The sequence below is a fragment of the Stenotrophomonas sp. YJH_SMC_138 genome, assembly GCF_059369855.1.
The window spans coordinates 55,575-110,628 of sequence record NZ_JCAFTB010000001.1 but is presented as its reverse complement, the minus strand read 5'-3'; the positions used below and the strand labels follow the sequence as shown (position 1 = coordinate 110,628).

The 55,054-nt window shown below is 68.0% G+C and carries 55 protein-coding genes (1 of these 55 running past the window's edge); 32 read left to right on the top strand and 23 right to left on the bottom strand.

The annotated features are described in order from the left end of the window. Positions 1–108 precede the first annotated feature (108 nt). The 4 genes from AC5P7I_RS00540 to AC5P7I_RS00525 form a co-directional block, all read right to left on the bottom strand. Positions 109–567, bottom strand: coding sequence for a hypothetical protein (locus AC5P7I_RS00540; protein WP_014648004.1), 459 nt, complete (start codon positions 565–567; stop codon positions 109–111). Positions 568–764: 197 nt separating this feature from the next. Continuing rightward, positions 765–1,484 (bottom strand): aquaporin Z, encoded by a 720-nt coding sequence (gene aqpZ / locus AC5P7I_RS00535; RefSeq protein ID WP_046431960.1) that lies wholly within the window; start codon positions 1,482–1,484, stop codon positions 765–767. A 121-nt stretch (positions 1,485–1,605) separates the two neighbouring features. Beyond that, positions 1,606–2,469 (bottom strand): pirin family protein, encoded by an 864-nt coding sequence (locus tag AC5P7I_RS00530; RefSeq protein ID WP_005410608.1) that lies wholly within the window; start codon positions 2,467–2,469, stop codon positions 1,606–1,608. A 612-nt stretch (positions 2,470–3,081) separates the two neighbouring features. Next, positions 3,082–5,145, bottom strand: coding sequence for a 3-hydroxyacyl-CoA dehydrogenase NAD-binding domain-containing protein (locus AC5P7I_RS00525; protein WP_262088036.1), 2,064 nt, complete (start codon positions 5,143–5,145; stop codon positions 3,082–3,084). A gap of 235 nt (positions 5,146–5,380) precedes the next feature. Here AC5P7I_RS00525 and rpoE point away from each other — a divergent pair, with 235 nt between their 5' ends. The 9 genes from rpoE (at position 5,381) to recO (ending at position 14,047) form a co-directional block, all read left to right on the top strand. Then, positions 5,381–6,001, top strand: coding sequence for an RNA polymerase sigma factor RpoE (gene rpoE / locus AC5P7I_RS00520; protein ID WP_014038091.1), 621 nt, complete (start codon positions 5,381–5,383; stop codon positions 5,999–6,001). Beyond that, entirely contained in the window at positions 5,998–6,879 is an 882-nt protein-coding gene (locus tag AC5P7I_RS00515) for a sigma-E factor negative regulatory protein (protein ID WP_262088035.1), read from the top strand. Before rpoE ends, AC5P7I_RS00515 begins: the two co-directional genes overlap by 4 nt. Positions 6,880–6,953: 74 nt before the next feature. Further along, positions 6,954–8,486, top strand: coding sequence for a DegQ family serine endoprotease (locus AC5P7I_RS00510; protein WP_014648000.1), 1,533 nt, complete (start codon positions 6,954–6,956; stop codon positions 8,484–8,486). A gap of 180 nt (positions 8,487–8,666) precedes the next feature. Continuing rightward, on the top strand, positions 8,667–10,460 hold the full coding sequence (gene lepA, locus AC5P7I_RS00505; protein ID WP_032958997.1) for a translation elongation factor 4: 1,794 nt from the start codon (positions 8,667–8,669) through the stop codon (positions 10,458–10,460). Between the two features lie 55 nt (positions 10,461–10,515). Then, positions 10,516–11,310, top strand: coding sequence for a signal peptidase I (lepB, locus tag AC5P7I_RS00500; RefSeq protein WP_014038087.1), 795 nt, complete (start codon positions 10,516–10,518; stop codon positions 11,308–11,310). Positions 11,311–11,362: 52 nt separating this feature from the next. Then, the gene (locus AC5P7I_RS00495) at positions 11,363–11,746 is read left to right on the top strand and encodes a DUF4845 domain-containing protein (RefSeq protein WP_014647998.1); all 384 of its coding nucleotides are present in this window, start codon (positions 11,363–11,365) and stop codon (positions 11,744–11,746) included. Next, the gene (gene rnc / locus AC5P7I_RS00490; protein ID WP_046431951.1) at positions 11,736–12,416 is read left to right on the top strand and encodes a ribonuclease III; all 681 of its coding nucleotides are present in this window, start codon (positions 11,736–11,738) and stop codon (positions 12,414–12,416) included. Before AC5P7I_RS00495 ends, rnc begins: the two co-directional genes overlap by 11 nt. Next, positions 12,413–13,309 carry a GTPase Era gene (gene era, locus AC5P7I_RS00485; protein WP_005410599.1) on the top strand — a complete coding sequence of 299 codons (897 nt, stop codon included), beginning with the start codon at positions 12,413–12,415 and terminating at the stop codon, positions 13,307–13,309. The genes rnc and era overlap by 4 nt, the downstream gene beginning before the upstream one ends. A gap of 18 nt (positions 13,310–13,327) precedes the next feature. Then, entirely contained in the window at positions 13,328–14,047 is a 720-nt protein-coding gene (gene recO / locus AC5P7I_RS00480) for a DNA repair protein RecO (protein WP_014647995.1), read from the top strand. A 522-nt stretch (positions 14,048–14,569) separates the two neighbouring features. On the opposite strand, the gene AC5P7I_RS00475 is transcribed toward recO, so the two are convergent. Beyond that, positions 14,570–15,298, bottom strand: a complete 729-nt coding sequence (locus AC5P7I_RS00475) for a response regulator (RefSeq protein ID WP_014647994.1) — start codon at positions 15,296–15,298, stop codon at positions 14,570–14,572. 127 nt (positions 15,299–15,425) lie between these two features. Here AC5P7I_RS00475 and rlmD point away from each other — a divergent pair, with 127 nt between their 5' ends. The 9 genes from rlmD to AC5P7I_RS00430 all read left to right on the top strand — a co-directional run bounded on the left by rlmD (position 15,426) and on the right by AC5P7I_RS00430 (position 22,781). Beyond that, positions 15,426–16,760, top strand: coding sequence for a 23S rRNA (uracil(1939)-C(5))-methyltransferase RlmD (gene rlmD / locus AC5P7I_RS00470; protein WP_032959001.1), 1,335 nt, complete (start codon positions 15,426–15,428; stop codon positions 16,758–16,760). Between the two features lie 34 nt (positions 16,761–16,794). Then, the gene (locus AC5P7I_RS00465) at positions 16,795–17,280 is read left to right on the top strand and encodes a CYTH domain-containing protein (protein WP_014647992.1); all 486 of its coding nucleotides are present in this window, start codon (positions 16,795–16,797) and stop codon (positions 17,278–17,280) included. 115 nt (positions 17,281–17,395) lie between these two features. Beyond that, positions 17,396–18,091: a DsbA family oxidoreductase gene (locus AC5P7I_RS00460; protein WP_262088034.1), complete on the top strand. Its 696-nt coding sequence runs from the start codon at positions 17,396–17,398 to the stop codon at positions 18,089–18,091. 160 nt (positions 18,092–18,251) lie between these two features. Continuing rightward, positions 18,252–19,259 carry a beta-N-acetylhexosaminidase gene (gene nagZ / locus AC5P7I_RS00455; protein ID WP_049404721.1) on the top strand — a complete coding sequence of 336 codons (1,008 nt, stop codon included), beginning with the start codon at positions 18,252–18,254 and terminating at the stop codon, positions 19,257–19,259. Next, positions 19,259–19,813: a hypoxanthine-guanine phosphoribosyltransferase gene (locus tag AC5P7I_RS00450; protein WP_014038078.1), complete on the top strand. Its 555-nt coding sequence runs from the start codon at positions 19,259–19,261 to the stop codon at positions 19,811–19,813. Before nagZ ends, AC5P7I_RS00450 begins: the two co-directional genes overlap by 1 nt. A gap of 82 nt (positions 19,814–19,895) precedes the next feature. After that, positions 19,896–20,642, top strand: coding sequence for an S-methyl-5'-thioinosine phosphorylase (locus tag AC5P7I_RS00445; protein ID WP_100450444.1), 747 nt, complete (start codon positions 19,896–19,898; stop codon positions 20,640–20,642). Positions 20,643–20,730: 88 nt separating this feature from the next. Beyond that, complete coding sequence (locus tag AC5P7I_RS00440) at positions 20,731–20,937, top strand: cold-shock protein (RefSeq protein ID WP_005410590.1); 207 nt, start codon at positions 20,731–20,733, stop codon at positions 20,935–20,937. Positions 20,938–21,062: 125 nt separating this feature from the next. After that, positions 21,063–22,331, top strand: coding sequence for an FAD-dependent oxidoreductase (locus AC5P7I_RS00435; RefSeq protein ID WP_014647989.1), 1,269 nt, complete (start codon positions 21,063–21,065; stop codon positions 22,329–22,331). Positions 22,332–22,511: 180 nt separating this feature from the next. Further along, on the top strand, positions 22,512–22,781 hold the full coding sequence (locus AC5P7I_RS00430) for a hypothetical protein (RefSeq protein WP_014647988.1): 270 nt from the start codon (positions 22,512–22,514) through the stop codon (positions 22,779–22,781). A gap of 1 nt (position 22,782) precedes the next feature. Here AC5P7I_RS00430 and pdeM read toward each other — a convergent pair whose 3' ends face one another. The 4 genes from pdeM to AC5P7I_RS00410 are packed head-to-tail and all read right to left on the bottom strand — an operon-like array spanning position 22,783 to position 28,472. Continuing rightward, positions 22,783–23,424 (bottom strand): ligase-associated DNA damage response endonuclease PdeM, encoded by a 642-nt coding sequence (gene pdeM, locus AC5P7I_RS00425; RefSeq protein ID WP_032959004.1) that lies wholly within the window; start codon positions 23,422–23,424, stop codon positions 22,783–22,785. Then, positions 23,414–25,873, bottom strand: coding sequence for a ligase-associated DNA damage response DEXH box helicase (locus tag AC5P7I_RS00420; RefSeq protein ID WP_197606545.1), 2,460 nt, complete (start codon positions 25,871–25,873; stop codon positions 23,414–23,416). The genes pdeM and AC5P7I_RS00420 overlap by 11 nt, the downstream gene beginning before the upstream one ends. Then, positions 25,870–27,477: an ATP-dependent DNA ligase gene (locus AC5P7I_RS00415; RefSeq protein WP_046431931.1), complete on the bottom strand. Its 1,608-nt coding sequence runs from the start codon at positions 27,475–27,477 to the stop codon at positions 25,870–25,872. Before AC5P7I_RS00415 ends, AC5P7I_RS00420 begins: the two co-directional genes overlap by 4 nt. Beyond that, on the bottom strand, positions 27,474–28,472 hold the full coding sequence (locus tag AC5P7I_RS00410) for a ligase-associated DNA damage response exonuclease (RefSeq protein ID WP_046431930.1): 999 nt from the start codon (positions 28,470–28,472) through the stop codon (positions 27,474–27,476). Before AC5P7I_RS00410 ends, AC5P7I_RS00415 begins: the two co-directional genes overlap by 4 nt. A gap of 113 nt (positions 28,473–28,585) precedes the next feature. Between AC5P7I_RS00410 and AC5P7I_RS00405 the strand changes: the two genes are divergently transcribed. Further along, a complete protein-coding gene (locus AC5P7I_RS00405; protein ID WP_046431928.1) occupies positions 28,586–30,223 on the top strand; it encodes an acyl-CoA dehydrogenase family protein in 1,638 nt (545 codons plus the stop codon). Positions 30,224–30,335: 112 nt separating this feature from the next. Here the strand turns inward: AC5P7I_RS00405 and AC5P7I_RS00400 are convergent, their stop codons facing one another. From AC5P7I_RS00400 to AC5P7I_RS00390, 3 genes are all read right to left on the bottom strand, one after another. Next, positions 30,336–30,746: a hypothetical protein gene (locus AC5P7I_RS00400; RefSeq protein ID WP_014647982.1), complete on the bottom strand. Its 411-nt coding sequence runs from the start codon at positions 30,744–30,746 to the stop codon at positions 30,336–30,338. Between the two features lie 156 nt (positions 30,747–30,902). Then, positions 30,903–31,244: a hypothetical protein gene (locus AC5P7I_RS00395; protein WP_005418203.1), complete on the bottom strand. Its 342-nt coding sequence runs from the start codon at positions 31,242–31,244 to the stop codon at positions 30,903–30,905. A gap of 124 nt (positions 31,245–31,368) precedes the next feature. Continuing rightward, entirely contained in the window at positions 31,369–32,544 is a 1,176-nt protein-coding gene (locus tag AC5P7I_RS00390; RefSeq protein WP_014647981.1) for a thiolase family protein, read from the bottom strand. Positions 32,545–32,726: 182 nt separating this feature from the next. Between AC5P7I_RS00390 and AC5P7I_RS00385 the strand changes: the two genes are divergently transcribed. Beyond that, a complete protein-coding gene (locus AC5P7I_RS00385; RefSeq protein ID WP_049404702.1) occupies positions 32,727–35,570 on the top strand; it encodes an autotransporter serine protease in 2,844 nt (947 codons plus the stop codon). A 47-nt stretch (positions 35,571–35,617) separates the two neighbouring features. On the opposite strand, the gene AC5P7I_RS00380 is transcribed toward AC5P7I_RS00385, so the two are convergent. Continuing rightward, positions 35,618–36,715, bottom strand: a complete 1,098-nt coding sequence (locus AC5P7I_RS00380; RefSeq protein ID WP_008264553.1) for a Glu/Leu/Phe/Val dehydrogenase dimerization domain-containing protein — start codon at positions 36,713–36,715, stop codon at positions 35,618–35,620. Positions 36,716–36,993: 278 nt separating this feature from the next. Here AC5P7I_RS00380 and AC5P7I_RS00375 point away from each other — a divergent pair, with 278 nt between their 5' ends. Next, entirely contained in the window at positions 36,994–38,070 is a 1,077-nt protein-coding gene (locus AC5P7I_RS00375) for an HDOD domain-containing protein (RefSeq protein WP_262088033.1), read from the top strand. A gap of 3 nt (positions 38,071–38,073) precedes the next feature. Here the strand turns inward: AC5P7I_RS00375 and AC5P7I_RS00370 are convergent, their stop codons facing one another. From AC5P7I_RS00370 to AC5P7I_RS00360, 3 genes are all read right to left on the bottom strand, one after another. Then, a complete protein-coding gene (locus tag AC5P7I_RS00370) occupies positions 38,074–39,666 on the bottom strand; it encodes a phospholipase D family protein (RefSeq protein WP_049404698.1) in 1,593 nt (530 codons plus the stop codon). Positions 39,667–39,774: 108 nt separating this feature from the next. Continuing rightward, a complete protein-coding gene (locus AC5P7I_RS00365; RefSeq protein ID WP_032958643.1) occupies positions 39,775–40,473 on the bottom strand; it encodes an RNA pseudouridine synthase in 699 nt (232 codons plus the stop codon). 47 nt (positions 40,474–40,520) lie between these two features. Then, positions 40,521–41,021: a M48 metallopeptidase family protein gene (locus tag AC5P7I_RS00360; protein WP_075077039.1), complete on the bottom strand. Its 501-nt coding sequence runs from the start codon at positions 41,019–41,021 to the stop codon at positions 40,521–40,523. A 62-nt stretch (positions 41,022–41,083) separates the two neighbouring features. On the opposite strand from AC5P7I_RS00360, the gene AC5P7I_RS00355 reads away from it, so the two are divergent. Together AC5P7I_RS00355 and AC5P7I_RS00350 are read left to right on the top strand one after the other, a co-directional pair. Then, the gene (locus AC5P7I_RS00355) at positions 41,084–41,641 is read left to right on the top strand and encodes a DUF2058 domain-containing protein (protein ID WP_075077038.1); all 558 of its coding nucleotides are present in this window, start codon (positions 41,084–41,086) and stop codon (positions 41,639–41,641) included. A 170-nt stretch (positions 41,642–41,811) separates the two neighbouring features. After that, on the top strand, positions 41,812–42,078 hold the full coding sequence (locus tag AC5P7I_RS00350) for a DksA/TraR family C4-type zinc finger protein (RefSeq protein ID WP_075077037.1): 267 nt from the start codon (positions 41,812–41,814) through the stop codon (positions 42,076–42,078). Between the two features lie 200 nt (positions 42,079–42,278). On the opposite strand, the gene AC5P7I_RS00345 is transcribed toward AC5P7I_RS00350, so the two are convergent. Beyond that, entirely contained in the window at positions 42,279–42,872 is a 594-nt protein-coding gene (locus tag AC5P7I_RS00345; RefSeq protein WP_014647973.1) for a mechanosensitive ion channel family protein, read from the bottom strand. 35 nt (positions 42,873–42,907) lie between these two features. Beyond that, a complete protein-coding gene (locus AC5P7I_RS00340) occupies positions 42,908–43,087 on the bottom strand; it encodes a hypothetical protein (protein ID WP_014647972.1) in 180 nt (59 codons plus the stop codon). 126 nt (positions 43,088–43,213) lie between these two features. Here AC5P7I_RS00340 and AC5P7I_RS00335 point away from each other — a divergent pair, with 126 nt between their 5' ends. From AC5P7I_RS00335 to AC5P7I_RS00325, 3 genes are read left to right on the top strand one after another with little or no spacing between them, the layout of a single operon-like run. Next, positions 43,214–43,792: an RNA polymerase sigma factor gene (locus tag AC5P7I_RS00335; protein ID WP_032958649.1), complete on the top strand. Its 579-nt coding sequence runs from the start codon at positions 43,214–43,216 to the stop codon at positions 43,790–43,792. Further along, on the top strand, positions 43,789–44,322 hold the full coding sequence (locus tag AC5P7I_RS00330) for a hypothetical protein (RefSeq protein ID WP_046431913.1): 534 nt from the start codon (positions 43,789–43,791) through the stop codon (positions 44,320–44,322). Before AC5P7I_RS00335 ends, AC5P7I_RS00330 begins: the two co-directional genes overlap by 4 nt. An 11-nt stretch (positions 44,323–44,333) precedes the next feature. After that, positions 44,334–45,215 (top strand): DUF4097 family beta strand repeat-containing protein, encoded by an 882-nt coding sequence (locus tag AC5P7I_RS00325; protein ID WP_032958651.1) that lies wholly within the window; start codon positions 44,334–44,336, stop codon positions 45,213–45,215. A gap of 49 nt (positions 45,216–45,264) precedes the next feature. Here AC5P7I_RS00325 and AC5P7I_RS00320 read toward each other — a convergent pair whose 3' ends face one another. From AC5P7I_RS00320 to AC5P7I_RS00310, 3 genes are all read right to left on the bottom strand, one after another. Beyond that, a complete protein-coding gene (locus AC5P7I_RS00320) occupies positions 45,265–45,447 on the bottom strand; it encodes a hypothetical protein (RefSeq protein WP_005410566.1) in 183 nt (60 codons plus the stop codon). 11 nt (positions 45,448–45,458) lie between these two features. Then, the gene (locus AC5P7I_RS00315) at positions 45,459–45,752 is read right to left on the bottom strand and encodes a YkgJ family cysteine cluster protein (RefSeq protein WP_053462562.1); all 294 of its coding nucleotides are present in this window, start codon (positions 45,750–45,752) and stop codon (positions 45,459–45,461) included. A gap of 229 nt (positions 45,753–45,981) precedes the next feature. Further along, positions 45,982–47,343: an Hsp70 family protein gene (locus AC5P7I_RS00310; protein WP_495222135.1), complete on the bottom strand. Its 1,362-nt coding sequence runs from the start codon at positions 47,341–47,343 to the stop codon at positions 45,982–45,984. A 192-nt stretch (positions 47,344–47,535) separates the two neighbouring features. Between AC5P7I_RS00310 and AC5P7I_RS00305 the strand changes: the two genes are divergently transcribed. Then, on the top strand, positions 47,536–47,871 hold the full coding sequence (locus AC5P7I_RS00305) for a zinc ribbon domain-containing protein YjdM (RefSeq protein WP_049442344.1): 336 nt from the start codon (positions 47,536–47,538) through the stop codon (positions 47,869–47,871). Between the two features lie 7 nt (positions 47,872–47,878). On the opposite strand, the gene AC5P7I_RS00300 is transcribed toward AC5P7I_RS00305, so the two are convergent. Next, positions 47,879–49,030: a tetratricopeptide repeat protein gene (locus AC5P7I_RS00300; RefSeq protein WP_262088032.1), complete on the bottom strand. Its 1,152-nt coding sequence runs from the start codon at positions 49,028–49,030 to the stop codon at positions 47,879–47,881. Positions 49,031–49,259: 229 nt separating this feature from the next. On the opposite strand from AC5P7I_RS00300, the gene AC5P7I_RS00295 reads away from it, so the two are divergent. The 4 genes from AC5P7I_RS00295 to AC5P7I_RS00280 all read left to right on the top strand — a co-directional run bounded on the left by AC5P7I_RS00295 (position 49,260) and on the right by AC5P7I_RS00280 (position 52,124). Continuing rightward, positions 49,260–49,862, top strand: a complete 603-nt coding sequence (locus tag AC5P7I_RS00295) for an HD domain-containing protein (protein WP_014647966.1) — start codon at positions 49,260–49,262, stop codon at positions 49,860–49,862. Between the two features lie 49 nt (positions 49,863–49,911). Then, positions 49,912–50,085: an oxidoreductase-like domain-containing protein gene (locus tag AC5P7I_RS00290; protein WP_032958663.1), complete on the top strand. Its 174-nt coding sequence runs from the start codon at positions 49,912–49,914 to the stop codon at positions 50,083–50,085. After that, positions 50,082–50,699: a DUF998 domain-containing protein gene (locus AC5P7I_RS00285; protein ID WP_262088031.1), complete on the top strand. Its 618-nt coding sequence runs from the start codon at positions 50,082–50,084 to the stop codon at positions 50,697–50,699. The genes AC5P7I_RS00290 and AC5P7I_RS00285 overlap by 4 nt, the downstream gene beginning before the upstream one ends. Before the next feature lie 78 nt (positions 50,700–50,777). Next, positions 50,778–52,124, top strand: coding sequence for a virulence factor family protein (locus AC5P7I_RS00280; RefSeq protein ID WP_032958666.1), 1,347 nt, complete (start codon positions 50,778–50,780; stop codon positions 52,122–52,124). Positions 52,125–52,248: 124 nt separating this feature from the next. Here the strand turns inward: AC5P7I_RS00280 and mprF are convergent, their stop codons facing one another. Further along, positions 52,249–54,813, bottom strand: coding sequence for a bifunctional lysylphosphatidylglycerol flippase/synthetase MprF (gene mprF / locus AC5P7I_RS00275; RefSeq protein WP_014647963.1), 2,565 nt, complete (start codon positions 54,811–54,813; stop codon positions 52,249–52,251). Positions 54,814–55,005: 192 nt separating this feature from the next. Between mprF and AC5P7I_RS00270 the strand changes: the two genes are divergently transcribed. Next, positions 55,006–55,054, top strand: the 5' portion of a protein-coding gene (locus AC5P7I_RS00270; RefSeq protein ID WP_005418155.1) for a RidA family protein. Its footprint extends 299 nt past the window's final position; the window shows 49 of its 348 coding nt (coding positions 1–49); it begins with the start codon at positions 55,006–55,008; its stop codon lies off the right edge, out of view.

Genomic DNA, 55,054 nt, shown 5'->3' with positions numbered 1-55,054 from the left:
GGCACCTGCTTTTGATCAGGACCGAAGGGTTTGCCGGCCGGCGGCCGGCACTGCCTGCCGATCGAGGTGCATTGCGGGGATGCTGCCAGGCAGTCATCCCCGTCACCTTCAGCGCCCGGCGGCCACGGCCGAAGGGGTCAGGCTCATGCCCTGCGCCAGCTGCTGCAGTGAGCTCAGCTCCTGCGCGCTGTCCGGATACAGCGCAATCTGCGCGTAACGCCCTTTGTCGATCTTGACCACGCTGATGCGCCGTTCGGCGTAACCCGGCGGTTGCTGGCCGCCCAGGTCGGGCTGGTACCAGTACAGCGATTCACCGCCGAAGCTGCCTTTTTCCTGGCGCAGCGAGCGGCTCAGCGGAATGGCGGGGTCACGCGCGCTGAGCATCAGGCTCAGTACTTCGCGGCCATCAGGGGTGCTGGCGCGGCAGACCAGGAAATCGGCCTGCACCTGCTGCTGCCACTGCAGGCCACTGCTGGCTGGCAGCGAAGGACATTCGGACGGCGCCTGCGCGGCGGCCTGGGCCGCAGCGAACAGCAGGCTCGACAAGATGACAGGCACGAACTTCATGCATCCCCCAAGGTGATGAGTTGTTTGGCTCCGCCAGCAGGGCCGGCGGCCGTGGCATCCCATCCCCGGATGCCGCCCCATCCGGCATGTGCACGGACGGTCAACTCAACCTTAACGGAACGTGAGCAATCGCACAATTCGCGGTTGCAGACGTAACCATTGCGGCCGAGGGTCGGCCGCAATGGGAGTCGCGAGGATCAGCGGTCGCTGCCGATCCACTTGTAGATCAGGCCGCCGATCGCGCCGCCCAGCAGGGGAGCGACCCAGAACAGCCACAGCTGGCTGACTGCGCCGCTGCCGGCAAAGAAGGCCACGGCGGTGGAGCGGGCCGGGTTCACCGAGGTGTTGGTGACCGGAATGCTGATCAGGTGGATCAGGGTCAGCGACAGGCCGATCGCCAGCGGGGCGAAACCGGCCGGTGCCTTGCCGTGGGTGGAACCCATGATCACGATCAGGAACACCGCCGTCAGCACCACTTCGCACAGGAAGGCGGCTGCCACGCTGTAGCCGCCGGGCGACAGCACGCCATAGCCATTGCTGGCGAACGCACCCGCCTGGCTGCCGTCGATGGCGAAGCCAGTGGCGCCGGAGGCGATCTGCAGCAGGATGAAGCCGGCCAGCAGGCCGCCGGCAACCTGGGCGATGATGTAGGGCACCAGATCCCTGGTCGGGAAACGACCACCGGCCCACAGCCCGACGCTGACTGCCGGGTTGAAGTGCGCGCCGGAGATATGGCCGAACGCATAGGCGCCGGTCACCACGGTCAGGCCGAAGGCCAGCGCCACGCCGAGGAAACCGATACCCAGCGGATTGCCGTCGCCACCGAACTTGGCGGCCAGCACCGCACTGCCACAGCCACCCAGAACCAGCCAGAACGTGCCGAGGAACTCGGCGGACAAGCGTTTACCCATGCTCATGTGTTGCACTCCTTTGACGGTCGAAAGTGTGATTTATGTCACATTTCAATGATCAGCGGGTGACTGTCGCGTCAACGCCGGGTGCAGGGATACACCTTCAGATGTGTGCAACACGCGATGTTCAGTACTGCGGAAGTGGGATGAATTCCTTGTCGTCGCCCGGAATGGTGCCGAAGCGGCCGGCTTCCCAGTCGTGCTTGGCCTGCTCGATGCGCTCCTTCGAGCTCGACACGAAGTTCCACCACAGGTGGCGCGGGCCATCCAGCGGCTCGCCACCGAACAGCATCGCCTTCACCGGCGTCTTCGCGCGCAGGCGGCCGCGTGCACCGGCTTCGGGGATCACCAGGTGCTGCGCGGGAATATCCACGCCATCCAGCTGCGCGTCGCCCTCGAGGATGTACAACGCGCGCTCGCGGTGGCCGTCGTCGATATCGATTTCCGCATCGGGGTCGAGATCGATTGCCACGTTGAGGGTGTCGGCGAACACCTTCACCGGCGATTCCTCGCCGTACGCACGGCCGGCGATCACCCGCAGCCACGCGCCGTTGCGACGCTGCTCGGGCAGGGTGGCAGCGGCATGGTGGTAGAACGCCGGCTCGATCTCTTCATGCGACTTCGGCAGCGCGACCCAGGTCTGCATGCCGTGGATCGGGTTGTCGTGATCGCGGTCCGGCTGCGGCGTGCGCTCGGAATGGGCGATACCGCGGCCGGCGGTCATCCAGTTGACGTCACCGGGACGGATCACCTGATCCGAACCCAGCGTGTCGCGGTGGCCGATCGCGCCCGACCACAGGTAGGTGACGGTGGCCAGGCCGATATGCGGATGCGGGCGCACGTCGATGGCGGTGCCGGGGTGCATGAGTGCCGGGCCCATCTGGTCGACGAACACGAACGAGCCGATGCTGCGCGCCTGCAGGGTGGGGACGGCGCGACGGACTTCCAGGCCGCCGATGTCGTGCACGCGCGGGGCGATGATGGTGGTCATGCGGGCGTTCTCGCTGGCAGGGATCAGGTGGTGAGCATCGCATGCAGCTGTGACGGGCACATGCCCCGTATGGGTAACAGGGTGTTCCAGCCAACGGCGCAGCCCCTCGTGGCTGTGGGGTTGGTTGCGTAAAGCAAAAGCCGCGCTTGGCCGGGCGGGGTGGGTTCGCGGGGGACGCCGTGAATCCGTCCCTGGAGGCTTGGCCGCGGCATCCATGCCGCGGACACCCCCGCGGACCCACCCCGCCCGGCCTCTGACAGTTTCCGTGTGCGTCCAGCCACGGAGAAGAAAAAAGAAAATCAAAATCAAACGCCGGTCGCTTCGCTCCTGGTGACGAGCAAGGTCGACACCCATCAGTTTGTAGTGATCCACACCGATATCGAGATTCACCGACCGTTACCGGGAAACTGTCAGGGGTGGGGCGGTGTGGGCAGGCAGGACCGTTGGCGCCATGGATGGCGCCATCGAGCCCCCATGGATGGGTTTACGGCGTGTCCTGCAAGCCCACACCGCCCCGCCCGCCTAACAGAAAAGCCAGAGCCGGCTGTTGCTCCGGCTCTGGCTTCGGCGGTTGCCTCTGCGGGTGCCGGGCCGCAGGCCCGGCCGATGAACTCAGACCACCGGTTCGCGCAGGACGGGGTTGTCCCAGCCGGGACGCGGCGCGAAACGGTCGCCATGGCGCTGCTGCAGCGCCTTCAACCGCTCGACGATCGCATCGGCACCGACCGCACGGATGTGCTGGATCGGACCGCCGCGGAACGGTGCGAAACCGGTGCCGAAGATCACGCCGGCATCCAGCAGGTCCGCGTCGGCCACCACGCCCTCGTGCAGGCAGGCCACCGCCTCGTTCAACAGCGGCAGGATCAGGCGGTCCTCCAGATCGGCCGGGGCCTGGTAGTCGCTGGCCACGTCCGGCTTCTTCGGCTTGCCGTTCTCCCAGGTGTAGATGCCCTGGCCATCCTTCTTGCCGCGCTTGTCAGGTTCCACCGTCTGCAGTGCGGCCGGGATCTGCAGGCCCAGGAACGGCGCCAGTTCGCGGCCGACGCCGGCGGCCACGTCCAGGCCGACGGTGTCGATCAGTTCGATCGGGCCCATCGGCATGCCGAACTTCACCGCGGCCTTGTCGATCACCGGGCCCGGAATGCCCTCGGCATACGCGGTGGCCGCTTCCAGCATGTACGGGAACAGCACGCGGTTGACCAGGAAGCCCGGGCTGCCGGCTACCGGCACCGGGAACTTGCCCAGCGCCTTGCAGAACGCGGCCAGGCGGCGCTCGGTCTCCGGCGCCATGCCGTCGTGATGGATGATCTCCACCAACGGCATCTGCGCTACCGGGTTGAAGTAGTGCAGGCCCGCGAACTGCGCAGGGCGCTGGATGTGGTCGCGCAGTTCCACCAGCGGAATCGACGAGGTGTTGGTGGTCAGCAGGGCGTCCTGCTTCATCTTCGGCTCAAGCGTCTGGTACAGCGCACGCTTGGCTTCGGGGTTCTCGATGATTGCCTCGATCACCAGGTCGGCCTCGGCCACGCCGTTGCCTTCCAGGTCGGCACGCAGGCGCGTGGCCACGGCCGGGCGCTTGCTCTCGTCGCGCACCTTCTTGGCGAACAGCGCCTGCGCGCGTTCCATGGCCGGGTCGATGAAGCGCTGCTCGCGGTCCTGCAGGGTCACTTCGAAGCCCTTGTAGGCGGCCCACGCGGCGATGTCGCCGCCCATCACGCCGGCGCCGACCACGTGCACGTGGCGGATGCCGGAATCACCGCCACCGAGGCCCTTCAGGCGTTCGGTCAGGAAGAAGATACGGATCAGGTTGCGCGCGGTCGGAGTACTGGCCAGCTTCACCACGGCACGCCGCTCGGCGTCCAGGCGGGCCTGGATCGGCTTGCCGCCACTGCGCTGCCAGGTGCTGATCAGTGCGTACGGCGCCGGGTACTGGTCCTTCTTCGCCTTGCGGGCGACCTGCTTGACCATCTGCGGTGCCAGCAGCGTGCGTGCCAGCCAGGTGTTGGTGGCCCAGGCCGTGGCGCGCTGCTTGAACGGGCGGGTGGTGCCGGACAGCGCCAGTGCAACGGCCGTGTCGAGCACCACCGCCGGTGCCACCACCTTGTCGACCAGGCCGATGCCACGCGCGGCCGAGGCCGACAGGGTGCGGCCGGTCAGCATCATGTCCATCGCTGCCGGGGCGCCCACCAGGTGCGGCAGGCGGGCGCTGCCACCCCACCCCGGGAAGATGCCCAGCTGGGTTTCCGGCAGGCCGATGCGGGTGCTGCTGTCATTGGAGGCCACGCGATAGCGGCAGGCCAGGGCAAGCTCGGTGCCACCGCCCAGGCAGTGGCCGTGGATGGCCGCCACGGTCGGGCAGGGCAGCTCGGCCAGCTTCTGGTAGGTGGCCTGGCCACGCCGGATCGCGTCGTTGACGGTGCCGCGACGGTCGAATTCCTGGAACTCCTTCAGGTCGGCACCGGCAATGAAGCCGGCCTTCTTCAGCGACTGGATGACTACGCCCTTGGGCGGGTCCAGGGCAATGCGCTCAAGCAGGTCGCCCAGTTCCAGCAGTACGTCCTGCGACATCGCATTGACGCTGCTGTCCTGGCGATCCAGGGAGAGAACCACCACGCCGTCGTCGCGGATCTCGGGGTGCCAGTGGCTGAAGCGGAGACCATCGAAGCCTGAGAGCATGGACGTTCCATCCGGTTGTGTATGGAGAAGCGGCTATGATCCAGAGGTTGTTTCCCCCGCGTCAAATCCCAATAGCAGGGGAGTGGCGCCCCCGGATCCATGGCCGTGGACCGGGACGCTAACCGAATGGTGGTTAAAAGCTGGTGCGGCGCCAGGTGATCGGCGACTGAACTTTTCCCGGGATTGGCAGTCTCATTGCCCGACGTCGGTTGGGCTGACAGGAGTGCGGCCCCTCATGGCCGATGTTGATACACCTCAGGAGCTGGATCTGGAGCTGGTCCGGCGCGTGCAGCACGGCGAGAGTGCCGCGTTCGATGTCCTGGTGCGCAAGTACCAGCATCGGGTCGTGGCCCTGGTCGGTCGCTACATCGCCGACTGGAGCGAATGTCAGGACGTCGCCCAGGACACTTTCATCCGTGCCTACCGCGCGATCGGGAGTTTCCGTGGCGATGCCCAGTTCTCAACCTGGTTGCATCGAATCGCCGTGAATACCGCCAAAAACTACCTGGCTTCACACAATCGTCGTCCGCCGACCGATGACATCGACATCGGTGACGCCGAGCAGTTCGACAGCGGTACCCGCCTGCGGGACACCGACACGCCCGAGCGCGAGTTGATGCGCCAGGAGCTGGAACAGACGGTCATGAAGGCCGTCAACGCGCTGCCGGAGGAACTCCGGTCGGCGATCACCCTGCGCGAGGTGGAAGGCCTGAGCTACGAGGATATCGCGCAGAAGATGGGGTGCCCGATCGGCACCGTGCGTTCCCGGATCTTCCGGGCGCGCGAGGCGATCGACACCGAACTCCGGCCGCTGTTGGACATCGGCAGCGCCACCCGTGAGAAGAGCCGCGTATGACCAGTAATCCGTTCAACGAATCGCAGAACCATCAATCGCCCGCCGGGCAGCGCCTGGACCAGCGCCATCGCGAGCAGCTGTCGGCCCTGGTCGATGGCGAGCTGGGTGCCGATGAAGCGCGCTTCCTGCTGCGCCGGATGGAACACGACCCCGAACTGGCCGGCTGCCAGGAGCGCTGGCAGCTGCTGGGCGACGTGATGCGCGGGCAGGCCCCGGCGTTGGCACCGGCCGGCTTCAGTGCCGCCGTTGCGGCCGCCATTGCGGCAGAGCCGACGCCGCAGGCCGAGCCGCGTCGCCAGATGCGTCGCAGTGGCTGGCGCGCCTGGGGCGGCGGTGCTGCGCTGGCCGCATCTGTGGCCGCGGTCGCCCTGTTCATCGGCGGCGAGAAATTGAAGGAGGCGACGCCGGGTGAACCGCAGGCGCCGCAGGTGATCGCCAGCCAGGCGGAACTGACGCCGGCACCGGCCGCGCCGACCCCAGTCACCGAGGCTTCGGTGGACACGGCCGCAGTGGCCGTGGCTGCTGCGCCGGCCGTAGCGATGGCCGCGGCGGGCCGCCGCCAGGACGCCCGCCGTGCCAGTGCTACGCGCAGCCAGCAGGCCGCGCGTGCCGCCCAGCGCGACGATACTTCGCAGCGCGCCATCGCCGCCGTGCAGGCACCGTTGACCCCGACCGTGCCGGCCAACGCCAACCGCAACCTGCCGTTCGGCGAGGTCAGCGGACTGCAGGCCCGGCCATGGCCGCGCTCCAGCCTGGCGCCCGCCGCTGGCGGCGCGCTCAATGCCAGCTTCCCGGCCCACGCCGGTAGTGCCGCGTTCTATCCGTTCGAGCCGCGCCTGCAGGATGACCTGCCGGTGCCGCCGCGCCCGCGCGACTGAGCCGGGCGCCTTCACGCCCCGCCGTCGGCGGGGCCCGTATTCCTCTTTCCACCCGACCCGGAGGTTGCCGTCCGATGACTCCCCGACTCCGCACGCAGGCCATTGGCCTGCTGGCCCTGACCCTTCCCCTGGTGGCCTGCGCACAGGCGCCGGCGCCCGTCGCGCAGACCCAGCCCGCGCCAGCCGCGGCCGCGCGGGCACCGGCGCAGCCGCTGGTCAGTGGCCTGCCCGACTTCACCAACCTGGTCGAACAGGTCGGCCCGGGCGTGGTCAACGTCGATACCACCATCGTCCGCAACAACCGCCAGGCCGCGCGCGGCCCGATGGGCGACGATGACATGCCGGAGTTCTTCCGCCGCTTCTTTGGTCCCGACTTCCCGATGCCGGGGCAGGGGCCGGGTGGGCCAGACGGTGGCCCCAGCATCAAGGGCCGTGGCATGGGCTCGGGCTTCATCATCTCGCCCGATGGCTATGTGCTGACCAATTACCACGTGGTGGCCGACGCCAGTGACGTGAAGGTCAAGCTGGGCGACAGCCGTGAGTTCACCGCCAAGGTGGTGGGCAGCGACCAGCAGTACGACGTCGCCCTGCTGAAGATCGACGGGAAGAACCTGCCAACCGTGCGCGTGGGTGACTCCAACAGCCTGAAGCCGGGGCAGTGGGTTGTCGCGATCGGCTCGCCGTTCGGCCTCGACCATTCTGTCACCGCCGGCGTGGTCAGCGCCGTCGGCCGCAGTACGGGCGGCCCCGACCAGCGCTATGTGCCGTTCATCCAGACCGACGTGGCGATCAACCAGGGCAATTCCGGTGGCCCTCTTCTGAACACCCGCGGCGAAGTGGTCGGCATCAACTCGCAGATCTTCTCCGCGTCCGGCGGCTACATGGGCATCAGCTTCGCGATCCCGATCGACCTGGCGATGAGCGCGGTCGAGCAGATCAAGAAGAGCGGCAAGGTCACCCGCGGCCAGCTCGGCGCGGTCGTGGAGCCGATCGATTCGCTGAAGGCGCAGGGCCTGGGCCTGCCGGACAGTCGTGGCGCCCTGGTCAACCAGATCGTGGCCGGCAGTGCGGCCGCCAAGGCCGGCGTGCAGGTGGGCGACGTCATCCGCTCGGTCAACGGCAGCCCGGTCAACAGCTGGTCCGACCTGCCGCCGCTGATCGGTGCGATGGCGCCGGGCAGCAAGGTGAACCTGGTGGTGTACCGCGACGGCAAGCCGCATGACCTCAGTGCCACGTTGACCGCCCTGAGTGAAGACGGGCAGGCCAGTGCCCGCGGGCCGTCGGCCGGCGGTGCCGAGGCGGCGCCGCAGACCGGGGCCAATGCCCTGCTGGGGCTGGACGTGAGCGACCTGAGCGCGGCTCAGCGCAAGCAGTTCGGGCTCAACGGCAACGAAGGCGTGCGCATCACCGGGGTCAAGGGCCAGGCGGCGCGTGATGCCGGCCTGTCGCCGGGCATGGTGATCCTGCAGGTCGGCCGCGTCGCGGTCGGCAGTGTGGATGCCCTGAACCGGGCGCTGTCCAGCTTCAAGAAGGACGACGTGGTCATGCTGCTGGTCCGCACGGCCAACGGCAACAGCGCCTTCGTGGCGGTCAAGGCCGGCCAGTAGGGCCTGCCGGGGCCGCTCCGGCGGCCCCTGGGCCTCCCCCGAAGCCCCGCCCCGGCGGGGCTTCGGTCGTTCCGGGCCGGTGCCCGGCAGCCGGTTTTAGCGGCCGGGCGCTGGGCGTGCGATAATCGACCGTTACCCTGACGACGCCGCGCGCCGCCGCCACCTATGTCTTCTGATTCGATGCGGAACATCCGCAACTTCTCCATCATCGCCCATGTCGACCACGGCAAGTCCACGCTGGCCGACCGCATCATCCAGCTCTGCGGTGGCCTGCAGGCCCGCGAGATGGAAGCGCAGGTGCTCGATTCCAATCCGATCGAGCGCGAGCGTGGCATCACGATCAAGGCGCAGTCGGTGTCACTGCCGTACCTGGCCAAGGACGGGCAGACCTACCACCTGAACTTCATCGACACCCCCGGCCACGTCGACTTCTCCTATGAAGTCAGCCGCTCGCTGGCCGCCTGCGAAGGCGCGCTGCTGGTGGTCGATGCGGCGCAGGGCGTGGAAGCCCAGTCGGTGGCCAACTGCTACACCGCCGTGGAGCAGGGCCTGGAAGTGGTGCCGGTGATCAACAAGATCGACCTGCCCACCGCCGACATCGAGCGCGCCAAGGCCGAGATCGAGGCCGTGATCGGCATCGATGCCTCCGACGCCGTGCCGGTCAGTGCCAAGACCGGCCTCAACGTGCAGGACGTGCTGGAAGCGATCGTGCACCGCATTCCGCCGCCGGCGCCGCGCGACACCGACAAGCTGCAGGCGCTGATCATCGACTCGTGGTTCGACAACTACCTCGGCGTGGTGTCGCTGGTGCGCGTGATGCAGGGCGAGATCAAGGCCGGTGACAAGCTGCAGGTGATGTCGACCGGCCGCAACCACCAGGTCGACAACGTCGGCGTGTTCACGCCGAAGCGCAAGGTGCTGCCGGCGCTGCGTGCCGGTGAAGTGGGCTGGGTCACCGCCAGCATCAAGGACGTGCATGGCGCGCCGGTCGGCGACACCCTCACCCTGGCCGGCGATCCGGCGCCGAAGCCGCTGCCGGGCTTCCAGGAAATGCAGCCGCGCGTGTTCGCCGGCCTGTTCCCGGTCGATGCCGAAGACTACCCGGACCTGCGCGAAGCGCTGGACAAGCTGCGCCTGAACGATGCCGCGCTGCGTTTCGAGCCGGAAAGCTCCGAAGCGATGGGCTTCGGCTTCCGCTGCGGCTTCCTGGGCATGCTGCACATGGAAATCGTGCAGGAGCGCCTGGAGCGCGAATACAACCTGGACCTGATCAGCACCGCGCCGACGGTGGTGTATGAGGTCCTGAAGACCGATGGCTCGATCATCAACATGGACAACCCGGCCAAGCTGCCGGCGGTGAACCAGGTCGAGGAAATCCGCGAACCGATCATCCGCGCCAACGTGCTCACCCCCGAGGAGTACATCGGCAACATCATCAAGCTGTGCGAAGAAAAGCGCGGCAGCCAGATCGGCATCAACTACCTGGGCAGCCAGGTGCAGATCAGCTACGAGCTGCCGATGGCCGAGGTGGTGCTGGACTTCTTCGACAAGCTGAAGTCGGTCAGCCGCGGCTATGCCTCGCTCGATTACCACTTCGTGCGCTTCGACGCAGGCCCGTTCGTGCGCGTGGACGTGCTGATCAATGGTGACAAGGTCGATGCGCTGTCGTTGATCGTGCACCGCAGCCACGCTGACCGACGTGGCCGCGAGCTGTGCGAGAAGATGAAGGACCTGATCCCGCGCCAGATGTTCGACGTGGCCATCCAGGCCGCCGTCGGCTCGCAGATCATCGCCCGCACCACGGTCAAGGCCATGCGCAAGAACGTGCTGGCCAAGTGCTATGGTGGCGACGTTTCGCGCAAGAAGAAGCTTCTGGAAAAGCAGAAGGAAGGCAAGAAGCGCATGAAGCAGGTCGGACGCGTGGAGATTCCGCAGGAAGCGTTCCTGGCCGTCCTGCAGATGGACAACAAGTAAGGCCCGCACCGGCCCTGCGGGGCCGGTCGTCTGGTGACGTTGCAAAGGACCCTGAATGAAACTGTTTGAGATCCTCCTGGTCGTGCTGACCCTGGCCTCGGGCCTGATCCTGCTCGCGGACAAGCTGTACCTCGCCAAGCGTCGCGCCCAGCGCGCGGGCCTGCTCGACTCCGAGCCGGTGCTGGTGGATTACTCGCGTGCGTTCTTCCCGGTGCTGGCGATCGTGCTGATCGTGCGCAGTTTCATCGCCGAGCCGTACAAGATCCCGTCCAGCTCGATGATGCCGAACCTGCTGATCGGCGACTTCATCCTGGTCAACAAGTTCTCCTACGGCCTGCGCCTGCCGATCAGCAACACCAAGATCGTGCCGTTTGGCGAGCCGTCGCGCGGCGACGTGGTGGTGTTCCACTTCCCCGGCCACAGCGACAACGATCCGGCCAAGGGTGAGAACTTCATCAAGCGCGTCATCGGCGTGCCGGGCGACACCGTGGTCTTCGAAGGCGACGGCGTGATCCTCAACGGCGAACCGCTGAAGTACGACAACAAGGGCATCTATGCAGGCCACAAGGGCCAGGGCGAGGGTGCCAACCTGCTGGTCGAACACCTGCCGGGTCGTACCCACACCGTGCTGGAGACCGACTATCCGCGTGGCCAGGGCCAGTGGACCGTGCCGGCCGGCAAGTACCTGGTGATGGGCGACAACCGTGACAACAGCGACGATGGCCGTTTCTGGGGCCTGCTGCCGGAGGAAAACCTGCGCGGCAAGGCCTTCCTGATCTGGCTGAACTGCCAGGGCTGGTTCTGCAAGGATGGCTTCGAGCCGTCGCGGATCGGCTCGAGCATCAACTGATCGGGCATCAACCGAGTATTTTCACATCCAACGCGTATCTGGGGAGAACGCAATGAAGACGATGAACACGCAGCGTGGCATGACCCTGACCTCGTTCCTGGCGGTCCTGATCGTGGTCGGTTTCTTCCTTTACATCGGCATGAAGCTGTTCCCGATGTACCAGGAGTATTACGCGGTGCGCTCGGCGATGAAGAGCCTGGCCAACGAGCCGGGTGTGGGCAGCATGGAACCGGCCCGGATCCAGGATCTGTTCTTCAAGCGGCTGTACATCAACTACTCGGAAAACGTGAAGCCGGCCAACGTGAAGTTCGACCGCCGCGACAATGGCTGGACCCTCAAGGTCAACTACGAAGTGCGCCGTCCGCTGGTCGGCAACCTGGACGTGGTTGGCAAATTCGATTCATCCCAGGACCTGACCCGAAGCGGTGCCGAATAAACCTTTCCAACGTGGTGACCTGATCGGTCATCCCTTCCGCGACCCGGCGCTGCTGAAGCAGGCGCTGACGCATCGCAGTGCCGGTGCGCCACACAACGAGCGCCTGGAGTTCCTGGGCGACAGCATCGTCAACATGATGGCGGCCGAGGCGTTGTACCAGCGCTGGCCCAAGGCTGACGAAGGCGCGATGACCCGTGCCCGCGCCGAGCTGGTGCGTGAAGGCGCGCTGGCGGTGATCGGGCGCACCCTGGAACTGGGCGATCGACTGATCCTGGGTCCGGGCGAAATGAAGTCCGGCGGCCACCGTCGTGATTCGATCCTGGCCGACGCGGTGGAAGCCGTGGTGGCTGCGATCTACCTGGATGCCGGCTTCGAGGCCTGCCGGGCGGTGGTACTGCCCTGGTTCAGCGCTTCGATCGAGGCACTGCCGGCCTCCGGCCGGCCCGAGAAGGACCCCAAGACCCGCCTGCAGGAATGGCTGCAGGCCCGACAGAAGGCGTTGCCGCAGTATGAACTGGTGTCAGAATCCGGTGACGACCACGCCAAGCACTTCCGGGTACGCTGCAACGTAGCCGACCCGGCCGCCAGCACCGAGGGCGAAGGCGCCTCGCGGCGGCTTGCCGAACAACAGGCGGCTGCGGCCGTCCTAGAACAACTGGATTCCAAGTGAGCGAACAAACTCCCCATCATTGCGGCAGCGTGGCCGTCATCGGCCGCCCGAACGTGGGCAAGTCGACCCTGACCAATGCCCTGGTCGGCGCCAAGGTCAGCATCGTCTCCAACCGTCCGCAGACCACGCGCCATCGCCTGCTGGGCATCGCCACCTATCCGGAAGGCCAGCTGGTCCTGGTCGACACCCCCGGCCTGCACAAGGTGCAGAAGCGGGCGATGAACCGGGTGATGAACCGCGCCGCGCGTGGCTCGCTGGAAGGCGTCGATGCAGGGCTGCTGGTGATCGAAGCCGGTCGCTGGGATGAAGAGGACAGCCTGGCGTTCAACGTGCTGCGCGACGCCGGCATCCCGGTGGTGCTGGTGGTCAACAAGATCGATCGCCTGAAGGAAAAGGGCGCGCTGCTGCCGTTCCTGCAGCAGGTGACCGAAGGTCGTGATTTCGCCGCCGTGCACCCGATCTCGGCGCAGAAGCGCAACGGCCTGGAAGCGCTGGTGCGCGACGTGCTGAAGCTGCTGCCGGAAGCCCCGCCGATGTTCGGCGAGGACGAGATCACCGATCGCAGCCAGCGTTTCCTGGCCGGTGAACTGGTGCGCGAGCAGTTGATGCGCCAGCTCGGCGAGGAACTGCCGTACGCAACCACCGTCGAGATCGAGCGCTTCACCGAGGATGGCAACCTGCTGCGCATCGGTGCGGTGATCTGGGTCGAGCGCGAGGGCCAGAAGGCCATCGTGATCGGCAAGGGCGGCGCCCGCCTGAAGGAGATCGGCGCCAAGTCCCGCCTGCAGATGGAGCGTCTGTTCGGGGCCAAGGTGTTCCTGGAAACCTGGGTGCGCGTGCGTGAAGGCTGGTCCGACGACGAGGCCGCGCTGAAGGCCTTCGGCTACGAATAAGCCGCGACGGTCGCTTCGATGATGATCGAGGACGACACCGGCTTCGTGCTGCACGCACGGGCCTACCGCGAGACCAGCCTGCTGGTCGAAGTGTTGAGCGCGCAGCATGGCCGTATCGGCCTGCTGGCGCGTGGCGTGTCCACCGCCAAGGGCCAGGTGCTGCGCGCCGCCCTGCAGCCGTTGCAGTGGATCCGCTTCAGTGCCCAGCAGCGGGGTGAACTGGCCCAGCTGCGGGGTGCCGAGGCGCTGGATGCCGCACCACGCCTGGTCGGCCAGGCGATGTTGGCCGGCTTCTACCTGAGTGAACTGACCCTGCGCCTGGCCCCGCGCCAGGACCCGCTGCCGGAGCTGTACCTTGCCTACGGTGAGGCACGCGCGCGGCTGGCGGTCGGTGCCGGCCTGGCCTGGACCCTGCGCCGTTTCGAGCGCGAACTGCTGTCCGCGCTGGGCCTGGGTTTCGAGCTGGACAGTGCCAGTGATGGCCAGCCGATCGACCCGGCTGCGCGCTACGAGCTGGACCCGCAGGAAGGGGCGCAGCGCCTGCTGAGCGAGCGTGGCGGGGAGCGCCGGGCGGCGGCCACTGGCTCGGCGCTGCTGGCCCTTGCGGCCGACGAAGAACCGGATGCCGCCGATCTGGCCAGCCTGCGCCTGCCGATGCGGCGGGTGCTGGCCCATCACCTGGGCGCGCGCGGGCTGAAGTCCTGGGAAATGCTCGAGCAGCTTGCGCCGCGCAGGTAGGGGGGGGGGGGCGGGAGGGCTTGCAGCCCTGCACCTGCCGAATCAACGTCAACGGCAAAAGCTGGCTATCCGTGGGTAGGCGGGGTGGGTCCGGTTGCGGGAGACGCCGTAAACCCGTCCCTGGGGGCTTGGCCGCGGCATCCATGCCGCGGACACTCCCGCAACCGGACCCACCCCGCCTTCGACAGTGTTCCGCGAACTGTCGGAACGGCGTGGGGTCGGATCCGTTTTCCGCAGGAAAACGGATCCGACCCCAGATTGATTTCGATATCTGACAGAAATTCATCCACGCATGGCGTGGATCTACCCGATCGCGGAAAACTGTAAGAGGTGGGGCGGTATCGGAGGGCGGGGTGTCAGCCGCATGGATGCGGCTGCCAAGCCCCCAAGGACGGGTTTACGGCGTCCCCGCCCTCCGATACCGCACCGCCAACCCACGGAATGCATGCCGTTGCTGTTGCTGTTGCCTTGGCTTGGCTTGAAGCCTCTGCGGGTGCAGGGCGCAGCCTTGCCGAAAAACCCTCAATGCAGCAGGGCAGCTACCGCGGCGCGGAACCCGTCCTGGGCCTGCCCGGACTCGGGTGCATGATGCAGCTGGCGCACCGCCCGGCCCAACCGTGCCGCCCCCACGAAGCCACAGCTCGCCTGCAACCGGTGCAGCTGGCTGCGCAGCTGGCGCTCGTCGTGCTGGTCCACCGCCTGCTCGACCGCGTCGCGCACACCGGGCAACTCGGCCAGGAACAGCTCGCGCAGTGCGATCAGGTGGTTGCGCTGGCCATTGAGCGCGGCCAATGCCGCAGTCTCGTCCCAGTCCTGCACGGCCAGCTCGACCGCGGCCGGGGCCTGTGCCACGAAGATTCCCGCCGGGCTGTTGACCAGCGCACGGCGCACGGCCTTCAGCAGCTGGTCGCGGCCCAGCGGCTTGACCAGGGTGTCGCTGAAACCGGCTTCGCGCAGGCGGGCGTGGATGGAGGTATCGCCGTCGGCCGTATGTGCCAGCGCCGGTGTGTCGGGATGTGAGCGGCGTAGCTCACGCAGCAGTTGCGCGCCATTGCCATCCGGCAGGTTGACGTCGATCAGCCACAGATCATGCGCGCCGGGTTCGGCACTGGCCAGGGCACTGGCCAGCGAATCTGCGGTATCCACATCCGCCGGTAACGTTTCCAACGCCGCCTTGAAAAAACCGCGGCTGATGATGTCGTCCTCGACAAGCAGGAAGCGGGGCCGTGCGGCCCGCGGGGTCATCTGCATCAGGGCTGCCTCCATGTCAGCTGGCCCAATCATCAAGCACGACGGCCACGGGCGCAAGCGGGTCCAGGCCCCGTCGGTCAGGATCTGCGACAATACGCCCCCATTTTTGCCCGCAGCCTGTTGCCACGTGGCCCGATCCCGTTCCCGCACTGACCGTACTCCGTTCCAGACCGAGATCCTCGACCTCAGCCATGATGGTCGCGGTGTCGCCCGCCGTGAAGGCGAGGGCGGCAAGGTCACCTTCGTCAGCGGCGCGCTGCCCGGCGAGGTGGTGATGGCTGAACAGACTGCCCGCAGCCGCCATTTCGACGAGGCGCGCACCCTGGAGGTGCTGCAGGCCTCGCCGCAGCGGGTGACCCCCAAGTGCCCCCATTTCGGCACCTGCGCCGGCTGCGTGCTGCAGCACCTGGACGAAGACCAGCAGATCGTGGCCAAGCAGCGCGTGCTGATGGACAACCTGGAGCGGATCGGCCATGTGAAGCCGGGCACCGTGCTCGCGCCGCTGGTCGGCGAGAGCTGGGGCTACCGCCGCAAGGGCCGTTTCTCGGTGCGCCGGGTCGAAAAGAAGGACAAGACCCTGGTCGGCTTCCGTGAACAGGATCCGCGCTTCGTTGCCGACCTCAGCCAGTGCCTGACCGTGATCCCCGAGATTGGTACCAAGGTCGAGGCGCTGTCCACCTTCATCGAGTCACTCGATGGCAAGCGTGACATCCCGCAGATCGAATTCATCGCCGGTGACCAGGCCGTGGTCCTGACCGTTCGCCATCTGCAGCCGCTCAGCGATGCCGACCGCGCGGCCTGGGCGGCTTTCGGCCAGCAGCATGGCTTCGTGATCTACCTGCAGTCCGGCGGCGTGGATACCGTGCAGCCGCTGGACGGGCAGGGTGTGCCGCTGTCGTTCCGTCTGGCGCCGTGGGATGTCGAGCTGGCGTTCCGCCCGCTGGACTTCATCCAGGTCAATGCCAAGCTCAACGAGAAGATGATCGCCCACGCCCTGGACCTGCTGGAACCGGGTGAGGACGAGCGTGTACTGGACCTGTTCTGCGGCTTGGGCAACTTCACCCTGCCGCTGGCGCGCCGCGTGCGCGAGGTGGTTGGCGTGGAAGGCGATGCCGGCCTGGTGGCGCGTGCGCGTGAGAACGCCGAGCGCAACGGCCTGGCCAACGCGCAGTTCTTCAGCGCCGACCTGACCCAGGACCAGCGCAGCACCCCGTGGATGCGCCAGGGCTTTGACAAGCTGCTGCTGGACCCGCCGCGCTCGGGTGCGATCGAAGTGCTGCAGCAGCTGCCGCTGAAGCAGTTCAAGCGCATTGTCTACGTCAGCTGCCACCCGGGCTCGCTGGCGCGCGATGCCGGCTATCTGGTCAACGAACAGGGCTTCACCCTGGTCAGCGCCGGTGCCATGGACATGTTCCCGCATACCGCGCACGTGGAAAGCATCGCGGTGTTCGAGAAGCGCTGACAGGTTGTCATCACCCATCGCGCATAATGGCGCGATGGGCATCGAAATCGAACGCAAATTCCTCGTCAGCAGTGATGGCTGGCGCACCGCCGCGCATCGGGTGATCCCGATGGCGCAGGGCTACATCAACGACATGGGCGCGCTCGACCGCGGCACCCAGAACGCCTCGGTGCGCGTGCGCATCGAAGGCGACCACGCCGCGCTGAACCTGAAGTCGCGCACCATCGGCCATACCCGCCAGGAGTTCGACTACCCGATCCCGGTGGAGGATGCGCGCGCCCTGTTGGCGCTGTGCGTCGGTGGCCTGATCGACAAGCGCCGCCACCTGGTCGAACACGCCGGCCTGACCTGGGAGGTGGACGAGTTCTTCGGCGACAACGCCGGCCTGGTCGTGGCCGAAGTCGAGCTGGACAGCGCCGACCAGGCGATCGAACTGCCGGACTGGGTGGGTGCCGAAGTCACCGACGACGCGCGCTACTACAACGTCGCACTGGCCAGTCACCCCTATTCACAGTGGTGAAGCCCCCAAAAAAGGGGACGGAGGGGATTAAGTCGTCTTTACCCCAGCTGTGCTGGAAACGACTTAATCCCCTCCGTCCCCTTTTTTCGAGGGAGGCGGGCCCCATGTGGTGGGGATGAGAATCGACATCTACTCCGACGTGGTCTGCCCCTGGTGCTGGATTGGCAAGCATCGCTTCCAGCAGGGTGTGCAGTTGCTCGGCGCCAATGCGCCTGAACTCGATATCCACTGGCAGCCGTTCCAGCTGGACCCGGACGCGGACGCCACCCCGGTGCCGCTGCGCGAGGCCTATGTGCGCAAGTTCGGTGGCGTCGAGCGCACCGAGCAGATCCTCGGCCAGACCCAGACCACCGCGCGGGCCGAGGGCCTGCCGATGGCTTTCAGCCAAGGCCAGGTGCGGGTGACCACGCTGCCGGCCCATCGGGTGTTGTGGCTGGCCGGCCAGCACGGCGTGCAGGATGCGGTCGGCGAAGCACTTTTCCGTGCCCACTTCGAGCATGGCCAGAATCTGGCCGATACTGCAGTGCTGGTGAAGGCCGGCGTGGCTGGCGGCCTGGACGGTGCTGAAATCGCGCAGATGCTGGGCTCCGACCGCGGCCTGGCCGAGGTCGAAGCCAGGCTGGCGCAGGCCCATGCACTGGGCATTTCCTCGGTGCCGACTTTCGTCATCGATGGGAAGTGGGCCATTTCCGGGGCCCAGCCGCCAGAGGCCTTCGCCAACGCCCTTCGCCAGATCGCAGCCGAACAGGGCGCCCCGGCAGCTTCGGCTGAAGGCGACGAGGCCTGCGGCCTGGACGGCTGCAAGGTCTGAGCAGATCGGGGTCAGAGCCCCTGCGGGGATCCGACCCCGGGGTCAGATCCCCGCAGGGGCTCTGACCCCACACTCCCCTTCGTCTGACCCCTGCGCCTGTCGGCCGGTTCTGCGACAATGCGGCACTGCGCCATGCGGGCGCGCGTTGTGGAGATCGACCATGCTGCTGATCGGCGTTGCCGGCACCGAACTGACCGCCCAGGAACGTGACTGGCTGCAGCACGACGCCGTGGCCGGGGTGGTGCTGTTCAAGCGCAACTTCGCCTCGCGCCAGCAGGTGACCGATCTGAGTGCGGCGATCCGTGCCGCCGCCCCGCGCCCGCAGCTGATCTGCGTGGACCAGGAAGGCGGCCGTGTGCAGCGTTTCCGCGAGGGCTACAGCGCGCTGCCGCCGCTGCAGGACATCGGTGCGCTGTACGCCGCCGACCCGCAGCAGGCGCTGGCCCTGGCCGAGCAGCATGCCTGGCTGATGGCCAGCGAAGTACGTGCCAGCGGCCTCGACCTGAGTTTCGCGCCGGTGGTCGACCTTGGCCGCGGCAACCGCGCCATCGGCAACCGTGCCTTCAGTGAAGACCCGCAGGTGGTGGCCGCGTTCACCGCCGCCTATGTGCGCGGCATGCATGCGGTCGGCATGGCCGCCACGCTCAAGCATTTCCCCGGCCACGGCACCGTGCTGGAAGACACCCACGTCGATACCGCGATCGACCCGCGCGCGCTGGACGAACTGCGTGGGCAGGACCTGGTGCCGTTCCAGGCCGGCATCGCCGCCGGTGCCGATGCGGTGATGATGGCGCACGTGATCTATCCGCAGGTGGCGCCGGAGCCGGCCGGCTATTCCCCGCGCTGGATCCAGGACATCCTGCGTGGCGAGCTCGGCTTCCGTGGCGTGGTGTTCTCCGATGACATCGGCATGGCCGCCTCGCACAGCGCCGGTGGCGTGCCGGCACGCGTGCACGCGCATCTGGATGCGGGCTGCGACGTAGTGCTGGTCTGCCACCCGGAACTGGTCGATGAAGCCCTGCACGCGGTGCAGGGACGCTCCCTCAATACTGCTGCGCTGCTGGGCCTGCTTGGCCGCGGCGCGCTCGGCTGGGACGGCCTGCTGGCCGACGCCCGCCATGGCGACACCCAATCCCGTCTGCTTGAAACCCTTGGAAGAACCGTCTGATGCCCAACCTCACCATTTCCCAGGCCCTGGCCCAGGCTGACCTGCTGGTCGACCGCCCCACCATCGACAAGGCCATCGCTGGTATCGCCGACGCCATCGCGCGCGATTACAAGGGCGAGGTGCCGCTGTTCCTGTCCATCATGCATGGTGCGCTGCCGTTCGCCGGCCAGCTGGCGCTGGAACTGGGCGCGCGCGGCCAGGACGTGCAGTTCGATTACCTGCACGCGACCCGCTACCGCGGTGAAACCACCGGCGGAGACCTGGTCTGGAAGCACAAGCCGGCCACCTCGCTGTTCGGCCGCCGCGTGCTGCTGATCGACGACATCCTCGACGAGGGCTACACCCTGCAGGGCGTCCGCACCTGGTGCCTGGAGCAGGGCGCGACCGACGTGCGCATCGCCGCGATGACCGTGAAGAAGCACGACCGCGCACTGCCGGACGTGACCGCCGACTACGCCGGCATCGAGCTGCCGGACCGCTACGTGTTCGGCTTCGGCATGGACGTCAACGAGACCCTGCGCTGCGTGCCGGCGATCTACGCAATGAAGGAGTAACGGCGCAGCTGCCTGCGGCGCGTCTTCTTCCACCGCCGGCATCCTCGGGTGCCGGCGTTCGTCTTTCCATGGAGTGCTTTGAATGCAACAGATCGCCCTGGCCGTGATTGGCGGTACCGGTGTCTACAACCTGGCCAAGCTCGACGACGTGCAGATCCACGAGGTCGACACCCGCTTTGGCCGCCCGTCCGGCCCGGTGCGCGTGGGCACGCTGCTCGGTCATCGCGTGGCGTTCCTGGCGCGGCATGGCGAGGGGCACTCACTGCCGCCGCACAAGATCAACTACCGGGCCAACCTGGCCGCACTGCAGCAGCTGGGCGCGCAGCGCGTGCTGGCATTGAACACGGTGGGTGGCATCACCGAAGACTTCGGCCCGCGCGTGCTGGCCTGCCCGGACCAGATCATCGACTACACCTGGGGCCGCATCAGCACGATCTGTGAAGAAGAAGGCACCGACGTGGTCCACGTCGATTTCGGCCACCCCTATACGCCGATGCTGCGCAGCAAGATCCTGGCGGCAGCGAAAGTGACCGGCGTCACGGTCCATGACGGTGGCTGCTACGGCGCGACGCAGGGCCCGCGCCTGGAGACCATCGCCGAGATCGCCCGCATGCGCCGTGACGGCTGCGACCTGGTAGGCATGACCGGCATGCCGGAGGCCGCGCTGGCACGCGAGCTGGGGCTGGATTACGCCTGCCTGGCAATCATCGCCAACTGGGCCGCCGGCTGCGGTGATGGCGAGGAGATTACGATGGCCGAAGTACTGGCGAACGTGCAGGCGGCCAGCAACGGACTTCCGGAACTGGTGGGCGAATTGGCGCGGGGGTGATTGTCTTCCCCGAGCAAGCTTTGCATACTCAGCTTGTGCGCGGGTTCAGCGTACACCACCCATTCATTGCATAAGGTCTCGCATCACCATGCCGAACGGTACCGTCAAGTGGTTCAACGACGCCAAGGGATTTGGCTTCATCTCGCCGGAGGATGGCAGCGCCGACGTGTTCGCGCACTTCTCCGCCATCAACTCCAAGGGCTTCCGCAGCCTGCAGGAAGGCCAGCGTGTCACCTATGACGTGACCCAGGGCCCGAAGGGTGCCCAGGCTTCGAACATCACGCCGGCCGAGTGATCCACTCGACAGTGCGTTGAAAACCCCGCTTCGGCGGGGTTTTTTTTGCGTCGCGACGGGCATTGCGGCGCTGTGGACAGGGTTCCAGGTGGCCATCCGGATTTGCGCTCGGGCACAATGCGCCGATGAAGGAACGACTGCGCATCGCCGTGATCGGCTACGGCACCGCTGGACAGGCATTGTCCATCCTGCTCTCTCGTGATGGCCACGAGGTGGAGATCTTCGAACGCGTGCCCTCGCCGGGGCCGGTTGGCGCCGGCTTCCTGCTGCAGCCCAGCGGCCTGCAGGTGCTGTGGCAGATGGGCCTGCTTGATGCCGTGCGCGCGCATGCGGCGCCGGTGCACCGTCTGTATGGCGATACACCGTGCGAGCGCACGGTGATGGACATGCGCTATGACGGCCTGGACGCGCGCCTGCACGGCCTCGGCATGCAGCGTGGGGCGCTGTTCTCGCTGCTGGACGGGGCGCGTGCGGGTGCGGGCCAGCTGCATGCCGGCGTCACCATCGCCGCAGTGGATGCCGCACAGGGCCGCCTGCATGACAGTGAGGGCCGCATGCATGGGCCGTTCGACCTGGTGGTGGCCGCCGATGGTGCGGCTTCGACGCTGCGCGGCTCGATCGAAGGCGGCACCGGGCTGGACCGCGTGTATCCCTGGGGCGCACTGTGGTGCCTGCTGCCGGCCGAGGACTGGCCGCACCTGCAGGAGCTGCGGCAGCGCTACGTGGCCGCGCGCAAGATGATCGGGCTGCTGCCGGTCGGTACGCGGCCCGGTGATGACACGCCGCGCCTGAGCTTCTTCTGGAGCCTGCCACGCGCCGACTTCGAACGATGGCAGGCCGATGGCATGACGCCCTGGCTGGACGAGCTGCACGCGCTGTGGCCGCAGGCCAGCGCGCGCTTTGCGCATCTGCATGATGCCGGCCAGCTGGCGCGCGCGGTCTACCGTGACGCCGTGATGACGCGCTGGCATTGCGGCCGCATGGTGCTGGCCGGCGATGCCGCACATGCGATGAGCCCGCAGCTGGGGCAGGGCGTGAACATGGCGCTGCTCGATGCGCTGGCATTGCGCGATGCCGTGCGCGCACATGGCGGGGGAGGCGCTGCATTGCAGGCCTACCAGGCGCAGCGCAGGGCGCACGTTGCGGTCTACCAGCGCTGGAGCCGTTGGCTGACGCCGCTGTTCCAGTCTGATCGCGATGCCTGGGCAAAGGCGCGCGACGTGCTGCTCGGGCCGATGGGGCGCCTGCCGGGTGGGCGTGGCCACATGCTGCGCGTGCTCAGCGGTACGCAGCATGGCTGGTTCGGTTCGCTTGCGCTGGATCCGGCATTTGTCGACGCGTTGGCTGCAGGGGCGCAGATGCCTGGCATCAGCGCGATCACTGCGAATGCGTGAAGCGCGCTGTCACGCGAATTAACGGTTGCCTCACCGTGTATATGCGAGAAGTAGGTTGCACGCGATTGCGCGTCGCCCGTTTTCCTTTCCGTGATTGACATCGCGCGTGGCCCGGGCGGCGTTGCCGTTGCGGCCTGTCGCGGCCCGGACGTGCCGCCTGTTGTTGAAGAGGAGGACGCCATGTGGTTCGCGGTCGAGGAGCTGGAATCGGAAATCTGCAAGCTGCGCGGACTGTTGCAGATGCTGCACGAGGACCAGCCCGACGTACTGGAGGACGTGTTCGAATTCCATGTGGGCAGCTTGATCAGTCATGCATCGCCGGAGCACCACGGACGCATCCGCGCCTGCGCACAGGAGATGCTGGCGGCAATCCAGGCCTTGCCGCGGCGACGTGAAGTTGACACGCCTGAGTTCCAGTTGATGCCGCAGCTGGACATTCGTCCGGCCTGATTCAAGCCACTGGCAGTTCCACCAGGCCGTTTTCCACGCAAGCGATCATCTGTTCGCCGCTGGCGGGAGCAGGCACGATTCCGGCGGTGAACGCGGAAAAGGCCGGCAGGACCGTCATCCGCTCGCGCAGCCAGAAGGCCGGGAAGCGCCGGCGCAATGCGGGCAGTGCGACCTGCGGATGCAGGTGGCCTGCGACCACGTGCCACGCCGGGTCTGCGCACGGTTCATGGCGCAGCAGGAACGGCGCCAGCCGCACCTCCTCGTGGATCTGCACCTGCAGCTGGGCATGCGGTAGCTGCCGGTCATGATTTCCGCGCAGGACATGCACGTCCAGTGCGGTGTTGCGTTCGCGCCAGCCGAGCCATTGCTGGTACCAGGCGGCGCGATGCGCCGGCCCATGCAGGATGTCGCCCAGGATCCACAGTTCGCGGCAGGCGTGCCTGTCCAGCAGACCCTGCAGGCGTTGCAGGTCTTCGCCGGTTCCGCCGCTGGGCAGCGCGATGCCGGCGCGGCGGAACACATCGGCCTTGCCCAGGTGCAGGTCCGCGATCAGCAGCGCCTGCCGCGCCGGCCAGTAGAGTGCGCGTGCCCCCGCCAGGGTCACCGGTTCGCCGGCAAGCAGCAGCGGTATTTCATCGGCCATGGCGACGTTCCAGCTGCTGGGCCGCGCGTTGCACGCGGGTACGCCAGTCCTCGTTGCTGAACTGCCCGCGCAGGCGTTCGGCCCACAGTGGAAAGCCCAGGGGCGTCAGCGATGCAGGGCGCTGCATCGACATGCGTCGCGCGCCGATCCGGACCAGCACCTGGCGCAGCCCCGGCAGGTCGAGGCTGTCATGCAGCACTTCGCGTTCGGCCAGCGCCAGCAGCAGGTGCTCGGGGTCATGCTCGCGCAATACGTCGTACAGCAGGCCCGCCGAGGCCTGCAGCTGGCGCAGCGATCGCGGCATGCCCCCCGGCAGGCTGGGTACCAGCAGGCCTGCGACGCGCGCGATGCCACGGAACTGGCGCCGCGCAAGCTCGCCCAGGTTCACCGCCGCACGCAGATCGTCCAGCAGCTGATCGGTGGTGAACAACGCATGCCATTGCGCCGCGTCCAGGTCGATCGCCTGCGCCGGTGCCAGCACCAGGCCGTGATCATTCACGGCATAGCCGATGCTGTTGCGTTGCTGGCGGGTGCAGCGCAGTGCCAACAGGGCGGCCAGCGCCTCGTGCACGTGGCGTCCGGCGAAGGGATAGACGAAGAGGAACTGGCCTTCGCGGCGGCGTACGTCCTCCAGCAGCACGTGGTCCGGGCCGGGAAGCGCCGACACCTGCTGCTGAAGTGCCAGCAGCGGTGCCAGCCAGCGCGCTTCCGCACTGTCGTCGGCGCCTGACAGCACCGACTCCAGTTCGCTGCCGAGTGCCATCGACAGCGGCAGCTGGCCTCCCTGCCAGCGGGGCACGACACCTTCACCGCGCCCTCGTGCCAGCCGCACGAAGGCGGTCATGTCGCGCAGCTGCACCAGCTCCAGCAGGCGCCCGGCGAACTGGAAGCGGTCTCCGCGGCGCAGGCGGCTGGCGAACTGTTCCTCCACGGCGCCGAGGCCGGCCCCGCGCAGGAACTGCACGCGCACGCTGCCATCGCTGCTGATGGTGCCGATCGACAGCCGGTGGCGTAGTGCCTGGCGCCGGTCGTGCATCCGGTAGCGGCCATCGGCGTCCTGCACGACCTTGTGGAAGTCAGGGTACTGGGCCAGGGCCTGGCCCCCCTGCACGATGAAAGTCAGCACGGCCTGCCACTGGTCCTCGGCCAGGGATGCGAACGCATGGGTGCGCCGGACCTGCGCCAGCAGCGCATCACCGTGGAAGCCACCGGCCAGGGCACGGCTGACCGCATGCTGGGCCAGAACGTCCAGCGACAGCATCGGCGGCCTGCGTGCTTCGACCACGCCTTCGGCCAGTGCGCGACGCACGGCTGCGTACTCGGCCAGTTCCAGCGCATGGCTCGGCACGCAGAGGATCGCGCCACTGGCACCGGGACGATGGCGCGCACGTCCGGCGCGCTGGCGCAGGCGGGCGACGCCCTTCGGGCTGCCCAGCTGCAGTACCTGTTCGACCTCGGGAAAGTCCACGCCGAGGTCGAGGCTGGAGGTGGCGACCACGCAGCGCAGCGTTCCTGCACGCAGCCCGTCCTCCACCTGCTGGCGCAGCGCCGGATCCAGCGAACCGTGGTGCAGCGCAAGCGTGTCGTGTTCCTCGGGCCAGACCGACGCCAGCGCCTGATGCCACAGTTCTGCCTGTGCACGGGTGTTGGTGAAGAGCAGGCTACTGCGTGCCTGCATCAATGCGTCCAGCACCCGCGGCAGTTGGGCCAGGCCCAGGTGCCCGGCCCAGGGAAAGCGTTCACCGGGTTCGGGCAGCAGGCTGCGCACCGTGGTCGCACGCGGGCGCACGCCCTGCACGATCGGCGCGTCGGGCTGTCCGGGCAGCAGCACGTCGCGCGCCTCATCCAGATTGCCCAGCGTGGCCGACAGCCCCCACAGCTGCAATGCAGGCGCGGCATCGCGCAGCACGGCCAGATTCAACTGCAGCAGGACACCGCGCTTGTTGCCCAGCAGTTCGTGCCATTCGTCCACCACCACGCAGCGCAGCTGGCGCATGCGCGGCAGCGTATCCGGATAGCTCAACAGCAGCGCCAGCGATTCCGGCGTCGTGACCAGTACGTCGATGCGGCCCTCGCGTGCCTGTCGTCGTTCGCGGTTGCTGGCGTCACCGCTGCGCAGGCCGACACGCCATCCAAGCCCCAGCCCATCGACCACGGCCTGCAGTGCACGCGTGGTGTCGCTGGCCAACGCGCGCAAGGGCGTCACCCACAGCACCTGCAGCGGGCGTACCGCACTGGCGCGGCGGGGCGAAGGCGGTGGGTCGATCATGGCCTGCAGCAGCGGTCCCCCGAACATCGCCAGTGTCTTGCCGCTGCCTGTGGGCGTGTGCAGCAACCCGGATCCGCCGGCGAGATAGTGCCGCCACATCGCGCGCTGGAACGGCAACGAGCGCCAGCCTTTCGACGCGAACCAGTCTTCCAGCCGGCGTAGTGCCTGGCTGCGGTTCATCGCGCCAGCGCCTGCAGGGTAGCCAGCTGATCGGCCTCGCTGGCTGGCTTGTCGTGGCGCCAGCGCAGGATGCGTGGAAAGCGTACGGCGATACCGGACTTGTGCCGGCTGCTGCGGTTGACCGCCTCGAAGCCCAGTTCGAAGACGTGTTCGGGGCGTACGCTGCGCACCGGGCCAAAGCGCTCGCGGGTATTGGCGCGGATCCAGCGATCAAGCGCGAGGATCTCCTTGTCATCCAGGCCCGAATAGGCCTTGGCCACCGGTACCAGCGTGTCGCCGTCCCAGACGCCGAAGGTGTAGTCGGTGTACAACGTGCTGCGCCGCCCATGGCCTGCCTGCGCGTACAGGAGCACTGCATCGATGGTGAGCGGATCGACCTTCCATTTCCACCAGTCACCGCGGCGTCGCCCGGCCTGGTAGGGCGAGGCACGACGTTTCAGCATCAGCCCTTCCACGCCACGTTCGCGTGCCACATCGCGCATCGCCGCCGCCTGCGGCCAGTCTTCGGCGGCAACGTCGGGTGAGAGCTGGATCCGTGCATCACCCAGGGCACCGACGACGTCGGCAAGCCGTGCACGCCGTTCCCGCAACGGCAACTCACGCAGGTCCGCGCCATCGTGTTCCAGCAGGTCATAGGCGAGCACGCGCACCGGCGTGTTGCGCAGGGTAGCCGCACCGGGCTTGCGGCGCTGGATGCGGGTCTGCAGCGCGGTGAATGCACGCGGCAGGTCCGTGGCTTCGTCCCAGGCCAGCAGCTCTCCGTCCAGCACGCAGCCATCGGGAAGCGCCATCGCCGCCTGTTCGATTTCGGGGAAGCGACCATCCAGCCGCTCTTCGCCGCGTGACCACAATGCGACCTCGCCGCGCCGGCGCAGCAGCTGCAGGCGGATGCCATCCCACTTCCATTCCAGCAGCCAATCTTCGATGGGGCCGAGGCGTTCGGCAGGATCGCCTTCCAGTGGCGAGGCGAGGAAGAACGGGTAGGGTTGCTGCCGGTCCAGTGGCAGCTCATCCGGCGACAGCAGCTGGCCCAGCAGTGCGGGCGAGGGCACCCACTCGCCAAGCATGCGCTGGGCGATGCGCGCGATGTCCAGCCCGGACCACTCCGCCAGTGCCTGCTGCACCAGCCGCTGCGAGACGCCAACGCGCAGGGCGCCGGTCAGCAGCTTGTTGAACACCAGGCGTTCGCTGCTGCACAGCTGCTGCCAGCCCGCGACGACCGCCGCACGGCGTACCGCTTCGGGCTGGTTGGCCACCGCCAGCAGATGCTGTTCGATCCAATCCGCCAACGCACGGTCGGCGGCGGGCTGGGATGGATCATCCAGCAGCAGGGTCAACGTTTCGGCCAGGTCACCGACCTGCGCATAGCTGTCTTCCACCAGCCATGGCGGCAAGCCGGATTCTTCGGCAATCCAGGCGCGCAGTTCGCCACTGGCGGCGATCTTGCGGCGTGCGCCGCCCACCTTGCCACCGCTGAGCAGGTACAACGCCCACGCCGCATCGTGCGCGCCTGCCTGGCGGAAGTAATCGATCAATGCCGCACGCTTGTCCAGCGTGGCGGTGCTGCGGTCCAGGCGCTGGTAGAGCGCCGCGAAGGCCTTCATTCCTCGCTCCCGAAATCGGTACGGAAGGCTTCAGCCGCTACGCCGCGCTCGCGCAGGAAGGGAATCAACGCATCGGTATTGCCATGGGTGGCGATCACCCGCTGCGCGCCGGTCTGTTCGATGGTCTGCAGCAGTGCGGGCCAATCGGCGTGATCGGAAATGACGAAGCCACGATCGACGTTGCGGCGACGCCGGTTGCCGCGCAGCTGCATCCAGCCCGAGGCGAAGCCCAGCTGGTAGCGGCCGAAGCGGCGCATCCACGGCGTGCCGGCGGCCGAGGGCGGGGCGAGGATCAACTGGCCGGCGGCATCCGGCTGGCGACCCTGCTCGGCCACCGCCAGCGTCTCCAGCATTGGCACGTTGGCCTGCCGATACACCTCCACACCATTGGCGATGGCACCGTGCAGCCAGGCCGGGCGATCGTCCAGCGGCAGCAGTTCGGCCAGTACCCGTTGCGCCTTGCCCAGTGCATAGCACAGCAGGATGGCAGCTTCGCCGCGCTGTTCGCATTCGCGGCGCCACGCCACGATCTCCGCAGCGACGGTGGGCGTGTCCGGCCAACGATAGATCGGCAGGGCAAAGGTGGCCTCGGTGATGAAGGTATCGCAGGGCACCACTTCGAACGGCGCACAGGTTGGATCAGGCTGGCGCTTGTAGTCGCCGGACGCCACCCAGACCTGCTGCCCGTCGTCGATGCGCACCTGCGAAGACCCCAGTACATGGCCGGCGGGATGCAGCGATACCTGCACCCGGCCCAGGCGGAACGGCACGCCCTCGGCATGCGCCTGCACCGGCACATCGCCCAGGCGCCAGCGCAGGATCGGCAGGCTGCCGTCGCTGCAGTGGTATTCGCCCATGCCCGGGCGTGCGTGATCGCCGTGGCCATGGGTGATGACCGCGCGCGGGACCGGTCGCCAGGGATCGATGTGGAAATCACCGGCGGCGCAGTACAGCCCTTCGGGGCGCAGGACCACCAGATCGTCATTGACTGCCATGCGGTCACTGTGGCCGGCCGCTCGTGCACAGGGTGAGAATCGGCCTGAACACGGGCTTGGCAGGCGATGCGGCACAATCGAACCGCAGATCTCTTGCCGCCAGGACGGACCGGATGAGTGGACCCAGCTTCAGCAGCAATGCGCCCTACGAAACCCATGTGGTGCTGAACCAGCCGCCGTCGTTCGCGGGGCGCCAGTTGTGGACCGATGACGTGGCGCTGATGGAGGCGGTGCAGCGCGAAGGCGCTGGCGGCTTCGCGCCGCGGCTGGCGGTCTATGGCGCGCTGGCGGGTGACGAACTGTACCGGCTCGGCTTCGATGCCAACCGCGATCGGCCGCGCCTGCGCACGCATGATGCGCAGGGCCATCGCATCGATACGGTGGAGTTCCATCCGGCCTATCACCAGTTGATGGGCACAGCGAAATCGCACGGGGTCGCCGGGTTGTCCTGGCACGAGCCGCAACCGGGCGGGCATGTCGCGCGCGCGGTGTTGAGCTACCTGCACCACCAGGCCGAGGCTGGCACCAGTTGCCCGTTGACGATGACCCATGCGGCAGTTGCGGTGCTGCACACGCAGCCGCACCTGGCCGAGTGGGCGCGCAAGGCCGCAGCGCCGGTCTATGACCCGCGCGATGTACCGGTGGCGGACAAGGCCGGCATCACGCTGGGCATGGGCATGACCGAGAAGCAGGGAGGCTCGGATGTGCGTGCCAACAGCACGCGCGCTGAACCGATCGATGGCGAGCGCTATCGCCTGGTCGGTCACAAGTGGTTCTTTTCCGCACCGATGTGCGATGGCTTCCTGGTGCTGGCGCAGGCGCCGGGAGGACTGACCTGCCTGCTGATGCCGCGCCGGCTGGCCGACGGCGACCGCAACGCATTCCGGTTGATGCGCTTGAAGGACAAGCTTGGCGATTGGGCCAATGCCTCCAGCGAAGTCGAGTTCTGCGGGGCACAGGCGTGGCGCGTGGGCGAGGAGGGGCGGGGCGTGGCCACCATCATCGGCATGGTGATGATGACCCGCCTGGACTGCATGCTGGGCGCGGCGGCGGAAATGCGCATGGCGCTGGCGCAGGCGCTGCATCACGCACGTCATCGCCGCACGTTCGGCAAGCTGCTGGTCGAGCACCCGTTGATGACCAATGTGCTGGCCGACCTGGCACTGGAGTCGGAAGCGGCCACAGTGCTGTCGATGCGCATCGCGCGTGCGGTGGACCGGGCCGGCGTGGATGCCAACGAAGCCGCGTTGGCGCGTGTGGGGACGGCGCTGGGCAAGTACTGGTTGTGCAAGCGCGCGCCGGCCTTCGTCAATGAAGCACAGGAATGCCTGGGCGGCGCGGGCTATGTGGAGGAATCGATGCTGCCGCGGCTGTACCGGCAGGCACCGTTGAATTCGATCTGGGAAGGAAGCGGCAACATCCAGTGTCTGGACGTGCTGCGCGCGCTGGCGCGCGAACCGGAGGCGCTGGCGGCGCTGCGCGCTGAACTGGCGGCGGTGGCCGATCGTGATGCGCGCTACGCAGCGGCTTTGCAGCGGTGGGCAGCAGCACCGCCACCGGATGAGTCGCAGGCGCGGCTGTTCTGCGAGCGCACAGTGCTGTTGTTGCAGGCCGCGCTGCTGTTGCGTGCGCAAAGTCCGATGGCAGAGGCGTTCGTGCGCAGCCGGCTGCAAGCGGAGCATGGGCTGGTGTTCGGGACCCTGCCGACGGGCGTGGATCTGTCGGCGATGCTGGTGCGCGCGCTGCCGTAGGAGCGCCCACCACGGAATCAACGGAAAAAACGCAAAGCGAAAAGCAGAAAAGCCGCGGCAGTGCCGCGGCTTTTCCTGTAGCGCCGGGCCCATGCCTGGCTGCCGGTACGCCTCAGTGCTTGGCTTCTTCCTTGGCGGCGTTCGCCTTCGCGTCATTGGCGACATCGCGGGCCTTGTCGGCCACCTTCTGTGCGGCGTTGGCAGTCGCGTCGCTGGCGTGTGCGGCGGCGTCGGTTGCGGCGTCCTTGGCCTTGTCGGCAGCGTTGGCGGTGGCGTCTGCAGCCTTGTCCAGCGCCTGCTGGGTATCGGCGGCGGCCTGCTCGGAGGCTGCAGCGGTCTTGTCGGCGGCGTCACGGGTAGCTTCTGCCGCCTTGTCGACGGCATCGCGGGCAGCCGCGCCGGCGCTGTCAGCGGCCTGCTGCGCGTCCTGCTTGGCCTGTTCGGCTTCCGGGCCCTTGCAGGCGGCCAGGGCCAGCAGCAGGGAGGCGGCCAGCAGGGTGGTGGTGATCGGGCGAATCTTCATGGCGGTCTCCGGTACTGCAATGGATGGGGACGCCAGCCTATTCATGCCGTTGTGAAGGCGGGGTCGCGATGCCCGCGCCGCGAGGTGGCAGTGGCGCAAAGAAAAAGCCGCTGGCGAACCAGCGGCTTTTCCGGAACAGCGTGAAGAAAGAAGTTATTACTTCTTGGCTTCTTCAGCAGCGTCCTTGGCCTGCTCAGCGGTAGCTTCGGCAGCCTTGGCAGCGTCCTTGGCTTCGCCAGCAGCAGCGTCGGTCGCGGCAGCAGCGGTGTTGGCAGCAGCGTCGGTCGCAGCGTCAGCAGCGGTGGCGGCGGTGTTGGCAGCCTGCTGGGCAGCGTCGGCGGTCTGGGCGCCGGCAGCGGCGGCCTGGTCGGCAGCAGCCTGGGCTTCGGTGGCGGCTTCGTTGGCCGAAGCAGCGGCGTCCTGGGCAGCTTCCTGCTTCGAGCAGGCGGCCAGGGCCAGAGCCAGGGACATCGCGACCAGCAGCTTGTTGATGCTCATTGTGTAAATCCTCGTCGTTAGAATTAGGCAACGCGCATGCTGCGCGCCGACAACATGATGACAAGCCAAGATTGGGTGTCAAGCGATCCCGCATTCATTTTTGCGAAATCATCGTTAAATCTTTTTAAATCAATTCGATGGCGATTGCCGTTGCTTCGCCGCCACCGATGCACAGGGTGGCAATGCCGCGCTTGCCACCGCGCGTGCGCAGGGCGTTGACCAGGGTCACCACCAGGCGTGCACCGGAGGCACCGATGGGATGACCCAGCGCGCAGGCACCGCCATTCACGTTCAGCTTGTCGTGCGGGATGCCCAGCTCACGCATCGGCGCCATTGCCACCACGGCAAAGGCCTCGTTGATCTCGAACAGGTCGATCTGGTCCAGCGACCAGCCGGTCTTGGCCAGCAGCGTGTGGATCGCGCCGATCGGGGCGGTGGTGAACCACTCCGGTTCCTGCGAATGGGTGGCGTGGCCGACGATGCGGGCCAGCGGAGTGATGCCACGGGCGGCCGCGTCTTCCTCGGTCAGCAGGACCACCGCGGCGGCGCCGTCGGAGATGCTGGAGGAACTGGCGGCGGTGACGCTGCCGTCCTTCTTGAAGGCCGGACGCAGGGTCGGGATCTTGGCGATATCCGAGCGCCCCGGCTGCTCGTCGGTGGCGACCTCGACGTCACCCTTGCGGGTGGCTACCTTCACCGCGACGATCTCGTCGGCGAACGCACCGTTGGCCTGTGCGGCCTGCGCGCGCTTGACCGATTCGATCGCGTAGGCGTCCTGCTCCTCGCGGCTGAACTGGTACTTGTCCACGGCGCATTCGGCGAATTCGCCCATGGCCTTGCCGTCATAGGCGTTGACCAGGCCGTCGTGGGCCATGTGGTCGACCGCCTGGAAGTTGCCGAAGCGGTTGCCGGTACGGGAGTTCGGCAGCAGGTGCGGGGCGTTGGACATCGATTCCATGCCACCGGCGACCACGATGCTGGCCGAACCGGCCTTGATCAGGTCATGGCCGAGCATGATGGTCTTCATGCCCGAGCCGCACACCTTGTTGAGGGTGGTGGCGCCGGTCGACAGCGGAATGCCGGCGGCGATCGCCGCCTGGCGGGCGGGCGCCTGGCCGAGGTTGGCCGGCAGCACGCAGCCCATGAGGACCTCGGAGACGTCGCTGGCCGGTACGCCCGACTGTTCCAGGGCGGCAGCGATGGCGGCCGCGCCGAGGGTGGGGGTCGGCACGCCGTTGAACTGGCCGAGGAAGGAGCCGATGGCGGTGCGCTTGGCGGCGGCGATGACGATGTTGGACATGGCAATCTCGTTGATGCGTAAGCAATGTTCGGAAAGGAGACCGCGGACGTTGGAAGCGCCCCGGTTTCCCGGCAGACTGCGTGGGGGTCGGCCCAAGTATAGAGGGTCGGGGAGGGCCGCCGCTGGGCGGCACCGCACGCCTGCCGGGATGTAGGCAGGTCAACGTTCATGGGAAGGAATCGATGGAACGCACGACGATGGTTAGGTCCGCGCTGGCAACGGCGCTGGCGATGGCAATGACGGCATGTGGCGGCGGCGGAGGCGGCGGCAATGTCCGCATCGATCCCCCTCCGACCACCCCCACACCCCCAACGACGCCCCCTCCGACGGCACCGCCTCCGGCCAAGCCGCAGGAACCGGCCTTCGACGCGCACCTGTCAGTGACCAATGCGCGTGCCGCACAGGCCGTCGGCCTGACCGGGCAGGGCGTGCGCATCGGCATCGTCGACTCGGGCGTGCAGCGCAACGCAGCGGCATTGAACGGGCGGGTGGTGGGCAACCTCAACTACATCGATCCGGCGCGCAACAACCTGCTGGTGGACGACGTGGTGGGCCACGGCACGGCGGTAGCCAGCCTGGCCGCCGGCGCGCCGGTGGGAACCTGGCCGGGCGGCATCGCCCCCGGTGCGCAGATCGTTTCGGCGCGGATCATCGCCGACAAGCCGCCGGTCGATGACGGCAGCGGCAAGGGCAATTCCTTCAGCGGTCCGCTGGGCGTGGCGCAGGTCCACCAGGACCTGATCAGCTACAACGTGAAGGTGATGAACAACTCGTGGGGCGGCCTGTACTGGACCGACCTGCCGACCACCGCGCAGGTGGCGGCCGAGTACCGTCCGTTCGTCATCAACCATGGCGGCCTGGTGGTGTTCGCGGCCGGCAACGATGCGCGCACCGAACCGAGCAGCCTGGCCGCCCTGCCCAGCCAGCTGGGCGTTGCCGGCTCGCTGCCGGCGGCCGACCTGGAGCGCGGTTGGCTGGTGGCGACCGCAGTGGATCCCTATGCACCGGGCACGCTGGCCAGCTACGCCAATGCCTGCGGGCAGGCGGCGCGCTATTGCCTGGCGGCGCCGGGCAGCGCGGTCTATCCCGATGCCAATGGCAGCACCTACTACTGGAACTACGGGACGTCCTTCGCCGCCCCGTTGATCTCCGGCGCCGCCGCGCTGGTCTGGCAGCGCTACCCGTACTTCGACAACAACCTGGTGCGGCAGACCCTGCTGGGCACGGCCAAGGACATCGGCGCGCCCGGCGTGGATGCGGTGTTCGGCTACGGCCTGCTCGACATCTCGCGGGCGATCAAGGGCCCGGGCCGCTTCGACTGGGGTGATGTAGTGGCCAATGTCGATGCGCCATCGAGCGGCTCGCTGTGGAGCAACGACATCGTCGGCAGCGGCGGCCTGGTCAAGCAGGGCGGGGGCACCCTGGTGCTCGCAGGCAACAACAGCTACAGCGGCGCCACCCGCATCGAACGCGGCATCCTGTCGCTGCAGAACGGCGGTGTCATCCGTTCCAACGTGACCATCCTTGGCCAGCCCGACCCGGATTCGACCGGCCTGCAGTTCAATGGCGGCACGCCGCGCGTGATCGGCAACGTGGTCAACGGCAGCAGCGTGTTCCTGACCACCGGCAGCACCACCGGCACCATCGAGGGCAACTACACGCAGCAGGCGGGTGGCCAGTTGATGATCGCGCTCGGTGCCAATGCGCTGCAGGTGACCGGCACGGCCTCGATCAATGGTGGCGTGCGCGTGCATGGCTTCGTCTCCGGCTACGTGCCGCAGAACGGCAGCCGCCAGGACCTGGTCCATGCGGCCGGTGGCCTGAGCGGCACCTTCAGCAGCCCGGCCTCCTCCAGCGGCCTGCAGGGCCTGTCGCTGCTGCAGAGCAGCTATGGCTATGACAGCAACACTGCCTGGTTGAACCTGACCCAGGTGAGCGTGACGGCGGCGGCGACCGGGCTCGCGGCCTCGGCGCAGTCCGCGGCGCAACGACTGGAAGGTGCGTTCAGCGCCCTCGATGGCAGTCCTGCGCTGCAGGGCTCGGCCTTCGGCACGGCGGCCGGTGCGCTGCAGTGGACCGGCGGTGGCAGCGAGGGCCTGGCAGCCAGCCTGCAGAGCCTGTCCGGGCAGGCGCATGCGCGGGCCGAGTCGGCCACCTTCGACAGCATCGACATGTCGCGCCGTGCGATCGCCGAGCGCTTCGATCGCGTGCAGGCGGCGCCGCGCCTGCGCGGGGCCTGGCAGAGCGCGCTCGGTGAGGCCGGGCAGGGCAGTTTTGCCGGCAATGCCGCCGACAGCCGTGGCTGGATGGCCGGCCAGGACCTGCCGCTGGGCAGCAATGGGCTGATGGGCGTGGCCTTTGGCGAGACCCGCAGCAATGGTGGCAGCAGCTTCGGCGGCGATCGTGGGCGTGATCGCCAGGCGCAGGCACAGTTGTACGCCGGTTGGAACCTGGGCCGGGGCTATGCGCTGGCGCAGGTCGGCAGCGGCCAGTTCACCCGTGCGCTGGATCGCCAGTTGCTGCTGGGCGCCGGTGCCTATGGTGTTTCCGCACGTTACGGCGGACGCTTCAGCAGTGCCAGCGTCGAAGGCGGCTATCGTTTTGGCCGCGCGGGCGCGTCGTTGACACCGTATCTGGGTGCCAGCACCACGCGCGTGGATACCGATGCCTTCAATGAGCTGGGTGGTTTCGGCTTCGGCCTGCGTGGCGACGCCAACCGCGTGCAGCGCAGCCAGATGCTGGCCGGTATCCGCGGCGAGCGCGGCTGGGGGCGCTGGACGCTGCGCGGGCACGCCGAGTGGCAGCAACGGCTCGACGGTGCCGATGCGGACTGGCAGGCCAGCTTCGTTGGTGTCGATGCCTGGGCACCCCTGGCGGGATGGGACGCACCGCGTGGCAGTGCGCTGTTCGGCGTGGCGCTGGAGTCGTGGTGGGGCCGCAATGGCCGCCTGAGCCTGGGCTTCGACCAGCGCGTCGGTGGCGAGGGCGCGCGCCAGGCGGCGCTGCGCTACAGCACCGGGTTCTGAGCGGGAGGTCGCGCCGGGACGTCAGCTCCGGCGCGACATCGGCAGGCTCAGCCGCCGCGCAGGTTGCCCAGGCGCGGGGTGCTGCGGCCCAGCGGCATCTTCAGCTTGCCGATCGACAGGATGCGGCTTTCGGCGATGCGGTCGGCCGCACGCTGCGGCGCGATGTTCTCGCGCTGCGACAGTTCGAAGATGCGGGTGAGGTTGTGATAGATGCTGCGGATCAGGCGCATCGCGCGTTCGCGGTTGTAGCCATCGATCTCCAGCGACACGTTCATCACGCCGCCAGCGTTGACCGCATAGTCCGGCGCATACAGGATGCCGCGCGCATGCAGTTCATCGCCGATTTCCAGGCTCGACAGCTGGTTGTTGGCGGTACCGCAGATGATCTTGGCCTTGATCCGCGGCAGGGTGTCGGCGTTGATGGCGCCTTCCAGCGCGCACGGTGCGAACACGTCGGCGTTCACTTCGTGGATCTCGTCGGGCTTGACCGCTTCGGCGCCGAAATCGCTGACCGCGCGATCAACCAGTGCGCTGTCCAGGTCGGTGACATACAGCTTGGCACCGCGGTCGCGCAGCAGTTTCACCAGCTCCATGCCGATGTGGCCCAGGCCCTGCACCGCGATGCTGGTCTTGCCCACTTCCTCGTGGCCGAACTTGAAGCGCATCGCCGCCATCAGCGCCTGCAGCGCACCGTAGGCGGTGAACGGGGCCGGATCGCCGGAGCCGCCATGGACCTGGTGCACGCCGGTCACGAACTGGCTCTCCAGGTAGATGTTCTCCATGTCGTTGACGTCGGTGCCGACGTCTTCGGCGGTGATGTAGCGGCCGCCCAGCGAGTCGACGTAACGGCCGAAGGCGCGGAACAGCACCTCGGTCTTGTCCACCTTCGGGTCGCCGATGATCACCGCCTTGCCGCCACCGACGTTGAGGCCGGCCAGCGCATTCTTGTAGGTCATCGTCCGGCTCAGCCGCAGCACGTCGGCCAGTGCCTCGTCGGTGCTGGCGTAGGGGCGCATGCGCACGCCGCCCAGGGCCGGGCCCAGGGTGGTGTTGTGAATGGCGATGATCGCCTTCAGGCCGGCATCGTGGTTGTGGCAGAACACCACTTGTTCGTGGCCGGTGGTGGCGAGGGTTTCGAATAGCATGGCGTCTCCGATGGCGCGAACAGCGGCGAACTGCAGCGAACGGCCAGTGAACGGTAGGGTCCCAAAACAAAAAAAGCGACGTCGTCATGGCTGGGGGACGGGTCGCGCGGCGCCATTCTAGTCCATTCGCCCGGCCGTTGCCGTCGACGTCGGCGGCCGCCAGGTTAAAGAAGATGAAAGTGCGGCCGATGCTGCGACGACGGCGGGTGGCCGGATGGGCGTGAAGAGGCAGGGCGGTCAGTGACGGCAGGGGCATCACAACGACAGGGCGGGCGGCGATGACAGCGGCATGGTGGCGATCGCTGCGCGGCTGGCTGACACGTTCGACCGGGGCGGCACCGGCGCGGCTGGTTGCCGCATCCCGCCAGGCGGTGGCCGCCGCAGCCGCAAGCCTGCAGGGCGAGGCGCTGCCGTCGCCGGAGATCGCCGCTCACCTGCAACGTGGGCTGCATGCGCTTGCGTTGTACCCACGGCTGGCCGGCGAGCCAACGCCGGTGCAGGACCCAGGCCTGGGCGAGGCGGTGGCGCGCGCGCTGCAGGACCGCGACTGGGCGGCCAGGCAGTTGCCCCGCCGGCCGCAGCTGCTGCCGCAGCTGATCCAGACCGTCAACGACGATGCCGCCTCGGCCCGGGTGATGGCCGCGATCATCGGCCAGGACCCGGTGCTGACCGGCAACCTGCTGCGCATCGCCAACAGCCCGGCCTACAAGGTCCACGAGCGCCCGGTAGAGAGCCTGCAGCGGGCGGTGACCCTGGTCGGCACCGAGGGCGTGCGCCAGATCATCAGTGCGGTACTGGTGCAGCCGGTGATGCAGGTGCAATGCGAGGTGTTCCCGCAGTTCAGCGCGATCATCTGGGAGCACGCACTGCTGGCATCGCGTGCAGCGGCCGACCACGCACGCACGGTCACCTTCGGCGATGCCTTCGCCGCGCAGTGGCTGGGCCTGGTGCAGGGGCTGGGTGCGGCGCTGGTGATGCGCCAGCTGCTGCAGGAGGCACAGGCCCGTGGCGAGCCCGTGGAGCCGGCGTTGGCCCTGCAGCTGTTGCAGCAGTGGTCGTTGCCGCTGGCGCAGCGGGTCGCTGCCGCATGGGAGTTGCCTGAGCCGGTTCACCAGGCCTTGGCGGTGGATGCGGAAGGACCGTTGGCCGACAGCCTGCGCCTGGCCAGCGCGGCCGCAGCGGCCAGCCTGTTGTGTCGCCATGGGCATGCCAGCCAGAGCCGCATGCTGGCCCTGCTGGAGCAGCTGCCTTCGGCACCGCCGCATGCATTGCGCTGGATCTGGCGGCGCCTGCATGGGCGCAACGTGGAAACGCTGGACGAGGCCGGACAGGATGAGGCCACTCCGGCGTCCTGAGCGCTACAGCTGCGATTCCACCGGCAGCCAGCTGATCACCCGCGACAACCAGCGCTTGCGCGCCGTTGCCCCTGGCTCGGCCTCCACCCAGTGCGGTGGCGGTTCGCGCTCCAGCCAGCGCAACCGGCGGCGGTCGTCCAGTGCCAGCCACCAGCTGTGCCTGGGGTCAGCCAGGCGCAGGTATTCGTCCCGCAGCTGTGTACCCAGCACCGGATCGTCGAACAGCACACCCATTTCAGTGTTCAGGTAGGCCGAGCGCGGGTCCAGGTTGAAGGAGCCGACGAAACCGCGGCGGTCATCGATCAGGAATGCCTTGGTGTGCAGGCTCGCGCCGCTGCTGCCGAACACGCCGGCATCGCCCGACTGACCCTGTGCCTTCAGCTCGTACAGGTGGACGCCGGCTTCCAGCAGTGGCACGCGGTAGCCCATGTAGCCCCCGTGCACGGCGGCGACGTCGTTGGCGGCCAGCGAGTTGGTGACCACGCCCACCTGCACGCCCCGCCCGGCCATTGCCGAAAAGCCATCGAGGCCCTCGTTGCCGGGCACGAAGTAGGGCGAGATCAACAGGGCCTTGTGCCGGGCGGCCTGCAGCTCGCTGATCAGGGTCGACACCAGCCAGGTGGCGCGATCATCCCTGCGGTGCTTCATCGGCGGGTCCGACACGATGCGCACGGCACCGCTCCAGTGCAACGGCTCGGGGCTCGGGCGCTGCCGCTGGCGTGATTCGGCCACGCGCGCAAGGTAGGGGCGGGCCACGTCCCGCTGCGCCTCGTGGTCCGATTCGCGCACCAGCAGGCGCAGTTGTGCGTCGGTATGGAAGGCAAGCGCGGATACCGGGATGGCGGTTTCGCTGTTCCAGTAGTCGTCGAAGATCCGGTTGGCCTGCTCCACGGCGGGGCCGGCGACCAGCAGGTCCAGATCCTGGAAGTTCACGTCGGTGCGCGCGCTGAAGTACTCCTCGCCGATGTTGCGGCCACCGACGATTGCGACGCGGCCATCGGCGATCCAGCTCTTGTTGTGCATGCGGTGGTTCACGCTGAAGAAGCGCTGCACCATCTCCACCATGCGCAGGATGCCGGTCCGGTTGCGGAACGGGTTGTACAGGCGGATCTCGATGTTCGGATGGGCATCGAGCGCCATCATCAGCGCGTCCTTGTCCTTGGCATTCATGTCATCGAGCAGGATGCGCACGCGCACGCCGCGCTCGGCGGCGTCGTACAGCGCCTTGGCCATCAGGTGGCCGATCAGGTCGTCGTGCCAGATGTAGTACTGCAGGTCCAGGCTGCGGCCGGCCTGGGTGGTGATCATCGCGCGGGCGGCGAAGGCATCCATGCCATCGCTGAGGAAGGCCACGCCCGACTGGCCGGGATGGGCCGCCTGCAGCGGCACGATCTGCTGGTCGATGCGGGTCTGTGCCGGCTGCAGCGGCAGCACGTGCGAAGGCGCGCCATGCGCCTGCGGCGTGAGATGGTCGGCCAGCAGCAGCCCGGACAGGACCAGCAGCACCAGCACGGCGAGGATGATCGCAGCAACACGCAGCAGGCGTCGCCACAGCGGCTTGGGCAGGCTCATGCCCCGATGGTAGAGCCACGCCATGCGTGAAGGAATGCCTGCAGGATCGATACGGGGTCAGAGCCCTTGCCTTCGGCACGGGATCCGACCCCCGGATCCCTTTCCACGGGAAAGGGCCCTGACCCGCACACCTCAGAACCGCTCGTCGCTGCCCAGGTAGCGCCACTGCCCCGGCGGCAGCGGCCCCAGCGCCACGCGTCCGATACGCAGGCGGCGCACGGCCGTGACCTGCAGGCCGGCGGCGCTGACCGCCACACGCAGCCCCTTGGCCGTCAGACCCTTGCCGGCGAAGCGCAGGCGCTGCTCGCTCTGCCAGCTGACCTTGGCGCCGCCCGATTCCTGCTGCAGCCGCGCCATCAGCCACGGCCCGCGCTCGGGACCGCCTTCGGCCACTTCGATCAGGTATTCCTGCTCGGTACGGCCCAGGTTGCGCTGCAGGTGGGCCAGCGTGGCCGGATCCTGGCTGACCACCACCAGCCCGCTGTCGCTGGCCGGCAGCGAGGCGGCCAGCTGCAGGCCGTGGAAGTGACGCTGCAACGGACGGATGTCGCTGGCATCAAGTTCGCTGCGGCTGTCACTGCTGACCAGGGCACACAGGGTTTCGGCGGCGACACCGGCCGGCTTGTGCAGCAGCATGCTGACCCGCTCGGCCTTTTCATCGCTGGCCTGTTCGGCCACCACGATCACCGCGCTGTCATCGACCGGGCGCTGCGGCTGTTCCACCACGTCGCCGTTGACCGTGACCCAGCCGCCTTCGATGTAGCGCCGCGCTTCGCCGCGCGGGATGCCGAGCAGGGCGGACAGGCGTTTGTCGAGACGGATCGGTTCCATGGCAGGCAGGTCGGGCAGGGGGCGCGCAGTGTAGCTGCTGCGGCCGGTCAGCGCTGGCCGCGGTTGGCCAGCTCGGTCAGGTACAGGCGGGTATCGAACTCCAGCTGCAGGTAGTCCGGCTCCATGTGCTGGCACAGCTGGTAGAAGGCCTTGTTGTGGTCGGCTTCCTTCAGGTGGGCCAGCTCATGCACCACGATCATGCGCAGGAACGCCGCGGGTGCCTGGCGGAACACGGTCGCGATGCGGATCTCGCGGCTGGCCTTGAGGCGGCCGCCGTGCACGCGGGAGATGGCGGTGTGGGTGCCCAGCGCGTGCTTGATCACTTCCAGCGTATTGTCGTAGCAGACCTTGTTGAGCGGCACCGACTTGCGCAGGTAACGGTCCTTCAGCTCCTGGGTGTACTCGTACAGCTGCCGGTCGCTGCGCACCTCGTGCGGGTCGGGGTAGCGCTGCTGCAGCCAGGGGCCGAGCCTGCCCTGCGCCAGCAGCTCGCTGACCTGGGCAACCAGGGGTTCGGGATAACCGGTGAGGTACTTCAGGACTGCCATGCAGGGCCGGCGGGGCGTCGGTAGAATGGGGCATCCAAGATTACACGCGGTACGCACCGACCATGGCAAAGCCCAACGCGCTGCAGGAACAATTGCTCAAGGCCGGCCTGGCCAAGAAGTCGCAGGCCAGCGCCGCCGCACGCGAGCAGGCCAAGGCCCGCCAGGGCAAGGCCGAATCGACCTCGGCCGAGGTCCAGCGCGAGGCTGAACGTGCCCGCGCCGAGAAGGTCGAGCGCGACCGCGCACTGGCCGCCGAACGCAATGCCCAGGCCAGGCAGGCTGAACAGAAGGCCCAGGCCAGGCAGATCATCACGGCCCATGCCGTAACCCACAAGGGCGACGACGAGTACCGCTTCAGCGATGGCGCGGCGATCCGTACCCTGCTGATCGACCCCAAGCTGCGCAAGGCGCTGTCGGTGGGCGTGCTGGTCATCGTCGCCCACGGCGAGGGCTATGCGTTGCTGCCCCGCGCTGCCGCCGAAAAGGTGCGTGAACGCGCACCCGAAGCAATCATCGTCGACCACGGCCAGCCGGGCTCGACCGCCGAGATCTCCACCGGCAACGCAGAGGACGACGCCTATTACGCGCAGTTCCAGGTGCCCGACGACCTGGTCTGGTAAGCAAAAAGGGGACGGAGGGGATTAAGTCGCAATCGGCCTGATCGGATCCGTCGGCGTTCTGTTTGGCATCCTGAAGAGCAGCCGAGCATGGCTCGGCTCCACATGAAGGCCTTCCCTTTTGCCGGGGTGTATCGTCCCCATATCGGGCGACACACCTGCGGAGGATAGCCATGGCCACCGGTTGGGCAGGAGACGGCGCGGTCCAGGACCAGATCGACGCCACTGTCGATGATGCGATCGCCCGCGCGCGGCGACAGCTGCGCGACGGCCCCGGCCTGGACCACTGTGAGGAATGCGACGCGCCGATCCCGTTGGCGCGGCGCCAGGCTGTGCCTGGTGTGCGGTTGTGCGTTGCGTGCCAGCAGGCGCGGGACGACGAAGACCAGGCGCATGCCGGGTACAACCGGCGTGGCAGCAAGGACAGCCAGCTGAGGTAAACGGGTGTTTTATTGCAGGGCTGCGCCCTGCACCTGCTGAAGCAACGTCAACATCAAAGGCGCCATCCATGGCGCTCACTGATCTGGCCCCCCTCAACCGGACCCACACCGCCCCGCCATCCCACGGAATGCCGCTCTTGATCTTGCTTCGGCTTCGGCCTCTGCAGGTGCAGGGCGCAGCCCTGCCGAAAACTCCACCCTCAACCGTCGCCCTGGATGCCGCCGGGGGCCTGCGCCGGGTCACGCCAGCGCCGTACCGTGCGCTGGAAGAACAGGTTGTTCGGCAGCTGCAGCACCGTGCCCTCGTGGCCCTCGCCGGTCTCCTGCAGCGTGGTGTAGATCAGGTTCACGTCGATCACCCGGCCCTTCAGGCCCGGCTTCTCGCCGTTCTCCAGCACCTCGATGTAGTCGTGCAGGCGGAACGGGCGGGTGGTGAAGATCAGCAGCGTGCAGAAGATGTTGGACAGCACGCTCCAGGCCGCGAAGAAGGCCACCGCGCCCACGGCCGCGAAGCCGGTGAACGCGGTCCACAGCACCGAGGGCTTCGCGCCGAGCAGGCTGAGGATGTACAGCAGGGCACTGAAATAGACCACGAAACTGGTGATCCGGCGCGCGCCCATCACCATCTCGGGCGGCAACGTGTAGTGCTCGGCGAAGCGGCGGATCAGGCGCCGGGCGAGCACGCGCAGGAGCCACGCGACCAGAAGCACCCCTACGATCTGCAGGGCGACGCCGGCGTAGTTCAACCACGGGTGGGTCCAGGGCGGCAGGTGATCCTTCAGCGACAACATCATGGGGCGACAACAGGTGGCAATAACGACCTTCGATGTTACCCGGCGCGTGCCGGGGATTCGACCGCCGGGGCCCAGGCCAGGCACACCAGCGCCTGGCGGTGCTGTTGCAGGCAGGCACGGCCGTTACCGGGGTGCAGCTGCAGCGACAGGCCCAGTGCCTGCAGCACGACGCAGGCGGCGATCACCAGCAGGGCGGCGCAGGTTGGGCTGGACATGGCAGGACTCCTGGACGGCAATTTCGCGAAGGACCTTCCATGGATGCAGCAGGTGTCGAAAAGGTTGCACGGCAGTGATCGTCGTCCGGCTCTAAACCTTTTCCCGGGCCGCCGCATCCAAGCGATATGCTCGACACCACCATGCCCGCGCCGCCTGCCGCCCACGACGCCGTCGATGAACCCGCCCTGGTGCGGGCGGCCGCCGCCGGCGATACCTCGGCCTATGAACTGCTGTACCGGCGGCATGCACCGCGCGTGTTCGCCGTGCTGTGGCGGCTGTGCGGGGGCCAGCAGGCGCGTGCCGAAGACGCCTTGCAGGAAGCCTTCCTGCAGGCGTGGAAGGCGCTGCCGGGGTTCCGTTTCGAGAGCAGCCTGTCGACCTGGCTGCATCGCCTGGGCGTCAACGCTGCGCTGATGGAACTGCGTGGGCGCGCCGCCGGGCAGGACCACGACAGTCTTGATGATGTGGACGGAGGACTGCAGGAGCTGGCCGTACACGACCGCTGCGCCGGTACCGAGCGCGACCTGGAGCGCGCGCTGGCGACGCTGCCGCCGAGGGCGCGCGCGGTACTGGTGCTGCATGACATCGAGGGCTGGAAACACCAGGAGATCGCCGCGCAGCTGCAGATGGCCGTCGGCAGCTCCAAGGCACAGTTGCATCGTGCGCGCGGCCTGTTGCGCGCACGGTTGGGAGACATGACATGAGTACACACGAACACGATTCCGACCACGATCTGGTGGCCCGACTGCGCGCGCTGCCTTCCGAACGCGGCCTGCCCGCCGATGGCTGGGCGCGGTTGTCGGCGCAGCTGCCGCCGCGTGAACCACAGGCGGCGCCTGCGCCGACCGGCAACGTGGTGGTGCTGCCGGGGCGTTCGCGCCGGCGCTGGTGGTTGCCGGTGGGGGCCGCACTGGCCGCAAGCCTGGCGCTCTACGCGGTGGCGCCGTGGCGCCATGCGCAACCGGACGCGCCGGTGCCGTCTACCCTGCAACTGCAGGCCGCGGCGATGACCGAGCAGTACCAGCAGGCAGTGGCCTCGTTGCCCGCAGGCCGGGCGCCGGAATGGCAGCCGGCGCTGCACGAACTCGATGAAAGCGCGGCACAGATCCGGGCCGCGCTGGCGCAGGATCCACGCGCGCCGCATCTGCTTGGCCAGCTCAAGCGCACCTATGCGCTGCGGCTGGAATTGACCCGGCAGGCGGCCTATGCCGCCGAGTCCGGCCTGACGACCTGAGGAGACCCCCGATGACACGAACCCTGATGACCTGCTGCGCCGCGCTGTTGCTGCTGCCCGCGGTGGCCCTGGCTGACACACGGATCGACGAGCGCCACAACCTGGCCGCCGGCGGCCGCATCGAACTGAGCAACGTGGCCGGCAAAGTGAGCGTGCGTGGCTGGGACCGCAACGACGTGCAGCTCACCGGTACGCTAAGCGATGGCCTGCAGCTGCGCCAGGAGAAGAGTGCCAACCGCGTGCGCTGGGAGATCGAGTATCCGCGTCGCAACAACAACGGCGGCGCGACGCTGGTGCTGAACGTGCCGCGCTCGGTGGAACTGCTGCTGAGTACGGTCAGTGCCAGCCAGGACATCAGCGGCATCGATGTGCGCCGCCTGCAGGCCGACACGGTCAGCGGCAGCCTGAGCGCCTCCGGTCGCAGCGGCGACAGCAAGCTCAATACGGTCAGCGGCGGTGTCATCGCGCGCCTGCAGACGCCGAAGCTGGACGTGAACACGGTCAGTGGCCGCATCGAAGCCGGCGGCGGCGTGTCCGGTGACATCGGTGCACAGACGGTATCCGGCCGGGTCGAGGTCGATGCCGGGCGGGTGCAGCGGCTGGCGGTGGAAACCGTGTCGGGCAGCATCGACCTGTCGGCGGCCGGGCTGGCGCCGGGGGGCCGTATCAATGTCGAATCGGTGAGCGCGTCGGTCAACCTGCGCCTGCCACGCACGGTTTCGGCGCAGCTGTCGGTGAACAGCTTCAGCGGGTCGATCAACAGCGACGCCGGCCAGGTGGAACGGCCGCGCTACGGCCCCGGCAGCCATCTCGATACTCGGCTCGGCAATGGCGACGGTGACATCCGCATCCAGTCGCATTCGGGCAGTGTGCGGGTACGCCTGGATCGCTGAGCGCGGTCCGGCAGGCCGCGGCGGCAGCGCCGCCGCGGTCGGAGCGGGGTCAGCTGGCTTTCTTCAGCGCCCAGGTAGTGCCGAGGACTTCGATCTTGCCACCGGCCTTGCGGAACGCTGCCAGGTCCGAAGCGATCGAATCGCTGCTGACCACGGTGCTGGCGGCCGCGCCCTTGCGTTCGCTGCGGATGCTGTTGCTGGCCTTCGCGGGGGTCTTTGCCTTGCGGGGCATGGTTGCTCCTGTCAGGTGGAAGGGGAGGAAAGCGCCCAGGCATCGGCCTGGCGCAGGTAGTCCTGCCGCTCGCGGCGGCAGTCATCGCCGCCCATCGAGAACTGGCGGCAGATCGCCGGGCGCTGCGAATAGATCGTGCAGCGCAGGTGATAGGGATCGATCGCCGCGCACCAGCCTTCCTCGTTGCGCGCCATCACGGCACGGCCGTGGGTGTCGCGTGACAGGAACTGGCCGGGCACGTGGTCGCCGGGCTGCAGCAGCACGGGCAACCGGCAACAGACCGCGTCACAACGGCGGCAGTCGATGGGTGCAGGTGCTGCGTCAGGTTGTAAGGCCTCAGGGGCCTGGCGGGTGCCCAAAGCGGGTCTCAATGGCGGCTCAGGTGCTGCGCGGACCATGAACGAGCCAGGAAGGCATGGCCGCTAGGCCCGCTGGGCGGGCCAGGCTGCACCGTGGACACACACCGGCATGGCCGGTGGAAGGGGCAGCAGGGTTCTAGCCGACCAAGAGTAACTTAGACCGCGTAACGTTTTGTTAATCCTGGCTGGCTGCCGCCAGCGCAAGGCCCTGGACCACGCCCAGCGAGGGCTCGCCGTGGACCATGCGGGCGCCCGGGAAGGCGGCCGCCACCGCCTGGCGCAGGTAGCCGGCGCGGGACATGCCACCGGTCAGGAACACGGCATCCGGGTCGCCGCCGATGTCGCTGCGGACCTGGGCCAGCAGCTCGCGGATCTGCTCCAGGTAGCCATGGGCGGCGGCGGCCAGGCCGTCGGCGCTGCTGTCGGCATGCAGGTCGCGGGCGATGTAGTCCAGCGTGCTGCGGTGCTCGCTGGCAGCGCTGAGGGCGATCTTGGCGCGTTCCACGTCACGGTACAGGCGGGCGGTGTTGCCGGTGTCCTGCAGGGCCTGCAGGCGGCCGCCCCAGGGCGCGTCGACATGGTCGTACTTGTGCAGGCGGAATTCGCGCTGGCGGGTCATGTCCTGCACGGTGGCCGCTTCCACGTAGTGGTGGGCCGGTACGCGGGTGATGCCGCGGCCGAACAGCGGCATGTAGCTGGACAGGCTCAGCGCCAGGTCGATGTCGGTACCGCCGCGGGCGATACCCCAGGCGCGGTGGATGCGCGGGGCGTCGTCGCCGCCGACTTCGGCATGGGCGATGTCGGTGGTGCCGCCGCCGATATCGACGATCACCGCCTGGTGCCGCTCGCGGCTTTCGGCGTGGTAATGCATGGCCGCCGCGGCTGGCTCCTCGAGGAAATCAACCTGGTCGAAGCCGGCCTGGGTGGCCGCTTCACGCAGGATGTCCAGCGCCTGGTCGTTGCCGGCTGCGCCGATCGAACTGCGGAACTGCACCGGGCGCCCGAGCAGGGCGGCGCGCAGCGGCCGGCCGAGCTGGGCACTGGCGGTCAGGCGGATGTGTTCGAGGATGTGCGCGGCGATGCCGGTGATGGTCTGCTTCGCGCGCGGGTGCAGGTTGTAGCCGAGCATCGACTTCGGGCTCTGCACCAGGTTGCCTTCGTGTTCCTCGAAATAGGCTTCCAGCGCTTCGTCGCCGTAGACCGCGTTCTGCAGCAGGTCGTTGGCGCTGCGTTCCTTGCCGGCGCGGGCTTCCATCCATTCCCGGCGCAGCGCGCGCAGGGCTTCGCGGCGCAGCGCCTGCGGCGTGCGTTCCTGGCCGGCGGCGCGCGCCGCGCGCGCGGCGCTGTCGATCATCTGCTGCAGCTGGTGTTCCTGGCCGTCGTCGAGCTGGAAGTCGTCCGGGTCGGGCACCACGCCGGGGAAGTACACACTGGTGCGGAACTGCTCGGCGTCGCCGAAGCGGATCGGCAGCAGTGTTCCCTCATGCACGATGGCGGCGGCGGAGTTGCTGGTACCGAAGTCGATGCCGAGGCGCATGGGAAGTTCCGGGGGCGATCAGGGGCCGCGCACTCTGCTGCAGTTCGCCGCCGACTGCAAGTTCCTACGGCCTCCCATTCCGTATCGGGAGGCCGGATCGGGTCAAGCCGGGAGCCGGGCGCCGCCCGGAAAAGGGCAGGCGAGCCGGGCGGTTACAATGGCGGCTGTTGATTCACTTTGAGGTACTTGCTGATGTCTTCTGCCCCCGCCTGCCCGCAGTGCACCCTGGAAAACACCTATGCCGATGGCGCGCTGTGGATCTGCGCCGACTGCGGCTTCGAGTGGACCGCCGAGGAAAGTGCCGGTTCGACCCTGGTCGTGCGTGACAGCAACGGCAATACCCTGCAGGCCGGTGACACCGTCACCGTGATCAAGGACCTGAAGGTGAAGGGTTCCTCGATCCCGCTCAAGCAGGGCACCGTGATCCGCAACATCCGCCTGGTCGAGGACGATGCCGAGCACATCGAAGGCAACTCGGAGAAGATCAAGGGCCTGGTCCTGAAGACCTGCTTCCTCAAGAAGGCCTGACCGGCCTTCAGCGCCTGGCCTGCTGCTGTGCGCGCCAGCGGGCCAGGCTGTCCAGCTTGGCCTGGTAGCGCGCCTGCTGCGGGGCACCGCCCAGCGCCTGCGCGCGCAGCAGTTCACGATCGGCGCGCCTGAGCTGGCCGGCCAGGAAATAGGCCCGCGCCAGCCCGAAGTGGAACTGGTGTGCGGTGTCGTACAGGCGCACGGCCTGCCGGTAATAGCGGATCGCCTGATCCAGTCGGCCGGCGCGTTCGGCCTCGGCGCCGAGCATGTACTGCGCGAACGGATCCTCGCGCTGCACCGACTGCAGGCGCTGCTCCAGCGCCTGCGCCTGCATGACCATGCCCAGCTTCCGGTACAGCGCGCTGGCGTTGGTCAGTGCAGCGTCCTGGCGGCCGTCCAGTCGCAGCGCCGTTTCCAATGCCCGGCGCGCGGCGGCGGTATCGCCCGTACGGTTTTCCAGCACGCCCAGGTTGTTCCAGGTGGCGGCGAAGCTGTTGTCCTGTGCCAGCGCGGCATTGAAGAAGGTGCGTGCACCCACCAGATCGCCGCTGGCCATGCGTTCGGCGCCGCGGTTGTTGTAGAAGTGTGCCAGTGCCCGTGCCTGGCTGATCGGCAGCGGCCCGCGGCGGTCGTACAGCACGTTGCGATCCAGATCGACGGTGGCGAAGCGGCCGGCGAAGCCGACCCCGGCATTGACGTGGCCGACGCTGTAGACCAGGCCCTGGGCCTGGTCCTGGTACCACGACACGACCTGGCCGACTTCCTGCACGCGTGCCTGGATGCCGGCTTCGCGTGCCAGCGCGACGAACATCAGGGTAAAGGCCAGGCAGTTGGCGCGCCGCTGCTGCCAGATCTCGCTGACGGTGAAGGTCGCATCGGCGTCGTACTGCAGGTCCAGGCCGTGGCGGTTGAAGATCATCTCCACCAGCGCCTGCAGGCGCTGCTCGTGGGAGTAACTGTGATTGATCACCTGCGTGCGCAGCATGTCGCGCATCGCCGGTGGAATCGCGAACACCTGCTGCGGCGTCGGCATCGCCGGAGTGGCGGTGCTGGCAACGGCCAGCGGCGCGGCCGTTCCCGGATGATCCTGTGCGATCGCGGACGGCGCTGCCAATGCGGCCAGTGCGAGCAGAACGAATCGGGCGGCAGGACGGTACATGACGGCTCCCGGCAGCGGCGGGCGCTCCCGCCTGAGGCGAGTGTAGACCTGTGCGCGCACCGCTGCAGCGACCGTTGGTCGGTCCGCACGTTCATCCACAACCGGTGTGGACCAGCGCTCGGGAAAGCTGTGGACAACCGCGTTGCGGCCTAGTGCGAAGGGCGTTGTGAGGACGTGGTGAAAAAAGCGACAGCTTGCCCGTCAACCGCGCAGGCGGGATGATCCGGGCATGGACTTTTCCCCGCTGACGCTCGCTCCGGCGCAGTGGCAGGCGCTGCAGGACAGCTATGCAACGCCACCACGCGCCTATCATCACTTCGGCCACGTGCGCGCGGTGCTGCAGCACTGCCAGGAGGTTGCCGACGGCCCCGGCTGGCAGCAGCCGGCCGAGGTCTACCTGGCCGTGCTCTACCACGATGCGATCTACGTGGCGGGGCGAAAGGACAACGAAGCACGTTCGGCGCAGATGGCCCTGCAGGCGATCACGCAGGCGCCGGAACTCGCCGCTGTCGATGCCGCCCGGGTCGAGCAGCTGATCCTGCTGACCGCCCGCCATGGCGCGCTCGGCCCGGACGATGTCGATGCCGAGGCCGCGCTGTTCCTGGACTGCGACATGGCGATCCTGGCCGCGCCGGAACCGGTGTTCACCGCCTATGACCGGGGCGTGGCCGAAGAGTACAAGGGCGTGGTGCCGGGCTTCCTGTATCGCGCTGGCCGCCGCCGTTTCCTGCAGGGCCTGCTGCGCGCACCGCGCATCTTCCTCAGCGAGTTCTTCCACCAGCGCCTCGACGCGGCCGCGCGCGACAACCTGCGGCGGCAGCTGGGTCGCTGAGCCAGCCCGCTACACTGGGGCCCGTTTCCACCGATTGCCGCTTCCAACCGTGTCCGTCCCTGATCCCGATCCCCGTCCGCTGCCGCCGGAAGAGCCCGGTCCCAACGAATGCTGTGGCAGCGGTTGCCCGCTGTGCGTGCTGGACCTGTATGCCGACGAGCTGCAGCGCTATCGCAAGGCGTTGGCCGAATGGCAGGCGCGGCACCCGGAGGCCTCCGCATGAGCCGCGCGCGTCCGGCGGCGCTGCTGGCGCTGGCAGCCCTGGTTCTGTTCCTGGTTACCGCGCTGTGGACCCAGTTCACACGCACCGACCTGGACTGGGTGCGGGCCACGCTCAGCCTCTACCTGCACGGGCCGTGGGGGCTGGCGTTGCGTGCGGCGTACTGCCTGCTGGCACTGGCGATCACCCTGCTCGGCATCGCCCTTTATCGCGGCAGCATCGGCCCGCGGCGCAGCGCGGCGGCGCCGCTGCTGTTCACGGTCTCGGCGCTGGGCCTGGCCACGGTCGCCATCGGTGACAGCTGGCTGCCCGAAGCAACCCCGCTGCTGGCACCGTTCATCCACGGGTTGGCGGCCAACACTGCGTTCCTGTGTGCCAGCGTCGGCATGCTGCTGCAGGCCTGGTACCTGCGCCGCGAACCGGGCTGGCAATCCGCCGCCGGCCTGCTCTGGGTCTGGGCCTGGCTGGCCTTCGTGCTGCTGTGGCTGCACGTGCTGTGGCGTGGCGGGCCGCCGCGCGGGCTGGGGCAGAAAGCGGTGATCGTGGTGATCGTGGGCTGGCTGCTGTATCTGGCGCTGGCGCTGTATCGGCGCAGTCGTCGCGCCGCAGCCTGCTGAAACCCCAACGGCCTGCACCGGTACGTGCCGTGCACGTGGAGGCAGCGTATCGTGTGCGCATTCCATCGGGGCTGCGATATGAAGCGTGCAGGGCTGGGCAGGGTAATGGGCGTGGTGCTGGCGCTGGCCGCACTGCCGGCAACCGCGGCAGCGACCGTGCAGCAGTTCAGCCACGGGCGGTTCGAACAGATTCCGGTGCATATGCCGGCCGGTACCCCGCAGCGGGTGGTGATCTGGTTCCACGAACCGACTCCCGGTGGCGATACCAGCCGTCTGCCGATCGAGGCCCTGCGTGCCGACGGTGCGATGGTCGCCGCCGTGGACATCGCGCACCTGCGCGGCGTGCTCAAGCGCGAAGGCAACCCGACCTGTTCGTTCGGTTCCGGCGATGTCGAGAATTTCTCGCGCTGGCTGCAGGCCTCGCTGCATCTGCCCGGGTACCACCTGCCGCTGGTCGGCGGCGATGGCGAAGGCGCTGAAATGGCCTATGCGCTGGCTGCGCAGGCCGATACGCAGGTGTTCGCCGGCCTGCTCACCACTGGTTTCTGCCCGGACCACAACCACGAGCGCATGGTCTGCGGCGATGGCGTGAAGCGCAACACGCTGCAACCCGCCGAACTGAACTTCCCGTGGTTGAGTGCAGCCGGTGATCACGGCTGCAAGGCGGGCGAGGCCAGCGGTTTCGTGCAGCAGGTGGCGATGGCGCGCGAGTTCAAGCGCACGGCGCGTGGTGATGCCTCACCGGGCCTGGTGGCTGCAGCGCGGGTGATGGGTGCGCAGGCAGGCGTCAGCCTGGCACCGCCGCCGGCCGCGCTGAAGGGCCTGCCGGTGGTGGAAGTACCGTCGACCGGCAACGGCGACACGCTGGCCGTGTTCGTCTCCGGTGATGGTGGCTGGGCCGGCCTGGACAAGGACGTGGCGTCGTCGCTCAACGAGCACGGCGTGGCCGTGGTCGGCATCGACTCGCTGCGCTACTTCTGGAGCGAGCGCACGCCGAAGGGCTTCGCTGCTGACCTGCAGAAGATCATCGATCACTACCGCCAGCAGTGGCACCGCGACAAGGTGATGCTGATCGGTTTCTCGCAGGGGGCCGACGTGCTGCCGGCGACCATCAACCAGCTCGATGCCGATACCCGTGCAGCGCTGGATCGCATCGTGCTGCTGTCGGTAGGCAAGAAGGCCGACTTCGAGTTCCACGTCAGCAACTGGCTGGGCGGCGGCGGCGACGGCCTGCCGATCGCGCCGGAAGTGGCCAGACTGCCGGCGGAGAAAACGCTGTGCGTGTACGGCGACAAGGATGAGGACGCACTGTGCCCGGACCTGCCGGCCAATGACGGTGTGAAGAAGGTGAAGCTGCCGGGTGACCACCATTTCGGTGGTGACTATGATCGGCTGGCCGAGGTGATCCTCAAGGGCGGTATGTAGCGCTTGGTAGACGCCGACCTTGGTCGGCGCTGGGGCTGAGGGCGCCTTGGGGATGAGCGTGTCGACCAAGGTCGACACCTACCGGGCGGCAGGTGGCGCCGGGTATGCCTGGTGGTGCGGGGCGTCAATTGCGCCGCGGGTCCAGCGAGATCAGGCGCGTGGCATCCAGCAGTGCGGCCGGCAGGTGCATGCCACCGGGCGCAGCGAGATAGCGTGGCCGCCACTGCGGGTCGAACTTCGACTTGAAGCGGCGCAGGCCACTGAAGCCGTAGAAGCGTTCGCCATGCCGCGCCAGCAGGCCGGCCAGGCGGTTCCAGCGGCCGGCCAGGCGATGCTGCGCCAGCCCGGACAGTGGCGCCATGCCCAGCGAGAAGCGTGCATAGCCCTGCGCGCGGCCCCACAGGAACAGCTCGATGAAGAGGAAGTCCATCGTGCCCTTCGGCGCCTCGTTGACGTGGCGCATCAGGTCCACCGACAGCTCGGCACCGGCCGGCGCCTGCCACAGGTTGGCGAACGCCACGATCTGGCCTTCGGCCTCGACCAGTGCCACCGGGAACCGCACCAGGTAATCCGGGTCGTAGCTGCCCAGCGAAAAGCCCTTTTCGTCGCCGGCCTTGTCTTCCAGCCACGCGTTGGAGATCGCGTGCAGGCGCGGCAGCAGGCTGGGAATTTCCTCCACCGGTGCCACACGGAAGGACAGGCCGCCGCGCTTGCCGCGGTTCCAGGCCTGGCGCAGGTCCGCACGTTCGCGGCCTTCCAGGCCGAAATCGTGCAGCGGCACCATCGCTTCTTCGCCCAGCTTGACCAGGCCCAGGCCCAGGTCGAGGTAGGTCTGCCAGTAGGACTCGCCGACCTGGTAGAACACCGGGCGCAGGCCGAGCCGGTCGGCTTCCTCGCGGAAGCGCCAGATCAATGCGCGGGCGACCTCCGGCGGGCCGACCGGATCGCCCATCGCGATCAGCGAACCGCCGTAGCGCTGCATCATCACGAAGCCCTGTTTCGCCTCGTCGCGCAGCACCGCCTTGTCGGCGGTCAGTACCAGGCAGGCCTGGGTATCGGTGGCACCGGCCAGTACCGGCGCCAGTGATTGCAGCGTGGCCTCGTCGGCGGCTGGCAGCGGGCTGCGCGTGCTGTGCAGCAGCCGCGCCAGGCCGAACATCACCAGCGCGATCGCCACGACCAGCAACGCGCGCAGCGCGCGTGGTGCGTTGCCGGATATCGCAAACTGCCACCACAGCTCGTTCTGGTACTCGACATGGCTGTAGGTGAAGAACAGCAGCCAGGTGACCGCGACCAGCACCAGGCCGAGGTTGCGCAGCCACGGCCATGACCAGGCTTCGTCCAGCAGCGCGCCCTGGCGGTAGAACTCGCGACGTGCGGCCCACAGTGCCATCGCCACCAGCACTGCCGAGACGGCGATCAACAGTTGGCCACCCCGCAGCCACAGCGGCAGCGGGGTGATCACGCACACCGCCATCGCCAGCACCCACGCGGCGTGGCTGCGCCGGGCCAGGCCCTGGCCGATCAGCAGCAGTGCGACGCCGCTGAGGCTGCCGATCAGGTGCGAGGTCTCCAGGATCGGCAGCGAGGCATTGACCAGGTGACGGCGTGGCGTCGGCAGCGTGCCGTCGATGACCAGTGCGGCGCCGATGCTGAACACCGCCAGCGCGATGATCTGCGGCAGCCACGGGCGCAGCGCGTTCCAGCCCGCACGGGTTGCCCCGGCGCTGGCCTGCAGCGGTTGGCGCAGGGCGGGCGCAAGGGCGAGCAGGGTGGCCAGCACCAGCGGCAGCACGTAATAGGTGACGCGGTAGATCAGCGCCGCTGCCAGCACCGCCGCCGGTGCCACCTGCGGCAACAGCTTCAGCAGGCTCCACTCGAACACGCCAAGGCCGGCGGGCACGGTCGAGACCAGGCCGGCCAGCACGGCCACCAGGTACAGGCCGACGAAGCCGGGCAGTCCGGTCGGCGTGGAGTCCGGCAGCAGCACGTAGAACGCGGCACTGGCCAGCACCAGTTCGATCACGCTCAGCACGGTGACGCCGATCATGGTGCGGCGGTCGGGCAGCCACAACGCATGGCCGAACACGCTGAACTGCCGTCCATCGCGGCCGACCAGCAGCACGGTGCCGAGATATGCGAGCAGGGCGACGATGCCGACGATGCGCACGGCATCGGGATTCAATGGCAATGCCAACGCTGCCGCTGCAGGTTCCATGCACAGTGCCACGCTGATCAGCAGCCATGCCCCGAACACGAAGCCGAGCGTGCTCATCAGCACCACCTGGCCGATCTGCGCCAGGTCCAGGCCGGCGCTGCGGTAGCCACGCAGGCGCACCGCGCCGCCGGTCAACGCGGCAAAGCCCACGGTCTGGCCCAGCGTGTGCGCAAGGAACGCGGTGATGCCGACTCGCGCAGGGTGCACGCGGATGCCGCTGCGACGCAGGCCGATGGCATCGAAGCCGATCAGGCAGGCGTAACTGGCCAGGCCGAGTACCACGGTGAGCGCGATCTGCATGCCACTGAGCTGGCGGAACGCCTGGCGGATGGCCCGGTAGCCGTGCTCGTCGAACTCGTTGGCCAGGCCGTGCAGGGCCAGGGCGAGGATCAGCAGCGGGATGACGATGGTGGCAACCCGCTTCCAGGCTGGCGTGGAAGGGGCAGTGGTGGAATCGACGGGGACGGTCATCGGCGCAAGGGTGCGGCAGGAGGGGCGAGGGCGGTGTCAACGCGGGCGTGGCGCATCGTGCGCCTGTCATCGTCATTTGACCAGTGGGACCGTCGGAGCCCGGTAGTGACGTGTCGCGGAAGGTGCCCGTGCACCCACCGTCGACCGGATTGGAGGACAATGCAGGCCTGATCACCCGCAGGAGCCACGCCCATGATGGAGCGTTACGACGTCGGACCGCGCATGTCCGAAATGACCGTGT

Excerpts from the sequence above, each read along its gene's own strand:
- recO (WP_014647995.1), top strand. The coding sequence starts at position 13,328 with ATGATGATCGAGGACGACACCGGCTTCGTGCTGCACGCACGGGCCTAC.
- AC5P7I_RS00310 (WP_495222135.1), bottom strand. The coding sequence starts at position 47,343 with ATGCGCCTCGGCATCGACTTCGGTACCAGCAACTCCGCCGCCGCCATC.
- AC5P7I_RS00430 (WP_014647988.1), top strand. The coding sequence starts at position 22,512 with ATGTGGTTCGCGGTCGAGGAGCTGGAATCGGAAATCTGCAAGCTGCGC.
- AC5P7I_RS00415 (WP_046431931.1), bottom strand. The coding sequence starts at position 27,477 with ATGAAGGCCTTCGCGGCGCTCTACCAGCGCCTGGACCGCAGCACCGCC.
- AC5P7I_RS00410 (WP_046431930.1), bottom strand. The coding sequence starts at position 28,472 with ATGGCAGTCAATGACGATCTGGTGGTCCTGCGCCCCGAAGGGCTGTAC.
- AC5P7I_RS00420 (WP_197606545.1), bottom strand. The coding sequence starts at position 25,873 with ATGAACCGCAGCCAGGCACTACGCCGGCTGGAAGACTGGTTCGCGTCG.
- AC5P7I_RS00435 (WP_014647989.1), top strand. The coding sequence starts at position 21,063 with ATGAAGGAACGACTGCGCATCGCCGTGATCGGCTACGGCACCGCTGGA.
- AC5P7I_RS00345 (WP_014647973.1), bottom strand. The coding sequence starts at position 42,872 with ATGATGTTGTCGCTGAAGGATCACCTGCCGCCCTGGACCCACCCGTGG.
- AC5P7I_RS00525 (WP_262088036.1), bottom strand. The coding sequence starts at position 5,145 with ATGCTCTCAGGCTTCGATGGTCTCCGCTTCAGCCACTGGCACCCCGAG.
- AC5P7I_RS00325 (WP_032958651.1), top strand. The coding sequence starts at position 44,334 with ATGACACGAACCCTGATGACCTGCTGCGCCGCGCTGTTGCTGCTGCCC.
- AC5P7I_RS00495 (WP_014647998.1), top strand. The coding sequence starts at position 11,363 with ATGAAGACGATGAACACGCAGCGTGGCATGACCCTGACCTCGTTCCTG.
- AC5P7I_RS00330 (WP_046431913.1), top strand. The coding sequence starts at position 43,789 with ATGAGTACACACGAACACGATTCCGACCACGATCTGGTGGCCCGACTG.
- nagZ (WP_049404721.1), top strand. The coding sequence starts at position 18,252 with ATGCTGCTGATCGGCGTTGCCGGCACCGAACTGACCGCCCAGGAACGT.
- AC5P7I_RS00295 (WP_014647966.1), top strand. The coding sequence starts at position 49,260 with ATGGACTTTTCCCCGCTGACGCTCGCTCCGGCGCAGTGGCAGGCGCTG.
- AC5P7I_RS00280 (WP_032958666.1), top strand. The coding sequence starts at position 50,778 with ATGAAGCGTGCAGGGCTGGGCAGGGTAATGGGCGTGGTGCTGGCGCTG.
- AC5P7I_RS00405 (WP_046431928.1), top strand. The coding sequence starts at position 28,586 with ATGAGTGGACCCAGCTTCAGCAGCAATGCGCCCTACGAAACCCATGTG.
- AC5P7I_RS00445 (WP_100450444.1), top strand. The coding sequence starts at position 19,896 with ATGCAACAGATCGCCCTGGCCGTGATTGGCGGTACCGGTGTCTACAAC.
- AC5P7I_RS00440 (WP_005410590.1), top strand. The coding sequence starts at position 20,731 with ATGCCGAACGGTACCGTCAAGTGGTTCAACGACGCCAAGGGATTTGGC.
- lepB (WP_014038087.1), top strand. The coding sequence starts at position 10,516 with ATGAAACTGTTTGAGATCCTCCTGGTCGTGCTGACCCTGGCCTCGGGC.
- AC5P7I_RS00540 (WP_014648004.1), bottom strand. The coding sequence starts at position 567 with ATGAAGTTCGTGCCTGTCATCTTGTCGAGCCTGCTGTTCGCTGCGGCC.
- AC5P7I_RS00465 (WP_014647992.1), top strand. The coding sequence starts at position 16,795 with ATGGGCATCGAAATCGAACGCAAATTCCTCGTCAGCAGTGATGGCTGG.
- pdeM (WP_032959004.1), bottom strand. The coding sequence starts at position 23,424 with ATGGCCGATGAAATACCGCTGCTGCTTGCCGGCGAACCGGTGACCCTG.
- AC5P7I_RS00285 (WP_262088031.1), top strand. The coding sequence starts at position 50,082 with ATGAGCCGCGCGCGTCCGGCGGCGCTGCTGGCGCTGGCAGCCCTGGTT.
- AC5P7I_RS00530 (WP_005410608.1), bottom strand. The coding sequence starts at position 2,469 with ATGACCACCATCATCGCCCCGCGCGTGCACGACATCGGCGGCCTGGAA.
- AC5P7I_RS00385 (WP_049404702.1), top strand. The coding sequence starts at position 32,727 with ATGGAACGCACGACGATGGTTAGGTCCGCGCTGGCAACGGCGCTGGCG.
- AC5P7I_RS00355 (WP_075077038.1), top strand. The coding sequence starts at position 41,084 with ATGGCAAAGCCCAACGCGCTGCAGGAACAATTGCTCAAGGCCGGCCTG.
- AC5P7I_RS00360 (WP_075077039.1), bottom strand. The coding sequence starts at position 41,021 with ATGGCAGTCCTGAAGTACCTCACCGGTTATCCCGAACCCCTGGTTGCC.
- AC5P7I_RS00340 (WP_014647972.1), bottom strand. The coding sequence starts at position 43,087 with ATGTCCAGCCCAACCTGCGCCGCCCTGCTGGTGATCGCCGCCTGCGTC.
- AC5P7I_RS00475 (WP_014647994.1), bottom strand. The coding sequence starts at position 15,298 with ATGCAGATGACCCCGCGGGCCGCACGGCCCCGCTTCCTGCTTGTCGAG.
- AC5P7I_RS00335 (WP_032958649.1), top strand. The coding sequence starts at position 43,214 with ATGCTCGACACCACCATGCCCGCGCCGCCTGCCGCCCACGACGCCGTC.
- rpoE (WP_014038091.1), top strand. The coding sequence starts at position 5,381 with ATGGCCGATGTTGATACACCTCAGGAGCTGGATCTGGAGCTGGTCCGG.
- AC5P7I_RS00380 (WP_008264553.1), bottom strand. The coding sequence starts at position 36,715 with ATGCTATTCGAAACCCTCGCCACCACCGGCCACGAACAAGTGGTGTTC.
- AC5P7I_RS00400 (WP_014647982.1), bottom strand. The coding sequence starts at position 30,746 with ATGAAGATTCGCCCGATCACCACCACCCTGCTGGCCGCCTCCCTGCTG.
- AC5P7I_RS00305 (WP_049442344.1), top strand. The coding sequence starts at position 47,536 with ATGTCTTCTGCCCCCGCCTGCCCGCAGTGCACCCTGGAAAACACCTAT.
- AC5P7I_RS00350 (WP_075077037.1), top strand. The coding sequence starts at position 41,812 with ATGGCCACCGGTTGGGCAGGAGACGGCGCGGTCCAGGACCAGATCGAC.
- AC5P7I_RS00370 (WP_049404698.1), bottom strand. The coding sequence starts at position 39,666 with ATGGCGTGGCTCTACCATCGGGGCATGAGCCTGCCCAAGCCGCTGTGG.
- AC5P7I_RS00395 (WP_005418203.1), bottom strand. The coding sequence starts at position 31,244 with ATGAGCATCAACAAGCTGCTGGTCGCGATGTCCCTGGCTCTGGCCCTG.
- AC5P7I_RS00375 (WP_262088033.1), top strand. The coding sequence starts at position 36,994 with ATGACAGCGGCATGGTGGCGATCGCTGCGCGGCTGGCTGACACGTTCG.
- AC5P7I_RS00450 (WP_014038078.1), top strand. The coding sequence starts at position 19,259 with ATGCCCAACCTCACCATTTCCCAGGCCCTGGCCCAGGCTGACCTGCTG.
- AC5P7I_RS00320 (WP_005410566.1), bottom strand. The coding sequence starts at position 45,447 with ATGCCCCGCAAGGCAAAGACCCCCGCGAAGGCCAGCAACAGCATCCGC.
- aqpZ (WP_046431960.1), bottom strand. The coding sequence starts at position 1,484 with ATGAGCATGGGTAAACGCTTGTCCGCCGAGTTCCTCGGCACGTTCTGG.
- AC5P7I_RS00300 (WP_262088032.1), bottom strand. The coding sequence starts at position 49,030 with ATGTACCGTCCTGCCGCCCGATTCGTTCTGCTCGCACTGGCCGCATTG.
- AC5P7I_RS00365 (WP_032958643.1), bottom strand. The coding sequence starts at position 40,473 with ATGGAACCGATCCGTCTCGACAAACGCCTGTCCGCCCTGCTCGGCATC.
- AC5P7I_RS00390 (WP_014647981.1), bottom strand. The coding sequence starts at position 32,544 with ATGTCCAACATCGTCATCGCCGCCGCCAAGCGCACCGCCATCGGCTCC.
- AC5P7I_RS00510 (WP_014648000.1), top strand. The coding sequence starts at position 6,954 with ATGACTCCCCGACTCCGCACGCAGGCCATTGGCCTGCTGGCCCTGACC.
- lepA (WP_032958997.1), top strand. The coding sequence starts at position 8,667 with ATGCGGAACATCCGCAACTTCTCCATCATCGCCCATGTCGACCACGGC.
- mprF (WP_014647963.1), bottom strand. The coding sequence starts at position 54,813 with ATGACCGTCCCCGTCGATTCCACCACTGCCCCTTCCACGCCAGCCTGG.
- AC5P7I_RS00460 (WP_262088034.1), top strand. The coding sequence starts at position 17,396 with ATGAGAATCGACATCTACTCCGACGTGGTCTGCCCCTGGTGCTGGATT.
- AC5P7I_RS00515 (WP_262088035.1), top strand. The coding sequence starts at position 5,998 with ATGACCAGTAATCCGTTCAACGAATCGCAGAACCATCAATCGCCCGCC.